Raw genomic sequence first — 54,869 nt, forward strand, 5'->3', positions numbered from 1 at the left:
CGTTACTCGCTGCTGTCAACACCTCTTTTGTTCCGCTTTCGACCGAGAAGATCGAATCGTCAATCAAGCTAAACCACCCTGCCTGACCGACTCCTTCTGGGCTTCGATGACCTGAAGCAACTCGCTGCCGAAAACTGCGTAACTCATTGTTTACCAAGGAGTTTTCCGTTTCGACTGCGCCGGAAGTGGGGCGAATTATAGACTTCCAGAATCTGTCGTCAACCCTTAATTGCGCTTTTCTATCAATCACTTGCTGAACGCCGGAAAACAGCCCGTTTCCTCTCTATGTAGGAGAGTAAAACCACTCCCCCTATATAGAAGAAATCCTCAGAGCACCCCGGCCTCTTTGAATGCCGCCACAGCACCAGCATCCAGACCCAACACCCGCTGCAGAACCTCCAGCGTATGCTCCCCTAATAGAGGAGGCGCATTGCGATACTCCACAGGTGTTTCGGACAGACGAATCGGACTCGCCACCTGCGGCACCATCCCGGCCAGCACATGAGGCAGCTCGATGGCCAACCCACGCGCCTTAACCTGAGGATCCGCAAACATCTGAGCCAGATCATTGATAGGCCCGCACGGCACACCTGCTTGCTCCAGCTGCAGCACCCACTCAGCAGTCGTCTTGAACACCGTCGCCTGGCGGATAAGCGGAATCAACACCGCACGATTCGTCACCCGCAACTTGTTGGTCGCAAAGCGTGGATCATCCGCCCACTGCGGCTGACCTGCCACTTCAGCAAACTTGCGGAACTGCCCGTCATTACCCACGGTGAGGATGAAATCTCCATCCGCCGTAGGAAAGTCCTGATAAGGCACGATATTCGGATGAGCATTACCCAAGCGCTTCGGAGCATTGCCCGTAGTCAGGTAATTCATTGCCTGGTTGGCCAGGCAAGCCACCTGAACATCCAGCAGCGCCATATCAATATGCTGACCGCCACCGTCATGATCCCGATGCGCAAGCGCTGCAAGGATCGCCACGGTCGAATAGAGACCGGTCAAAATGTCCGTCAGCGCCACGCCGACTTTCACCGGCCCGGCGCCCTCATCCCCTTCGGGTCGCCCCGTCAGACTCATCAGACCGCCCAGGCCCTGGATCATGAAGTCATAACCCGCGCGCTTGGCGTAAGGGCCCGTCTGACCAAACCCGGTAATCGAGCAATAGATCAGATTCGGATTGATCGCCTTTAGAGACTCATAGTCCAAACCATATGCCGCCAGCCCACCGACCTTGAAGTTCTCGATCAGGATGTCCGACTTCGCCGCCAGATCACGCACCAGCTTCTGCCCTTCAGGCCGGGTGAAGTCGATGGTGACCGATTGCTTGTTGCGATTGGCCGACAAGTAATAGGCGGCCTCGCTAGTGTTCTCGCCATAAGCGTCTTTAAGGAAGGGAGGCCCCCAGGCGCGCGTGTCATCGCCATTACCCGGGCGCTCGACCTTGATCACTTCGGCGCCAAGGTCAGCAAGGATCTGCCCGGCCCAAGGCCCGGCCAGCACCCGCGATAAATCCAGTACCCGTAGATGCGAAAGCGCGCCCATGGCCGTTCTCCTATTAATAGAACGCCTGGATGCCGGTCTGCGCACGACCGAGAATCAGTGCGTGGACGTCGTGTGTACCTTCATAGGTATTCACCACTTCCAGGTTGACCAAGTGGCGAGCAACACCGAACTCATCGGAAATACCGTTACCACCCAGCATGTCGCGCGCCATGCGAGCAATGTCCAGGGACTTGCCGCAGGAGTTGCGCTTCATCATCGAAGTGATCTCGACCGCTGCAGTACCTTCATCTTTCATACGACCCAGACGCAGGCAACCTTGCAGCGCCAGGGTGATTTCAGTCTGCATGTCGGCCAGCTTCTTCTGGATCAGCTGAGTGGCGGCCAATGGGCGACCGAACTGCTTGCGATCCAGAGTGTACTGGCGAGCGGTATGCCAGCAGAACTCGGCAGCACCCAGCGCACCCCAGGAGATGCCATAGCGTGCGGAGTTGAGGCAGGTGAACGGACCTTTCAGACCGCGCACATCCGGGAAAATGTTTTCTTCAGGGACAAACACGTTGTCCATGACGATCTCGCCGGTGATGGATGCACGCAAGCCGACCTTGCCGTGAATCGCCGGAGCGCTCAGGCCTTTCCAGCCTTTCTCCAGAACGAAGCCACGGATGTCACCCGCATCGTCCTTACCCCATACGACGAACACATCGGCGATCGGGCTGTTGGTGATCCACATCTTGCTGCCGGTCAGGCTGTAGCCGCCTTCCACTTTGCGTGCACGAGTAATCATCGCGCCTGGGTCGGAGCCGTGGTCAGGTTCGGTCAGACCAAAGCAACCGATCCATTCACCCGAGGCCAGTTTCGGCAGGTACTTCTGCTTCTGGGCTTCGGTACCGAATTCATTGATCGGCACCATGACCAGCGATGACTGCACGCTCATCATCGAGCGGTAGCCGGAGTCGACGCGCTCGACTTCACGGGCGATCAGGCCGTAGCTGACGTAGTTCAGACCGCTGCCGCCATACTGTTCAGGGATGGTCGCGCCCAACAGACCTATTTCGCCCATCTCGCGAAAGATCGCCGGGTCGGTCTTTTCATGGCGGAAAGCTTCGAGAACACGCGGCGCGAGCTTCTGCTGAGCGAATTGCTCAGCGGTGTCGCGGATCATGCGTTCTTCTTCGGTGAGCTGTTGATCCAGCAGCAGGGGATCGATCCAGTTGAAGCTAGCTTTACCGCCCATGAGTGTGTCCTCTCGAATCGTGTCAAATAACGTGGGCTGATCCTAGGCCGGGTTCGGCATTACGGCAAACGAGGATTTTGCATACTGTTGTGCTAATTTCTCACTCCGAAACATCGCAAAATAGCTTTTATGCGATGTATTAGTGAGGTTGACGTACATGCGCAGGAAAATTCCCAGCACAACGGCGCTGATCAGCTTCGAAGCGGCAGCTCGCCACGAAAGTTTTACCAAGGCAGCTCAGGAGCTTTCTCTCACTCAGGGCGCCATTTGCCGACAGATCGCCAGCCTTGAGGAGTTCCTCAGCGTAGAACTGTTCCGACGCTCGCGACGCGGAGTCAAGCTGACGGAGGCCGGTCTTTCCTACAGCCGCCGGGTGGCCACCCAACTCGATGCCGTTGAACGAGACACCTTGTCAGTGATGGGCCAGCAAGGTGCCAACGTGATCGAGCTGGCGGTGGTTCCAACCTTCGGCACTCAATGGCTGCTGCCACGACTCAAGGACTTCCAGCAAAAACACCCGGAAGTGACGGTCAACCTCACCAACCGAACGCGCCCGTTCCTGTTTGCCGACACCGACTTCGATGCCGCGATCTATTTTGGCGATGCGGACTGGTCGGGTACTGAATCCCACAGGCTGATGGGCGAAAATCCGATGCCGGTGTGCAGCCCCAATCTCATGGGGAAAAAGACAACCCTGTCTCCCGGCGACATCGCCGAATTGCCCCTGTTGCAGCAGACCACCCGCCCTTATGCCTGGCGTCAGTGGTTCAACTCCCAAAACCTTAATATCCCTCGAGACATGACAGGGCCGCGCTACGAGCTATTCTCCATGCTTGCCCAAGCGGCCATGCACGATATGGGAATAGCGCTGATTCCACCGTTCCTGATTCAACGTGAACTGGCCGAGAAGCGCCTGGTCATTGCCAACGCCCAGGAGTTATCAAGCATCAAGGCGTATTACTTGATGATTCCCGAGCGAAAGGTCGAATCGGCCTCTTTAAGGGCATTTCGCGATTGGCTGGTCAATCAGGCACAGAGCTACAGCCTAGAAGGATAAAGGCCTCGCCTGATTAGCTGACCTCGTAGTCAGTAAACCAAAAGCACTACAGATATAAGTATTTGTCGCATATTCGAAGACTGTACCGACAAGCAGTACAAACGTCCCACAAGAGCCTGAAAACGTGGCCTTGAGCCTCTATTGCGGAGCAATAACGACTCATTCACCTGACCGATGCGTAAATTCTTCAATTTTTACAAGAATCCTTACAAGGCACGGCCTGCAAGGGATTGAACTGGGTAGTTGCGACATTCGGTCACGGGGTGACTTGTAGTTAATTTTCCGTCACCCGTCATAAACCCTTGAAGGGCACTAAGTTCGCCTGCAAAATGCCGCGCCCCGCCCTGATTTGGCGGGATCGTGCTGATCGGCCGCCCCAGCCGCACCATCCGAAGTGCCTGGGTTTACTCAATAAGATCACGCAGGAGATTTGACGTGCACATTGGTGTTCCTCTCGAAACCCAGACCGGTGAAACACGGGTTGCTGCAACCCCGGAAACCATCAAGAAGCTGATCGGCCAGGGGCATAAGGTCACTGTGCAAAGCGGCGCCGGCATTAACGCCAGCGTTGTCGACAGTGCCTATGAAGCGGCCGGCGCAATTATTGGCAGCGCCAATGACGCGTTGGGTGCCGAGCTGATTCTCAAGGTGGTCGCCCCCAGCGACAGCGAACTGACGCTGATTAAAAGCGGCACCGTTGTGGTGGGCATGCTCAACCCGTTCAGCAATGAAACCATTGCCAAGCTGGCTGAGTGCGGCATTACCGCTTTCGCACTGGAGGCCGCGCCGCGCACCTCCCGCGCTCAGAGCCTGGATGTGCTGTCCTCCCAAGCCAACATCGCCGGCTATAAAGCCGTGTTGCTGGCCGCTCACCACTATCCACGCTTCATGCCGATGCTGATGACTGCTGCGGGTACCGTGAAAGCGGCACGGGTGCTGATTCTCGGTGCTGGCGTGGCTGGTTTGCAGGCGATCGCTACGGCGAAACGTCTGGGTGCAGTGATCGAAGCGTCTGACGTACGTCCTGCGGTCAAAGAGCAGATCGAATCCCTCGGCGCCAAGTTCGTCGACGTGCCTTACGAGACCGATGAAGAGCGTGAATGCGCCGTCGGTGTCGGCGGTTACGCACGACCAATGCCCGCCAGCTGGATGCAACGTCAGGCCCTGGCCGTGCACGAACGCGCCAAGCAGGCTGACATCGTCATTACCACCGCCCTGATCCCGGGCCGCAAGGCACCGACGCTGTTGAGCGCGGAAACCGTGGCACAGATGAAGCCAGGCTCGGTGGTCATCGACCTCGCTGCAGCCCAGGGCGGCAACTGCCCTCTGACCGTGGCTGACCAGGTCGTGGTCGAGAATGGCGTGATCATTTGCGGCCCGACCAATCTGGCCGGCGCCGTCGCGGCAGACGCTTCGGCACTGTACGCGCGCAACCTGCTGGACTTCCTGAAGCTGGTCTTCAACAAAGAAGGCCAGTTCGAGATCAACCTCGAAGACGACATCGTCGCCGCGTGCCTGATGTGCCGCGACGGCCAAGTCATCCGCAAAAACGCCTAAGCAGGGATTCAGACGATGGAAGAGCTTATCTCCCCCGGTATCTACAACCTGATCATCTTCGTGCTGGCGATTTATGTCGGTTATCACGTGGTCTGGAACGTTACACCTGCACTGCACACGCCCTTGATGGCGGTGACCAACGCGATCTCGGCGATCGTGATCGTCGGCGCCATGCTGGCGGCGGCGTTGACCGTAACGCCACTGGGCAAGACCATGGGCACCCTGGCCGTGGCGCTGGCGGCGGTGAACGTATTTGGTGGCTTCCTGGTGACCCGGCGCATGCTGGAAATGTTCAAGAAAAAAGCCCCAAAAGCCGTAAAAGAAGAGGCGCCTAAGTAATGAGCATGAATCTTGTCACGACGCTCTACTTGATCGCGTCGATCTGCTTCATCCAGGCCCTCAAAGGCCTGTCGCACCCGACTACGTCGCGGCGCGGCAACCTGTTCGGCATGCTTGGCATGGCGCTGGCCATCCTGACCACCGTGGGCCTCATCTATAAGCTCGGCGCAGAGCTGGCCACCGCCGGGATCGGCTACGTCATCGTCGGCCTGCTGGTCGGCGGTACCGCCGGGTCGATCATGGCCAAGCGCGTTGAAATGACCAAGATGCCGGAACTGGTCGCCTTCATGCACAGCATGATCGGTCTGGCCGCGGTGTTCATCGCCATTGCGGCAGTGGTCGAGCCGCAGTCGCTGGGCATCGTCAAGCAACTGGGTGATTCCATTCCGGCCGGTAACCGCATGGAGCTGTTCCTTGGCGCAGCGATTGGTGCCATCACCTTCTCCGGTTCGGTAATTGCCTTCGGCAAGCTGTCGGGCAAGTACAAGTTCCGTCTGTTCCAGGGCGCACCGGTACAGTTCAGCGGTCAACACAAGTTGAACCTGGTGTTGGGCCTGGCGACGCTCGGCCTGGGCATCACTTTCATGCTGACCGGCAACCTCGGCGCCTTCGCCCTGATGCTGGCCCTGGCCTTCGTGATGGGCGTGCTGATCATCATCCCGATTGGCGGCGCGGACATGCCGGTGGTGGTGTCGATGCTCAACAGCTACTCCGGCTGGGCAGCGGCGGGCATCGGCTTCTCGCTGAACAACTCGATGCTGATCATCGCCGGTTCGCTGGTGGGTTCGTCCGGTGCGATCCTCTCGTACATCATGTGCAAAGCGATGAATCGTTCTTTCTTCAACGTACTGCTCGGCGGTTTCGGCGGTGCAACGGAAACCGCAGGCCCCGCTGGCGCCAAGGAAGCTCGTCCGGTGAAGTCCGGCTCGTCCGATGACGCCGCGTTCCTGCTGACCAATGCCGACACCGTGATCATCGTGCCGGGCTATGGCTTGGCGGTGGCACGTGCCCAGCACTCGCTGATGGAACTGGCGGAGAAGTTGACTCACCGTGGTGTCACTGTGAAGTTTGCGATCCACCCGGTCGCCGGGCGGATGCCAGGGCACATGAACGTCCTGCTGGCCGAGGCCGAAGTACCTTACGAGCAAGTGTTCGAGATGGAAGACATCAACTCCGAGTTCGGTCAGACCGACGTGGTGCTGGTGTTGGGCGCCAACGATGTGGTCAACCCGGCGGCGAAGAACGATCCGAAATCGCCGATTGCCGGCATGCCGATCCTCGAGGCCTACAAAGCCAAGACCGTCATCGTCAACAAGCGCTCGATGGCCAGCGGCTATGCCGGCCTGGACAACGAGCTGTTCTACCTCGACAAAACCATGATGGTCTTCGGCGACGCCAAGAAAGTCATCGAAGACATGGTCAAAGCCGTCGAGTAAAACCTGCTCCAGCGCAATACCCAAAACCTCAGCCTTTAGTAGGCTGGGGTTTTTTATTGCCCGCTAAAAACCGACCAAAGGCTCTAAATCGGGGCTCTGCATTCGACCATGGTAGCGGGAGGAATTTTTTTGAAGTCACTAGACTGCACACCTTGCTTTCGTTGCCCGAGATGACAATCCATGTACCGTGATCGTATTCGCTTGCCTTCGTTGTTGGATAAAGTGATGAGCGCCGCTGACGCCGCCGCTCTGATTGAGGATGGCATGACCGTCGGCATGAGTGGCTTCACTCGCGCCGGCGAAGCCAAAGCCGTGCCCCACGCATTGGCCGAGCGCGCCAAAATCACCCCGCTGAAAATCACGCTGATGACCGGCGCCAGCCTGGGCAATGACCTCGATAAACAGCTCACCGAAGCCGGCGTATTGTCACGACGCATGCCCTTCCAGGTCGACAGCACCCTGCGCAAAGCCATTAACGCCGGCGAAGTGATGTTCATTGACCAGCATCTGTCGGAAACCGTGGAGTCGCTGCGCAATCAGCAACTCAAGCTGCCGGACATCGCGGTGATTGAAGCCGTGGCGATCACCGAGCAGGGCCATATCGTGCCGACCACGTCGGTGGGTAACTCGGCCAGCTTCGCGATTTTCGCCAAACAGGTGATCGTCGAGATCAACCTGGCGCACAACCCGAATCTCGAAGGTCTGCACGACATCTATATCCCGACCTATCGGCCGACCCGCACACCAATTCCACTGGTAAAGGTCGACGATCGCATTGGCAGCACTGCCATCCCGATCCCGCCGGAAAAGATCGTCGCTATCGTGATCACCAATCAGTCCGACTCGCCGTCCACCGTACTGCCGCCGGACGTTGATACCCAGGCCATTGCCGACCACCTGATCGACTTCTTCAAGCAGGAAGTGGCTGCCGGGCGCATGACCAACAAGCTCGGCCCGCTGCAAGCCGGGATTGGCAACATCGCCAACTCGGTGATGTGCGGGCTGATCGACTCGCCGTTCGAAGACCTGACGATGTATTCCGAAGTGCTTCAGGACTCGACCTTCGACCTGATCGACGCCGGCAAGCTGAGCTTTGCCTCGGGCAGCTCGATCACCTTGTCGAGCCGTCGCAATACCGATGTTTTCGGCAACCTTGAGCGCTACAAGGACAAACTGGTCCTGCGCCCGCAAGAAATCTCCAACCACCCGGAAGTGGTGCGCCGGCTCGGCATCATCGGCATCAACACGGCGCTTGAGTTCGACTTGTACGGCAACGTCAACTCCACCCACATCTGCGGCACGCGGATGATGAACGGCATCGGTGGCTCGGGCGACTTTGCGCGCAATGCGCATTTGGCGATCTTCGTAACCAAATCGATCGCCAAGAGCGGCGCGATTTCCAGCGTGGTGCCGATGGTCAGCCACGTCGATCACACTGAACATGACGTCGACATCCTTGTCACCGAGATCGGTCTGGCGGACTTGCGTGGCCTGGCGCCGCGAGAACGCGCTCGAGTCATCATCGACAACTGCGTGCACCCGGACTATCGCCAAGCCCTGGATGACTACTTCACAGCCGCTTGTGCACTCGGCGGGCACACGCCGCATATCCTGCGTGACGCCCTGAGCTGGCACATAAACCTGGAAGAAACCGGGCGGATGCTCGCGGTGTAATTGGTACAGATAGCAGCTGACGCAAACACAGTTTCGTCAGCTCGCTGTTGCCAGACTAAATCCTGAATAAAACTGTACTGCTGTACCGGTCTTTTCCTACTGTAATTGCCTACCTTTTCGAGTCAATCAGCCAAAAATGCACCATGTCAGTGCAGATAGGTACAGTTTCCTCAATTTTGACCAGTACACCACCCTTTAACAGTTAACTGGTCCCTCACAATACAGGTGAACTGTATCTAGAGAGACTGGCCAAACGAGAGGATCATTGGCATCAGTTAAACCACTACCTAATCCCGCCATAAGCGGAAGGATGTCAACCATGGAACGTACACTCAGTTCCGAGCTGTTTTTCGAAGACAACGCTGTAAAAACCCAGGCCTCCACGCCTCTTCGCGTTCTCGCCAACCTGATGCTGTGGCAGCGCCGCATCTCCAGCCGCCATCAACTGGCTCGTCTGGATTCGCGTCTGCTGGCTGACGCAGGGATTAGCGAAGCACAACGCTACGAAGAGCTGAGCAAGCCGTTCTGGCGCTAAGTTAGCGTCGCTGGCTCTGACCCACCGGGTCCACCGCCAGCACTCCAAATTGAAAAAACAAAGCCCGTCGTGGGAAACCACGACGGGCTTTGTCGTTTTGGACCCTCGACATGGGTCATACAGAATAGATACCGCTTTATAGGTACAGTTTTACTATTTAAACAACTGAACCAGTACAATTTAAGCGCAGTGTGTCTGTTGCGGAAGAGAGGACGGGATCACCATGAGATCCCGAACTGCCCGCTAAAGGACTGCGCCATGAATCGCTTACTGGATGTTTCCGTTTCCACGCCTCAATCAACGCCTCGCTCCCACTGGGTTCGTAGATTGCTCAGGGGCCTCGCCAACAGCCTGGAAAGGGCACGAACCCGGCGTTTATTGGGCCAACTTGATGACCGGCAACTCTCAGACCTGAACATCAGCCAGGCGGATCGTCTCAACGAATTGGATAAACCGTTCTGGCGTTAGCTTCCTGCTTGAACAGACGGGACTGTGCGAACCGATACTCATAGGCCTAATATCCAGATTGAACGTGGCGAACGCTGCATGATTGGCGTCTGATTCAACAGACACTGCGCCATCTCTCAATCGGTTTTCCCAAAGGAGTTTCACCATGTCCCGTCTTCGTCTGCTCAGCGCTGCAGCCTTGCTTGCCGTGGCCGCCAATTCCCACGCCACCAGCTTTATCGTGACCACCGATGCCGTCGTCGGCGCGCTCAAGGCCACGTCCGATGCGACCTCCGATGTCACTTCTTCCTTTCGCGATGACAAAATCGTGCGCGCCGCCCGTGACGACGCCGCCAGCTTCGTGGCCAGCGAAGGCGCCATTCGTGGCGTGAAACTGGAAAGCGCACTCGACCATATTCGCCACCAGGCACCTCAGCTGAACGCGACTGATGCACAACTGGCGCAAGCCATACTAACGATCTAAGCGACATCACTGACGTGGGACACGCCCGCCGTGTCCCAATGTTTCGGCGCTGGCTCTAGATCGGGCGTTGCGCTAGCCTTGCGACTCGCCTTCAACTATCGAGTCTCATGCGTTTTCTTTCAAATCTGTTGATCTCTCCGCTTTTCGTGGCAGCCTGCTGGGTGGGCTCGGTCCATGCCTATGACGCCTTCAATCTGTCTACACAAGGCATCGTGGCTACCGGCTACGCCACAAGCATGGTGACCTCCGCCCCCTTCGACCGTAAGCTGCTAGTCACGGCACACGATGACGCTGCGGCGTTCATCGCCAGTGACGGCCAACTGCTAGGAGCACAACTGGAGTCTGCCCTGATTTATCTGCGCCGGACCCAGCCAAAACTTCGTGCCAGCGACCTTGAACTGGCGCAGGCAATTCTCGTCCAATAGTTATCCTTGTTCTTGCGGAGTCGTTCCATGCGTAGCCCCCTGATTGTTGCCGCCCTTGGCCTGCTGTTATTGGCCGATGTGACTCAGGCGCACACCCTGGTTGCCACCAGTAACATCCTCATCAACGCCACCCGGCGCACCCTTGATTTTACTTCCGATACCACGACGTCCATTCGTGACTCGAAGATCGTTCGTGAAGCCCACGACGATGCAGCCAGTTTCGTTGCCAGCGATGGCGACATTCGTGGCGCGCACCTGGAAGCGGCCTTCACCACATTGCGCACCCGCGTACCGGAAGCCCGCGACGCCAGTGATCAGGTTCTCGCCGAAGCCATCCTCGCACTGTGAGGTCGCCAGGCGCCTGGCTGTTGGTCGGGGTCATGTTGCTGCTCGGCAACACGGTCCAGGCTGACTTGCAATTACGGCTCAAGACCGACGGCCTCAGCCCCGCTCAACAACAGGCCAGTCAGACGTTGCTCAATGAAGCCATGCAGGCGCTGCCGCCGCGGTTCATCGAGCAGCTCGACCGACGCATCGACGTCGGCTGGACCGATGACATGCCGAGCAACGCTTACGGCCAGGCGTCGCTGATATCCGAGCTCGATCTGAATCGCAACCTGCTTGCCAGCCTCACTGATGGCAGCGCCGCGACCAAAAAGACTTACCGTCCCCATGGCACCGTGCGCCGCGAAATGCTGGCCACGGTGTTGCACGAACTCACCCACATCTATGACCGCTCGCGCCTGTGGCCAGACGCGGAGCGCACGCTGATTCAACGCTGCACCCGGCGCAACAGCAGCTCAGGGCTGATTGGCATTCCCGATCAATGCCGCGGCCAGTCCGACCGACGCTTTACGCTCAGTGACGACCCGCACCTGCTCGACCTCGCCGGCTGGCCACAGTATGTCGGTCGTCGTGGCGAGCGCGAACAGTACAACCGGCAAATTGCCCGCAGCCCGGACATTTACGAGACGAGCAGCCCCAAGGAGTTCGTCGCGGTCAACATGGAATATTTCCTTCTCGACCCGGCCTACGCCTGTCGCCGTCCTGCGTTGTATCGCTACTACAAAGAACATTTCGGCTGGGCGCCCGCGGCTAAAGACACCTGCGGCAAAACCTTCTCCTTTCTCAATGCCGGCAATGATTTCGCCAAAACGCCACTGGGCCAGGTCGATCCGGAACGGGTCTACGCCGTCGACTATCTGCTAGCTGAAGCCAACCAGAACTGGGTCAGCCGCTGGGGTCACAGCATGTTGCGGCTGGTGATCTGCGCACCCGGTCGCCCCCGTGGGCCGGATTGTCGACTGGATCTGGATCAGCATCTGGTGTTGTCCTACCGCGCCTTCGTCGGTGACGTGCAACTGTCGAGCTGGGACGGATTGGTGGGCAAATACCCGTCGCGCCTGTTTGTCCTGCCGCTGGCGCAGGTGATCGACGAATACACCAAGACCGAACTGCGCAGTCTGGCTTCGGTGCCGCTGAACCTGTCGCGTAGCGAGATCGAAGACGTGGTGGAACACGCCGCCGAAATGCACTGGAGTTACGACGGCAACTACTTCTTCCTGTCCAATAACTGTGCTGTAGAGGGCCTGAAGTTACTGCGTAGCAGTACCAACAATACAAAACTGGTCGGGTTGGACAGCATCATGCCCAACGGATTGCTGGAAGTACTCAAGGGCCGCGGACTGGCGGACACCAGCGTGCTGGACGATCCCCGCGAAGCGCTGCGCCTGGGCTACCGATTCGACTCCTTCCGCGATCGTTATCAAGCGATGTTCGAAGTGCTGAAGAAGCACTTACCGATAAAGCAGGAAAAGGTCGAAGACTGGCTCTCATTAAAAGCTGAAGAGCGCCGGCAATGGATCGACCAAGCCGATTTGCGCACCAGCGCAGCCTTGCTGTTATTGGAGCAGGCAGCCTTCCGTCAACAATTGGTGCTGGCCCAGGACGAAGTAAAACAACGTTATCTGGGCGCTCGGGAATTGAAGAACGGCGGCATGGACAAGGCCAACGCGACCTTGCAGCAAATTCTTGCCAACAGCGGCTTCCTCAGCCGTCCGGCGGAGTTGCTCGGCACCGGCGGTTATGGATTACCGCAGCCAAGTGAGTGGCAACGGCTGGAGTCGGAAAGCAGCCTGCGGCAGAAGCAGCTTCAGGCTCTCACAGGCGATCTGGACAAAGAGGTGAGAGCGCTGCTCGAACCGAGCCGTGCAGCCGAGATGGCCGCCAATGAAGCCAACCTGAAGCAGGTTGGCGAGCATCTGAGGAAGTTGCACAAGGCTGCGGGCGGGTTGGAGTTGCCGTAACCAACAGGCTTCGCGGCTAATCCGCGAAGCCTTCAACACCTACCTGCTATTCAAAGCACCCCTTCGAGAATTTCATAAACGATCCCGGTTCCTACGGCGATCAGCTCAATGTCGTCGCGCTGATCAGCACTCGCATTCAGCAACGGGGTGGCACTGAGCATCAACACACCCAGGCTGGCCATCAGACGTTTCGGCATTTTCATTGGGTCTTTCCTCACCGCACATACAGCAAAAAGGGCTTCAGAACGTAGTCCTGAAGCCCTCGGTCTTGCTGTTTAGTCTGTACCGCGAGGCTCTAATTCCTCTGTATCAGGAACTTTACCTTCAGCTGACGCGGGCTTTACGCACGCCTTCGGCCAGCGCCGAGCAAAGGCTCAACACGCCATCAACTGCCTGATCCGGCGTTGACGCATTGGCGATGTGATCGATCAACGCCGAACCCACCACCACGCCATCAGCCAGACGCGCGATGGACGCCGCTTGCTCCGGTGTACGAATACCGAAACCGATGCTGATCGGCAGATCGGTATGGCGACGAAGACGCGCAACGGCTTCTTCAACATGCTCCAGCGTCGCCGCGCCCGCACCGGTCACACCGGCAACAGACACGTAATAGACGAAGCCGGAGCTGCCGTTCAGGACGGTCGGCAGACGTACATCATCAGTCGTCGGGGTGGTCAGACGGATGAAGTCCAGACCGGCAGCCTGGGCCGGATCGCACAGTTCGCCGTTATGCTCCGGCGGCAGATCGACCACGATCAGACCATCAACGCCGGCCTCTTTGGCGTCGGCGATGAAGCGCGGCACGCCATACATGTGAATCGGGTTGAAGTAACCCATCAGCACCAGCGGCGTCTCGGTATTGCCCTCACGGAACTCGCGAACCATTTGCAGGGTTTTCGCCAGGTTCTGTTTGGCGCCGAGGGCGCGGATGTTGGCCAACTGGATTGCCGGGCCATCGGCCATCGGATCGGTGAAGGGCATGCCCAACTCGATCACGTCGGCACCGGCGCCAGGCAGGCCTTTGAGGATCGCCAGAGAGGTGTCATAGCTCGGGTCGCCAGCGGTCACGAAGGTCACCAGGGCGGCACGATTCTGTTCCTTGAGTTCGGCAAAACGCGTTTGCAGGCGGCTCATCAGTGTTTCTCCTGCTTGGACTGCTCTTGTTGAGAGTTTTCCATGTGGTGCATCACGGTTTGCATGTCTTTGTCGCCACGACCGGACAGGTTGACCACCATCAGGTGATCCTTCGGCAGGTTCGGTGCGCGCTTGAACACTTCGGCCAAGGCATGGGCGCTTTCCAGTGCAGGAATAATCCCTTCCAGACGGCAGCATTTGTGGAACGCATCGAGGGCTTCGTCGTCGGTTACCGAGGTGTACTGGACGCGGCCGATGTCATGCAACCAGGCGTGTTCCGGGCCAATGCCTGGATAGTCGAGGCCGGCAGAGATCGAGTGAGCGTCGATGATCTGACCATCGTCGTCCTGCAGCAGGAAGGTACGGTTGCCGTGCAGTACGCCCGGTACACCGCCGTTCAGGCTGGCCGCGTGCTTGCCGGTTTCGATGCCGTAGCCGGCCGCTTCAACGCCGATGATCTCGACGCTTTTGTCGTCGAGGAACGGGTGAAACAGGCCCATGGCGTTGGAGCCGCCACCGATGCACGCCACCAGGCTGTCCGGCAGACGACCTTCCTGGTCCTGCAGTTGCGTACGGGTTTCTTTGCCGATAACGGCCTGGAAGTCGCGAACCATCGCTGGATAAGGGTGCGGACCGGCCACAGTGCCGATCAGGTAGAAGGTGCTGTCGACGTTGGTCACCCAGTCACGCAGGGCTTCGTTCATCGCATCTTTCAGGGTGCCGGTACCGGCCACGACCGGGATTACTTCGGCGCCCAGCAGCTTCATGCGAAATACGTTGGCCTGCTGACGTTCGATGTCAGTGGTGCCCATGTAAATCACGCAATCGAGGCCAAAACGCGCAGCCACGGTGGCGGTCGCCACGCCGTGCATGCCAGCACCGGTCTCGGCGATGATGCGTTTCTTGCCCATGCGCCGCGCCAGCAGGATCTGGCCGATGCAGTTGTTGATCTTGTGCGCGCCGGTGTGGTTCAGCTCTTCGCGCTTGAGGTAAATCTTCGCGCCGCCGCAGAATTCTGTCAGACGTTCGGCAAAGTACAGTGGGCTTGGGCGACCCACGTAGTCGCGCTGGAAGTAGGCCAATTCTTCTTTGAATGCAGGATCATCCTTGGCCAATTCGTATTCACGGGCCAGATCGAGGATCAACGGCATCAGGGTTTCGGCGACGTAACGGCCGCCGAACGCGCCAAACAGGCCGTTGGCGTCGGGGCCGTTGCGCAGATTAGTCTGGGTCATGGGTCGCTCCAGTTGAATGCGTGGGATGATGCTTTTGAAGAGAGAGTGGGCTTCACTCTACCCCTGACGCCTCAGGCTGAAAACCGATAAGATCGCTGCAACCTGTCAGGAAAACTCACAGATCTCATGAGCCATGACCTTCCCCCGCTGAACGCCCTTCGGGCCTTCGAAGCCACTGCACGCCTGAACAGCGTCAGCAAGGCCGCCGAACAGCTGCACGTCACCCATGGTGCGGTCAGCCGGCAACTCAAGGTGCTTGAAGAACACTTGGGCGTGAGCCTGTTCATCAAGGATGGTCGCGGCCTTAAACTCACAGATGCCGGCATTCGTTTGCGCGATGCCAGCGGCGAGGCGTTCGAGCGTTTACGGACTGTGTGTGCAGAGCTGACCCAAAGCACCGCCGATGCACCGTTCGTACTGGGTTGCTCGGGTAGCTTGTTGGCACGCTGGTTTATTCCCAGGTTGGGACGATTGAATACCGACCTGCCGGACCTGCGCCTGCACCTGTCGGCTGGCGAGGGTGATCTCGATCCACGTCGCCCGGGGCTGGACGCTTTGCTGGTGTTTGCCGAGCCACCGTGGCCAGCGGACATGCAGGTCTATGAGTTGGCGAGCGAACGGATCGGCCCGGTCATGAGCCCGCGATTCGCGGGCTACGAACGACTGCAAAATGCACCGCCCGCAGCGCTGCTGAGCGAGCCAGTGCTGCACACCACTTCACGCCCTCAGGCCTGGCCAAGCTGGGCGCAGCAAAGTGACCTCGACGCCAAAGCATTGATGTACGGACAGGGTTTCGAGCATTTGTATTATTTGCTGGAGGCAGCAGTGGCCGGCCTGGGTGTGGCGATTGCGCCCGAGCCGCTGGTGGCCGAGGACTTGAAGGCCGGGCGCCTGGTTGCCCCATGGGGCTTCAGTGAAACCCCGGCGCAACTGGCGTTGTGGCTACCCAAGCGCGCCGCGGACGGGCGCGCTCGGCAACTGGCGCAGTGGCTCAAAAACGAGCTGCGCCAGACAGATTAGTCACCACGTTTGAACAGCAGATAAGCCGCGAGCAGACCCAATGCACCGACAGCCACACCCGCTGTCGTCCAAGGGTGTTCCTGGGCGTAGTCGCGCGTGGCAATCCCGGTTTCACGGGTTTTGACTTTGACGTCTTCGTACGCATCGCTGAGCAGATGGCGCGAATGCTTCAGCGCGTTCTCGGCGTTGCTTTTCAAGGCTTTAAGGGTTTTACGCGACTCGTCCGAGGCGTCGTCCTTCAGGTTTTCCAAAGACTTCAGCAGACTCTCGATCTCGGCTTCCATGCTTTGCAATGAGGCTTTACGTAAAGAGGTGTTGGCCATGGTGGCTCTCCTGCATTGATTGAGTTGCGTGTGTTGGTTGGGACTTCAGGGGTTCGAGAAAGTGCAGTAAATCTGAACTTCCACTTCGGATTGACCGACAGAAGTAATACGAAAAATCACTGCTAGTCTGTATTTCACACCCTGAGGAGAACGCCATGACTGACCATCACACCTACAAGAAAGTCGAACTCGTCGGCTCGTCCACCAGCAGCATTGAAGACGCCATCAACAACGCACTGGCCGAGGCCAGCAAAAGCCTCAAATATATGGAATGGTTTGAAGTGACCGAAACCCGCGGGCACATCAAGGACGGTAAGGCAGCGCACTTTCAGGTGACGCTCAAAGTCGGGTTCCGGATTGCCAGTAGCTGAGTTTGAGCTAGTCTTCTGAGCCTGCGCGCTGGCCGAGCGCCATAGGGAATGGCAAAGCGCTACATATTTACATCCGGCTGATTGCTGGGTGCCCCTATTGACCCGACCAGGGAATGCGACCGATGAAGAATTTTATTTTGGCGGTAGGATTGTTGAGTCTTGCGGGAACAGCCCTGGCTCAGGGCAAGTCGTGTGAAGAGCTAAAAGCCGAAATCGCCGCGAAACTGGATGCCAAGGGCATTGCTGGTTATACACTTGAAATCGTTGATAAAGGCACCGCTGCTGGCGGGAAAGTCGTCGGCACTTGTGAAAAAGGCTCCAAGGTAATCGTCTATACGAAGTAGGCTGATTACTGCGCATATGAAAAAGCCGACGCAATGACGTCGGCTTTTTTGCGCTCGCTACTTGAGCGTCAGCCCTTCATGACCTGGGCCAGCAGCTCATAAGAGTGCACGCGATCGGCATGTTCATACAGGTCGCAGGTAAAAATCAGCTCGTCCGCCTGGGTCTGCTCGATCAGCACTTCCAGTTTGGCGCGGATTTTCTGCGGACTGCCAACCATCGCCAGACCAAGGAAATCGCCGACCGCCTCTTTCTCATGAGGCAGCCACAGGCCGTCCATGGTTTTTACCGGAGGACGTTGCACCAGGCTCTGGCCACGCATCAACGCAAGGATGCGCTGATAGACCGAGGTCGCCAGATAATCGGCCTGCTCGTCGGTGTCTGCAGCCACCAACGGCACACCGAGCATCACGTAAGGCTTATCCAATATTGCTGAAGGCTTGAAGTGGTTGCGATAGACGCGAATGGCCTCATGCATGAAGCGCGGTGCGAAATGTGAGGCGAAGGCGTAGGGCAAACCGCGTTCACCCGCCAGTTGTGCGCTGAACAAACTGGAGCCCAGCAGCCAGACGGGGACATTGGTGCCGGTGCCTGGCATTGCGATGATCCGCTGGTCCGGAGTACGTGGGCCGAGGTAACGCATCAGTTCGGCAACATCTTCCGGGAAATCGTCGGCGCTGCCAGAGCGTTCACGACGCAAAGCGCGGGCGGTCATCTGGTCGGAACCGGGTGCACGGCCCAGGCCCAGGTCGATCCGGCCCGGGTACAGACTTTCGAGCGTGCCGAACTGCTCGGCGATCACCAGCGGCGCGTGGTTTGGCAGCATCACACCGCCCGAGCCAACACGAATGGTCGAGGTGCCGCCCGCCAGGTAGCCAAGCAGTACCGAAGTCGCCGAACTGGCAATGCCGTCCATGTTGTGGTGTTCGGCAACCCAGAAACGGTTGTAGCCGAATTTTTCGACGTGCTGCGCCAGGTCCAGGGAATTGCGCAGCGACTGGGCCGCGCTGCCGTTCTCCCGCACGGGCACCAGATCGAGGGTCGAGAACTTGATATCGGACAGTCGTTTCATAAGCCTGCTTCTCCAATTGAGGGCGCAGGTTTTTTCTTACAAACGAAAACCTGCCGAATCTATAAGCGTGATTCATGCAATGAGGGCATATACCCGAGTTTCAATGGCAGAGCCAAAATTCCTACGAAATAAGAGGACCGATCAGATCAGGTGAACTTTGCATCACGGTCTATCCTCAGAACCCTAGCAACCGAAAACCACAAAGGCGCGACGCTTCGTGCCGGATCTTGAGGAGGCAGACATGGCTATTACGAAGAAAGCATCGGCTCACTGGGAAGGTGACCTGAAAACCGGTATCGGCTCGATTTCCACGGAAACCGGTGTCCTCAGAGAAGCACCCTACGGCTTCAAGGCGCGTTTCGAAGGCGGCAAGGGCACCAATCCGGAAGAGCTGATAGGAGCAGCGCACGCGGGCTGCTTCTCCATGGCGTTTTCGATGATTCTCGGCGATGCCGGTCTCAAGGCTGACAGCATCGATACCAATGCCGAAGTCACCCTGGACCAGGTGGACGGCGGATTCGCGATCACGGCAGTGAAATTGATCCTCAAAGCGAAGATTCCTGGGGCGACTCAGGCTCAATTTGAGGAATTGAGCAATAAAGCCAAAGAAGGCTGCCCGGTATCCAAAGTGCTGAATGCGAAAATCAGTCTGGATGCGACGCTGGTCAGCTAAATTCCCGTTGACGCGAAAAGATCGCAGCCTTCGGCAGCGCCTACATGGGATTGCAATACACCTGTAGGAGCTGCCGAAGGCTGCGATCTTTTTTGTACGGAAACAAAACCTGGTTAGCGAGATTGTGGTCGAATAAATGACAGCAGCTAAAACGCATCATCGTGCGCGCTGCCTCAAAGGAGCTTCAACCATGAAACGTTTTGCCTTGGCAATTATCTGTTGCGCGCTGGCCACATCGGCCCTGGCGGCACCGAAATCCTGTGAAGAACTCAAGGCCGAGATTGAAGCCAAGATCCAGGCCAATAACGTCTCGTCCTACACGCTGGAAATCGTCACCAACGACGAAGTACACGATCAGAATATGGTCGTTGGCTCGTGCGAAGGCGGCACGAAGAAAATCATCTACCAGAAGAACGACCGCTGATTCACCTCACATGAGGCAATAGGACTCTCGATCTTCAGCGACAATCTCCCGCTTGGCGTTGTACAACCGGGCGCCGGGAGTAAACGCTATCGACTGGCCTACCAGCACATAACGTTGGCCGGCTTCGAAATGATCGTAGTTGATGGTCAGGTAGCACAAGCGTTCCGAGGGACCGTTCATCATGCTCAGGCCCCCACCACCGGGCACTTCAAAGTCGAATCGAACGATCAGCTCATGGCTACCGGGGGTGACCTGGAAAAAACGCCCGTCACGCAATCGCTGATTGTCCAGTCGTTCGGCCATCAGCAATTTATCGTTGGGGAATGGCGTAGAAAACTCGACCCACGCCATCTGCGGATTAACCGCTGGCAACGGACTCTGACAGCCAGCAACGATGCTTGCAGCAAGTAACAGCGTTAACCTGCGCATGATGATCTTTCTCAAGGACTAGTCCTTTAGAATAACGCCGATCAGATGCGTTGGCAGCCTGCCGGTACACCCTGGCCAATCACTTTTCGCTGCTGATCATAGAGCTTTGCCCACGGCCGAAAACCGATATTTCCTGCTTTCAGCTGATACCGCTCGCCGGCATTGAAGTCGTTGAATTTCACGTTTAGCTGACAGTCTCGCCACAGTGGTTCGGCGTCGGGTCCGATGTTGCTTGGCGCGACCGGGAATTGGTAACGAACCGTCAGTTCATGGCTACCCGGCTGAACCTCGAAATAGCGCTTGTCGGTGGCGGCCTCGTCATCGACTTCCAGCGCTTGCAGCGCGGTGTCTTCCTGCTTCGACTCCAGATCGATCCACGCTTGAGCCGGATCATGGCGGGGTAATCCGAATCCAGCACAACCTGCCAGCATCAACAGGCTTCCTGTCAGCATCAACATGCGCATAGCGGAGCTCCAGTCAGGCGGGATAGTCTTGCGGGCAGACTCTCCAGGGATGATTCATTTTGATCAGGCCGCTTCCAAGCCTTGGGTTACTTGATCGCGTTTTACGCATTTTGTTTCCGGGTGTGTTGTTTTTGTTTCTCAACGGTTGCGCCGGCGTCAGCTATTACGGCCAATTGGCCAGTGGTCAGCTGCAATTGCTGCGGGCGCGGGAGCCGGTTTCCAGAGTGATTGCCGATCCGGGTCGCGATCCGCTATTGCGTGCGCACCTGACTCAATCGCAAAAGGCCCGCACCTTCGCCAGCCAACAGCTGCAGCTGCCGGATAACCAGAGTTACCGTTTGTACGCCGACATTGGCCGGCCGTTCGTAGTCTGGAACGTGTTTGCCACGCCGGAATTTTCCCTGACACCGCAGAACCATTGCTTTCCGATCGCCGGCTGCGTCGCCTATCGCGGTTACTACAGTCAGAGCGCGGCCCGCGGTGAAGCGGCGTTGCTACGATTGCAAGGTATGGACGTGTCGATCGGCGGCGTCGAGGCTTATTCGACGCTCGGCTGGTTCAACGATCCGATTATCAGTTCGATGATGGCCTGGGGTGACGAACGAGTGGCCACGCTGATCTTCCATGAGCTGGCGCATCAACGTTTTTATGTGAAGGACGACACCGAGTTCAATGAGTCTTTCGCCACCTTCGTCGAACAGGAAGGCACCCGCCAATGGCGTGCATTCCGCGGCCTGGCGTCGGACAGCGGCGCGCAGGTGCAGCAACGGGACCAGTTCATTCAATTGGTTCTGGATACCCGCACGCGACTTGAACGGCTGTACACCCTGCCCCTGCCCGCCGACCAGATGCGCCAGCGCAAAGCCGACGAGTTCGAACGATTGCGGGGTGAATACCGGCAGCTGCGCGACAGCCAATGGGCTGGGGACAAACGCTATGACGCGTGGATCAATGCGCCGATGAACAATGCCCGGCTGTTGCCATTTGGGCTGTACGACCAATGGGTGCCGGCGTTTGCGGCGTTGTTCAGGCAGGTAGGTGGGGATTGGGTGAAGTTTTATGCGGCAGTCGAGCAGCTTGGCGCGTTGTCGGTTGCAGAACGAAAAGCCACGCTGAGGAAGCTGACAGACAAATAATGTTGTGGCGAGGGAGCTTGCTCCCGTTCGGCGGCGACGCCATGTGGTACCTGCCGATTTTGGGGCCGCTCCGCGACCCAGCGGGAGCAAGCTCCCTCGCCACAATTTAGTATCAGCCCCGCAAAAACGCCTGATGCATCTCTTCCAGCGTTTCGAAGTGCCAGGTCGGGGCTTCAGCGCTCAACTCTTCCCGGCTTCCGAAACCATAACCAACAGCCGCTGCATCCAGCCCATTGCTGCGCGCACCGATCAAATCGTGTTTACGATCGCCGATCATCAGGGTGTTGGCCGGGTCCAGGCCTTCTTCGGCCATCAAGTGGGCGATCAGCTCGACTTTGTTGGTCCGGGTTCCATCCAGTTCGCTGCCATAGATCACTTTGAAGTGCTTGGCGAAGTCGAAGTGCCGGGCAATTTCCCGGGCGAAAATCCACGGTTTGGACGTTGCGATGTACAGCTGTCGCCCTTGCCCTCCGAGGGTTTCCAGCAATGGTGTGACGCCGTCGAACACGCGGTTCTCGTACAGGCCGGTGACCTTGAAGCGTTCGCGATAGAAGTTCACCGCTTCCCACGCCTTGGGCTCGTCGAAGTCGTAGAACTGCATGAACGCCTGCAATAACGGCGGGCCGATGAAGTGTTCAAGTTTGGTCAGGTCGGGCTCATCGATGCCCAGTTTGCTCAAGGCGAACTGGATCGAACGGGTGATGCCCTCGCGTGGATCGGTCAGGGTGCCATCGAGGTCGAACAATACGGTTTGGTAATGCATGTTGAATCCTGAATAAGGGCGCAGGGTCAGAGCGGGTCGTAGCCTTCGGCCAGATGCAAATTCTTGAGCTTCACGTAGTTCGCCGCGCTGTAGGTGAAAAAGGCTTTTTCTTTATCAGTCAGTGGCCGGACCTGTTTCACCGGGCTGCCCACATAAAGGAAGCCGCTTTCAAGGCGTTTGCCCGGCGGTACCAGGCTGCCAGCACCGATAATGACGTCGTCCTCGACCACCGCACCGTCCATGACGATGCTGCCCATGCCGATCAGAATCCGACTGCCCACGGTGCAGCCGTGGAGCATGACTTTATGCGCGATGGTCACATCGTCGCCAATCAGCAACGGAAAGCCATCGGGATTGAACGGCCCGGCGTGGGTGATGTGCAGCACACAGCCGTCCTGCACGCTGGTGCGCGCGCCGATACGGATGCGGTGCATGTCGCCACGAATCACCGTCAGCGGCCACACCGAGCTGTCTTCGCCGATTTCAACGTCGCCGATCACCACCGCCGAACCGTCGACAAAGGCGCCTTTGCCCAGTAGCGGCGTGTGGTTCTGATACTTGCGAAGGGTCACGATAGGCTCTCTCTCTTTTGCTGATAGCTGCGGTGAGCGTCGATTGTAATTAAGATGGCGCAATGTTTCTTCCAGCCAAGGTGCCAAACGTGAGTGTGAACAACCCTCTTTTGCAGTCCTACGACCTGCCGCCGTTCTCGGCGATCCGGGCCGAACACGTGCAACCGGCCATCGAACAGATCCTGGCTGACAACCGCGCCGCCATTATCGAGATCCTCAAAACCCAGGGCAAACAACCAACCTGGGCCGGCCTGGTGCTGGCAATGGACGAGCTGAATGATCGACTGGGCGCCGCCTGGAGCCCGGTCAGCCACCTGAATGCCGTGTGCAACAGCGCCGAATTGCGCGAAGCCTACGAGTCCTGCCTGCCGGCCTTGAGCGCCTACTCCACCGAATTGGGCCAGAACCGCGAGTTGTTCGAGGCGTTCGAAGCGCTGGCCAACAGCCCCGAAGCTGCCGGTTTCGAGGTGGCGCAGAAAACTATCCTGGAACACTCCCTGCGTGACTTCCGCCTGTCGGGTATCGACCTGCCGGAAGCCGAACAAAAGCGTTACGCCGAAGTGCAGAGCAAATTGTCGGAGCTGGGCAGCCGCTTCTCCAACCAATTGCTCGACGCCACTCAGGCCTGGACCAAACACGTCACTGACGAAGCTACCCTCGCCGGCCTGACCGATTCGGCCAAGGCGCAAATGGCCGCGGCTGCACAGGCCAAAGGCCTGGAAGGCTTCCTGATCACCCTGGAATTCCCGAGCTACTACGCGGTGATGACCTACGCCCACGACCGCTCCCTGCGCGAAGAAGTCTACGCCGCCTACTGCACCCGTGCGTCGGACCAAGGCCCGAATGCCGGTCAGAACGATAACGGCCCGGTCATGGAAGAAATCCTCGACCTGCGTCAGGAGCTTGCAAAACTCTTGGGTTTCGCCAGCTTCTCGGAGCTGAGCCTGGCCACCAAAATGGCCGAATCCAGCGATCAGGTGCTGAGTTTCCTGCGCGATCTGGCCAAGCGCAGCAAACCATTCGCCGCCCTGGATCTGGAACAGCTCAAGGCGTACGCCGCCGAACAAGGCTGCCCGGACCTGCAAAGCTGGGACAGCGGTTTCTACGGTGAAAAGCTTCGCGAGCAGCGCTACAGCGTCGCCCAGGAAACCCTTCGCGCTTACTTCCCGATCGACAAAGTGCTGGGCGGTCTGTTTGCTATCGTCCAGCGTCTGTACGGCATCGAAATCGCCGAACTGAAAGGCTTCGACACCTGGCACCCGGATGTTCGCCTGTTCGAAATCAAGGAAAACGGCCAGCACGTCGGCCGCTTCTTCTTCGACCTCTACGCCCGCGCCAACAAGCGTGGCGGTGCCTGGATGGACGGCGCCCGCGACCGTCGCCGCACGATCAGCGGCGTATTGCAAAGTCCGGTGGCGAACCTGGTGTGCAACTTCACCCCGGCCGACAGCGGCAAACCAGCGCTGCTGACCCACGACGAAGTGACCACCTTGTTCCACGAATTCGGTCACGGCCTGCATCACCTGTTGACCCGCGTTGAACACGCCGGCGTATCCGGCATCAACGGCGTGGCCTGGGATGCGGTCGAGCTGCCAAGCCAGTTCATGGAGAACTGGTGCTGGGAGCCGGAAGGTCTGGCGCTGATCTCCGGTCACTACGAAACCGGCGAACCGCTGCCTCAGGACCTGCTGGAGAAAATGCTCGCCGCGAAGAACTTCCAGTCCGGTCTGATGATGGTCCGCCAGCTGGAGTTCTCGCTGTTCGACTTCGACCTGCACGCCACCCACGGTGACGGCCGTAGCGTGGCGCAGGTACTTGAAGGTGTGCGCGACGAGGTGTCGGTGATGCGTCCACCGGCCTACAACCGTTTCCCGAACAGCTTCGCCCACATCTTCGCCGGCGGTTACGCGGCGGGTTACTACAGCTACAAATGGGCGGAAGTGCTGTCGGCGGATGCCTTCTCGAAATTCGAAGAAGAAGGCGTACTCAACGCCGAGACCGGCCGCGCCTTCCGCGAAGCGATCCTGGCGCGCGGTGGCTCCCAGGAACCGATGGTGCTGTTCGTCGACTTCCGCGGACGCCCGCCGTCGATTGACGCACTCTTGCGCCACAGCGGCCTGAGTGAGGTCGCGGCAGCATGAGCGAGGGGCCTGTGAAGACGAAAAAACGCTTTATCGCCGGGGCAGTCTGCCCGGCCTGCAGCGAGCCGGACAAGTTGATGATGTGGAACGAAGACGAAGTCCCGCACCGCGAGTGCGTGGCCTGCGGTTATTCCGATACGTTGAATGAACAAGGCCTGTCCGTGCCCAAGGAATTGGGCACGCGGGTCAACACCTCGGCGCTGAAGGTGCCGGACGCCAAGGTCCAGGCCGTGCAGTTTTTCCCGAACCCGAAGCTGAAGAAAAAGCCTGACGAGCAACACTGAGCCAACACCACCTTCCACTCCTGAATGGATTGGAAGGTGGTATCTATCTACCACCTTTCCCCTGCGCTTCCTTTATAGGCTGACCACATTCAGCCTTTACTCAAGGAAGACGCCATGCCCGACACCAATCCGCTTTTACAGGCCCAGAGGCCGTTGCCCGCTGACGCAACGGTTTACTCGATGTGGGCCGATTTGAACCAGCTCTTCATCGAACAACTGGCGAACGGACTCGTGCTGCAATCGCCGTTGGCCAGCGCGGTGCGGAGCTTGTCGACATCGGCCTGCATCATGTAACGGATGCCGTCCTTGAAATGAGTGCTGTCACCAAAGCCGCCCTGGGTCATTTCGTTCAGGGCGTCTTCCTTGCTCCAGCCCTGCACCACGACCCGGTACATGGCCGCCATCAGGCCCGTGCGGTCCGAACCATGTTTGCAGTGCATCAGCACCGGTCCCTTGGCTTCGGCAGTCTGGATCGTACGAAGGGCTTTGAGTACATCCGCGTCATCCACATGGTTGGTGCGATATGGCAGCTGTACTTGTGCGATACCTGGCGTCGCCAACCAGCTTGAATCCGACTCGGGCAGGAACGTGATAACCGTCCCGACCTTGAGTTTTTCCAGTAACGGCACGGCGCCTCTGTCGGGCAATGCGCTGCGATAGAGCGTCGGGGACATTTTGAAGAGGTTGTATTGCACCTCGACCGATTGAGCCCACTCCGCAGGTCGGGGCAACGCACTGTCGTCGGCAAGGGCCAGCGTCAGGTTCAAAAGTGCGGCCAGCGACAGGCAGATCGCTGGGATGCAACGCGATAGAGACATGCTCGGGGTGACCGTTCAGGAAGAATCGGGAAGATGACGCCCAGCTTCAACCCCGAGCAGTCAAAGGCCTGTGACCCCTCTGTCAAAGAATCGTGAATCAGCCGATCGCTTTCGTCGCAAAACCGAGGTTTTTTAGCTGAATCGGTTCATCTTTATGCTTAGCCTGCTACCATTTGTTTCTCCATATTACCGATGCGCCCTATTGCTCCCCGCTTGGTGGCGATCTGCATCGGTGCCAAAACGAAAAGTCGTCCTGCGAGACGGCTGAAAAACCGCTATGCCTGATGAGGTGCCACCCTATGTCCGATCAAGATCGAGACAACCCGCGGCGTGAGTTTTTGCGCAAATCCCTGACCTTGATCCCGGTGGTCACCGTTGCCAGCACCGGTCTGGGCAGCACGGTCCTGATGGCCGCGCCCGAAGCAGCCCCGGCCAGTTCCGGCAAAGCGCCGGTCAGCACCAGCACCTATGAACCCAGCTACTTCACCGCCGAAGAATGGACGTTTATCCAGGCGGCTGTCGCCCAGCTGATTCCGAGCGATGCCCAAGGGCCAGGCGCCCTGGAAGCCGGTGTGCCCGAATACATCGACCGCCAGATGAACACACCTTACGCAGCCGGCGCACTGTGGTTCATGCAGGGACCATTCAACGCAGACGCTGCTCCGGAAATGGGCTGGCAGAGCAAACTGGTGCCCAAAGAGATTTATCGCCTGGGCATCGCCGCGACGGATGCTTGGTCGAAAGCATTCAACGGTAAAGTATTTGCCGAGCAAGACAGCGCTACCCGAGACGATTTGCTCAAGCAACTCGAGGTCGGAAAACCTCAGTTCGACAGTGTTCCAGCGAAGATTTTCTTCAACCTGCTGCTGCAAAACACCAAAGAAGGGTTCTTCTGCGACCCGATTCACGGCGGCAATAAAGGCATGGTCGGCTGGACCATGATCGGCTTCCCCGGCGCCCGCGCCGATTTCATGGATTGGGTGGAACGCAACGAGCAATACCCCTTCCCGGCAGTTTCGATTCGCGGCGAGAGGGCGTAAGCATGGCAACGGTAATGAAGAAGGTCGACGCAGTGATCGTCGGTTTTGGCTGGACGGGCGCGATCATGGCCAAGGAGCTGACAGAAGCAGGCCTGAATGTGCTGGCGCTGGAGCGCGGGCCGATGCAGGACACTTACCCCGACGGCAACTATCCGCAGGTGATCGACGAACTCACCTACAGCGTGCGGAAAAAACTCTTCCAGGACATTTCCAAAGAGACCGTGACCATTCGCCATAGCGTGAATGACATCGCGCTGCCGAACCGCCAACTGGGCGCCTTCCTGCCCGGCAATGGTGTCGGCGGCGCCGGTTTGCACTGGTCCGGCGTGCACTTTCGGGTCGACCCGATCGAGTTGCGCATGCGCAGCCATTACGAAGAACGCTACGGCAAAAGCTTCATCCCCAAGGACATGACCATCCAGGACTTCGGCGTCAGCTATGAAGAGTTGGAACCGTTTTTCGATTACGCCGAGAAGGTTTTCGGCACGTCGGGTCAAGCCTGGACGGTGAAGGGTCAGTTGGTCGGCGAAGGCAAGGGCGGCAACCCGTATGCGCCGGATCGTTCGAATCATTTCCCGCTGGAATCGCAGAAGAACACTGTCTCCGCACAGCTGTTTCAGAAAGCGGCGACCGCTGTGGGTTACAAACCCTACAACCTGCCCTCAGCCAATACGTCAGGCCCCTACACCAACCCCTACGGCGCTCAGATGGGCCCGTGCAACTTCTGCGGTTTTTGCAGCGGCTATGTCTGCTACATGTATTCCAAGGCATCACCGAACGTAAACATTCTGCCGGCGCTCAAACCGCTGCCCAATTTCGAGCTGCGGCCCAACTCCCACGTACTGCGGGTCAATCTCGACAGCACCAAGAGCAAGGCGACAGGCGTGACCTACATCGACGGTCAGGGCCGGGAGATCGAACAGCCGGCAGATCTGGTGATCCTCGGTGCCTTCCAGTTCCACAATGTGCGGCTGATGTTGCTTTCGGGTATCGGCAAGCCGTATGACCCGATCAGCGGCGAAGGCGTAGTCGGCAAGAACTTCGCCTACCAGAATATGGCCACCATCAAGGCCTACTTCGACAAAGACACCCACACCAATAACTTTATTGGTGCCGGCGGTAACGGCGTGGCGGTGGACGACTTCAACGCCGACAACTTCGATCACGGGCCCCATGGCTTCGTCGGCGGCTCGCCGATGTGGGTCAACCAGGCCGGCAGCCGACCGATCGCAGGCACATCCAACCCGCCGGGCACCCCGACCTGGGGCAGTGCCTGGAAACGTGCCACCGCCGATTACTATACCCATCAAGTGTCGATGGATGCCCACGGCGCGCATCAGTCCTACCGCGGCAACTACCTCGATCTGGACCCGGTGTACCGCGATGCCTACGGCTTGCCGCTGTTGCGGATGACCTTCGACTGGCAGGAAAACGACATCAAGATGAACCGCTTCATGGTCGAGAAAATGGGCAAGATCGCCGAAGCGATGAGCCCCAAGGCCATCGCCATACTGGGCAAGAAGGTTGGCGATCACTTCAACACCGCGTCTTACCAGACCACCCACCTCAACGGTGGCGCGATCATGGGCACCCATCCGAAAACCAGCGCCGTGAACCGTTACTTGCAGAGCTGGGACGTACATAACGTTTTCGTCCCCGGAGCGTCAGCTTTCCCACAAGGTCTGGGCTACAACCCTACCGGCCTGGTGGCAGCTTTGACCTACTGGTCGGCCCGGGCGATCCGCGAGCAGTACCTGAAAAACCCCGGCCCGCTGGTTCAGGCTTAAGGAACGATGACCATGAAAGCACTTGTTATCGCGACCCTGGCGCTGCTCGGTTGTGGCTCGATCAACGCCGCAGAAATCGATCAAAACCTGATCAAACAAGGCGAGTACCTCGCCCGCGCGGGTGACTGCGTGGCGTGCCATACCGCCAAGGACGGCAAGCCGTTCGCCGGCGGCCTGCCGATGGAAACGCCGATCGGGACGATCTACTCCACCAATATCACCCCGGATAAAACCGGCCTGGGCGACTACAGCTTCGAGGACTTCGACAAAGCCGTGCGCCATGGCGTCGCCAAAAACGGCAGTACGTTGTACCCGGCGATGCCCTATCCGTCCTACGCCAGCGTCAACGAAATCGACATGAAGGCCTTGTACGCCTACTTCATGCACGGCGTGGCGCCTGTCGCTCAGGAGAACCAGGCCAGCGACATTCCCTGGCCTTTGAGCATGCGCTGGCCGCTTGCGGGCTGGCGCTGGATGTTTGCCCCGGCCGTGGCGGACTACAAAGCGGCACCCGACGAAGATGCCGTGGTCAGTCGTGGGGCTTATCTGGTGGAAGGCCTCGGACATTGCGGCGCGTGCCATACGCCGCGTGCCCTGACCATGCAGGAAAAAGCCCTGAGTGCCGGTGAAGGCAGCACATTTCTGTCAGGCAGTGCGCCGCTTGAAGGCTGGATCGCGAAAAGTCTGCGCGGCGATCACAAAGACGGCCTCGGCAGCTGGAGCGAAGAACAACTGGTGCAGTTCCTCAAGACCGGTCGCAGCGATCGTAGCGCGGTGTTTGGAGGCATGAGCGATGTGGTGACGCACAGCATGCAGTACATGACCGACAACGATCTGACCGCGATTGCCCGTTACCTCAAGTCATTGCCGGCGAATGATGCCGACGACCAGCCGCACCAGTACGACAAACAGATCGCACAGGCGCTGTGGAACGGGGACGACAGCGCGCCCGGCGCTTCGGTGTACATCGACAACTGCGCGGCCTGTCACCGGACCGATGGCCATGGCTACACCAAAGTGTTCCCGGCGCTGGCGGGCAACCCGGTGTTGCAGTCGGAAGATCCGACGTCGCTGATCCACATCGTGCTCAAGGGCGGTACGCTGCCGGCGACCCACATGGCGCCTTCGACCTTCACGATGCCCGGGTTCGCCTGGCGTTTGTCGGATCAGGAAGTGGCGGATGTGGTGAGTTTCATCCGCGGCAGCTGGGGCAACGGCGGCTCGCTGGTCAAGGCGAGCGAAGTGGCGAACCTGCGCACGAATGAATTGAAGACCACGTTGAGCGACGACCTGGGGCAAGTTACCCAGAAGAACTGACTGCCCAGCGGCACTAGCCAGATGAATAACGCCTCTATACTGTATATAAAAACAGTACAGAGGCGTTTTCATGTCCACCCCTCTTCCCCCACGCGGACGCGGCACCGCCACCAACCCGCACAACCGTTTCGCGCCGAATCGCTCGGTGGCCGAGGATGACGGCTGGTATCAAGAAGCGCCGATCACCCAAGGCACCGAGGTGCGCATCGAAACGGCGAAAACCATCATCACTCGCAACAACTCGCCGGACTTGCCCTTCGATCGTTCGATCAATCCCTATCGCGGCTGCGAGCATGGCTGCATCTATTGCTATGCGCGGCCCAGCCACGCTTATTGGGACATGTCGCCAGGGCTGGATTTCGAAACCAAGCTGATCGCCAAGACCAATGCTGCCGATGTGCTGGAAGAACAACTGTCCAAGCGCGGCTATCAATGCGCGCCGATCAATCTGGGCTCCAATACGGACCCTTATCAACCGATCGAACGCGAACACAAAATCACCCGCAAAACCCTCGAAGTGCTGCTGCGCTATCGCCATCCCGTGACCATCATTACCAAGGGCTCGCTGATTCTTCGGGATCTGGACCTGCTGGTCGAACTCGCCGAGCAAAGGCTGGTGGCGGTGATGATCAGCCTCACCACCCTGGACGACGAGCTCAAACGCATCCTCGAACCGCGCGCCGCTGCACCCAAGGCTCGGTTGCGGGCGATCCGCGTGATGCGTGAAGCGGGAATTCCGGTGGGCGTGCTGTGCTCGCCGATGATTCCGATGATCAACGACAGTGAACTCGAAAGCCTGCTCACCGAAGCTCATGCCGCGGGGGCGCAAAGTGCGGCCTACATGATGCTGCGCTTGCCATTGGAAGTCGCGCCGCTGTTCGAAGAATGGCTGGCGGCCCACTATCCTCAGCGTGCCGCTCATGTGTTGAGCCTGATTCGTCAGAGCCGTGGTGGCGAGCTCTACGACAGTCGCTTCGGTGCCAGGATGCGTGGCGAAGGGCCGTTTGCCGATCTGCTGGCGCAACGCTTTGCCAAAACCATCAAACGCCTGGGGCTCAATCGTCGGGAAGGTTTCAATCTGGACTGCGAAGCCTTCTGTCCGCCGGGTCGCCAGATGTCGTTGATTTGAGGACAATTGGCCTATGGTTGAGTAGAGTGAAATGCACTTTGCCACTACGCCGGTCACGTTTTTTGTGACCTGGAACACACGTTCTAGAGCGTTTTATTCAGTTTGAGTTAAGTTTCGGCCGCTACCTTGTTCATCGAGTGACTGACGGGTCGAGATTCTCGGCCTGGATGTTTTTTAAACAGCCACTGGCTTCACACCGGACAAAACGGGAAAATTCCCTGACTCCGCCAAAGAGGATGAATCATGAGTGACAAGGATAAACAGCCGTTGGCTGCGTCGGCTTCCGCCCAACCGGAGGTGGAAACCGCCGATGCAGCGCTGCAGCATATCGTTGACGGCTTTTTGCATTTTCATCACGAGGTTTTTCCACAGCAGGAAGAACTCTTCAAAAAACTCGCCACGGCCCAGAGCCCCAGAGCGATGTTCATCGCCTGCGCCGATTCGCGCATCGTTCCTGAGCTGATCACCCAAAGCGCCCCCGGCGATCTGTTCGTCACCCGTAACGTCGGCAACGTTGTGCCGCCTTATGGGCAAATGAACGGCGGTGTTTCCACGGCGATCGAATACGCCGTTTTAGCCCTCGGCGTGCAACACATCATCATCTGCGGGCACTCCGACTGTGGCGCGATGCGCGCAGTGCTCAACCCGCAAAGCCTGGAAAAAATGCCGACGGTCAAAGCCTGGTTGCGTCATGCCGAAGTGGCAAAAACCATGGTTCAGGAAAACTGCCATTGCGCTGACGAAAACGAAAGCATGCACGTCCTCACCGAGGAGAATGTGATCGCACAGCTGCAACATTTGCGCACGCACCCGTCGGTAGCCTCGCGCATGGCCAATGGTCAGCTGTTTATCCATGGCTGGATCTACAACATCGAAACCAGCGAAATAAGAGCTTACGACGCGGACAAGGGTTGTTTCCTGCCGCTCGATGGCAGCCATCCGATTCCGGTGGCGACGCCCAAAGCGCGCTTCTAAATCTTCCTAAATTACTGTGTGGTTTAGCCGAGGCTGCTGATCAAGCAGCCCGGCTTCGCCACGCCTGAAGAAAACTTCGGGAGAGTCACCATGCGTGCTGCTCAACTTAAAGCTGTTCTGCCACGGGAGCTGCTGGCGTCCGTGGTTGTGTTTCTCGTCGCCCTGCCCTTGTGCATGGGCATCGCCATCGCCTCGGGGCTGCCGCCGTCCAAAGGCTTGATCACCGGGATCATCGGTGGCCTGGTGGTGGGCTGGCTTGCCGGTTCGCCACTGCAAGTCAGCGGCCCGGCGGCCGGTTTGGCTGTTCTGGTGTTCGAACTGGTACGCCAGCACGGCATCGACATGCTTGGGCCAATCCTGTTGCTCGCCGGTTTTCTGCAACTGGTGGCTGGGCGTTTGAAACTGGGCTGCTGGTTTCGGGTCACGGCGCCTGCGGTGGTGTACGGCATGCTCGCCGGGATTGGCGTGCTGATTGTGTTGTCACAGGTGCATGTGATGCTCGACGCCGTGCCCAAGCCTTCCGGGCTGGATAACCTGGCAGCCTTCCCGGCTGCCGTCTTGCAGGCCTTGCCGTCCTTGGGTTGGCAAGCCGGTTTGCTCGGACTGTCGACGATTGCGGTGATGTGGTTGTGGGAGAAATTCCGCCCCCATTCCCTGCGCTTCATTCCCGGCGCACTGCTGGGTGTAGGCCTGGCGACCGTCGCCAGCCTCGTGCTCGCCTTGCAGGTCAAACGAGTGGAAGTGCCGGCCAACCTGGCGGAAGCCATCGACTGGCTGAAACCCGCAGATTTACTCAACCTGGCTGACCCGACGCTGCTCATTGCCGCATTTGCCGTGGCGTTTATCGCCAGCGCCGAAACCCTGCTCTCGGCTGCAGCGGTGGACCGCATGCACAGCGGCCAGCGCTCGGACTTCGACCGGGAATTGTCGGCTCAAGGCGTCGGTAACATGCTCTGCGGTCTGCTCGGCGCGCTGCCGATGACCGGCGTGATCGTGCGCAGTTCGGCCAACGTCCAGGCCGGCGCCACCACGCGACTGTCGACGATCTTCCACGGCCTGTGGTTGCTGGCTTTCGTGTTGCTGCTGTCCAGCGTGCTGCAAAGCATTCCGGTGGCGAGCCTGGCGGGTGTTCTGGTTTATACCGGTTTCAAACTGGTCGACCTCAAGGCCTTCCGCGGTCTGGGCCGTTATGGCCGGATGCCGATGTTCACCTACGCGGCAACAGCCCTGGCGATCATCTTCACCGACCTGCTGACCGGCGTGTTGATCGGCTTCGGCCTGACCCTGGCCAAACTGGCCTGGAAGGCTTCGCGGCTGAAAATCAGCCTGATCGATCTACCCAAGGACGGCGAAATGGAACTGCGATTGACAGGTGCAGCGACCTTTCTCAAAGTGCCGGCGCTGACCCAGGTGCTGGGGACCATTCCGGCAGGCGCGACGGTGCATGTACCGCTCAATAACCTGAGCTACATCGATCACTCGTGTCTGGAGTTGCTGGAGGAATGGGGTCGGGCCAATGCGGCCAAGGGATCAAAACTGTTGATTGAAGCGCGGGGGTTGAAGCGCAGGTTGGAAGGACGATTGCGGACCACGACGGGCGTCGGTTCCGCAGCCGCTTAAAAAAATCGCAGCCAATAGGCTGCGATTTTTTTATGGGCAACGAATCAAGCGGCTGGCTGATCCAGTTCCAGGCCCACGCCTAACCGACGCGACATGCACGGCCAGCGCTTCCACGCAGCGCCAGTGTCCGGGCTGCTTAGCTTTCCACGGTAGGCTTCCACCGACTCCAGCGCGAAGCTTTCGTCGTCGAGCATCTCGTCCACGGCGTGATGTACAGCCTCATCCAGTTGGTTGGCAAACTCCTCACCGATCAGTTGGTGGGCAATCAGGTTGGCGACAGTCATGTCCAAGGGGATCAGTGGCTGGCCAAAATGCTTGATGTACAGGTCGTTGACCTCTTCGACAAAACGGTGCGCCAGATAGGCTTCGTCCAGCAGGCTGTCGAGCCCGATGTGCCCAGCCATTATCGTCGGCGGCTGGAGGAAGTACTGTTCGGCAATTTTCAGCACCGGTTTGATCTGTGACTCGATACCCGCTTCCCTGGCAACTTCATTGGCTGCATCCAGCAGATCAGGAACTTCATCGATGTAGGCGGCGACAAAACGCGTCAGCACACCATTGGCGTCCGCTTCCGGCAATTGGATGGATGGGTGTAGATGAGGCAGTTTGCTTTCCAGCTGACGAGTCAGCAGGCCGGTTTCGGCTTCGTGTTGTTGGGCTTTTTGGATCTGCTCGCGCAATGCGGCGGTGTTCATGAAAACTCCAGGAAACAAAGGCAATGAAATAGGGAAGACATAACTTAGCTGGCATACGAAAAATGCTAAGACGCATTTGTCATAATTATTTCATCCTTGAGACATCAAAGTTATATCGGTTTGCCACCACTCGTCTGCATCCTTCTCCATTCGAGCCCTGGAACGCAAGTCCCAGCTGTTTCAGATGATTTACGCCCTCACATTGCGAGGTGGCAGTCGCTGTCTATACTCGGGTGGGAATGGAGTTAGCTGATGACGCCCGACTGCACACGCAGCAAGGCTCGGCGATTCAAGTTCGTAGTCTGAAAAAGCCGCTCCCTTGCCGCAGGTGAAAGCCGGCGGGATAAAAAGAACTATAAGGGGAACCCGCAATGATGCGACATCCACATGTCTGGATGGGCCTCCTGTTGTGGTCGATTTTCAGTCAGGCGCAAGCGGCCTGGACTGTGAATATGGCGCCTGGAGCGACTGAAATCAGTCACGCAGTATTTGACCTGCACATGACCATTTTCTGGATCTGTGTAGTGATCGGCATCATCGTCTTCGGCGCCATGTTCTGGTCGATGATTCTCCACCGCCGCTCGACCGGGCAGGTGGCCGCAAAATTTCATGAAAGCACCACCGTTGAAATCCTCTGGACCATCGTGCCCTTCCTGATCCTGGTGGCCATGGCGGTTCCCGCGACCGCAACCCTGATCAAGATGTACGACGCCAGTGAGCCGGATATCGATATCCAGGTCACCGGCTATCAGTGGAAGTGGCACTACAAATACCTGGGCCAGGATGTCGAGTTCTTCAGCAACCTGACCACGCCCGCCGATCAGATCCACAACAAGGAAGCCAAGAGCGAGCACTACTTGCTTGAGGTCGATAAGCCTTTGGTGCTGCCGATCGGCGCCAAGGTGCGTTTCCTGGTGACTTCCGCCGACGTCATCCATTCCTGGTGGGTGCCGGCTTTTGCGGTCAAGCGCGATGCGATTCCGGGGTTCGTCAACGAAGCCTGGACCCGCGTCGACAAGCCCGGCCTCTACCGCGGTCAATGCGCCGAATTGTGCGGCAAGGACCACGGCTTCATGCCGATCGTGGTCGAGGTCAAGGAAAAGGCCGATTACGAAAAATGGCTGGCCGAGCGCAAGGCTGAAGCCATGCAGCTCAAAGAGCTGACCAGCAAGGAATGGACCCTCGACGAGCTCAAAGAGCGCGGCGACAAGATCTATCACACCACCTGCGTCGCCTGTCACCAGGCCGAAGGTCAGGGCCTGCCGCCGATGTTCCCGGCGCTCAAGGGCTCGAAAATCGCTACCGGACCGATCAAGGATCACTTGGGCATTGTCTTCCACGGCAAGCCCGGCACCGCGATGGCGGCGTTCGGCAAGCAACTCTCGGAAGTCGATATCGCAGCGGTCGTGACCTACGAACGTAACGCTTGGGGCAACAACAAGGGCGACATGGTCACCCCTAAAGAAGTGCTGGAGCTGAAACAGGCGGAAAGCAAATGACCCGGTCTATTGCGCACGTAAGGAACCCGTCGGGGCATCGCGCCCCGGTCTGCCCAGCCCATCTGTTTGCAGGAGACAGGACATGACTGCTGTCGTCGATGACCATGTTCATACCGGCACCGCCCACGCCCATGGCCCCGCCAAAGGCCTGATGCGCTGGGTGCTGACCACCAACCACAAGGATATCGGCACGCTGTACCTGTGGTTCGCGTTCTCCATGTTCTTGCTCGGCGGCTCGTTCGCGATGGTGATTCGTGCCGAGTTGTTCCAGCCGGGACTGCAAATCGTCCAGCCGGAGTTCTTCAACCAGATGACCACCATGCACGGTCTGGTGATGGTCTTCGGTGCGGTGATGCCGGCGTTCGTCGGCCTCGCCAACTGGATGATCCCGTTGATGATCGGCGCGCCGGACATGGCCCTGCCACGGATGAACAACTTCAGCTTCTGGCTGTTGCCGGCGGCGTTCATCCTGCTGGTATCGACCCTGTTCACCCCCGGTGGCGGACCGAACTTCGGCTGGACGTTCTACGCCCCGCTGTCGACGACCTACGCGCCGGAAAGCGTGACCTTCTTCATCTTCGCCATCCACTTGATGGGGATCAGTTCGATCATGGGGGCGATCAACGTGATCGCGACCATCCTCAACCTGCGCGCCCCCGGCATGACGTTGATGAAAATGCCGCTGTTCGTCTGGACCTGGCTGATCACCGCGTTCCTGTTGATCGCGGTGATGCCGGTGCTGGCCGGTTGCGTGACCATGATGCTGATGGACATCCACTTCGGCACCAGCTTCTTCAGTGCCGCCGGTGGCGGAGACCCGGTGTTGTTCCAGCATGTGTTCTGGTTCTTCGGTCACCCCGAGGTGTACATCATGATCCTGCCGGCCTTCGGTGCCGTCAGCTCGATCATTCCGGCCTTCTCGCGCAAGCCGCTGTTTGGCTACACCTCGATGGTCTATGCGACGGCGAGTATCGCGTTCCTGTCGTTCATCGTCTGGGCGCACCACATGTTCGTGGTCGGCATTCCGTTGGTGGGCGAGTTGTTCTTCATGTACGCCACGCTACTGATCGCCGTACCCACCGGAGTCAAGGTGTTCAACTGGGCCAGCACCATGTGGCAAGGCTCGCTGACCTTCGAGACACCGATGCTGTTTGCGGTGGCGTTCGTGATCCTGTTCTCCATCGGCGGGTTCTCCGGGCTGATGCTGGCCATCGCCCCGGCGGACTTCCAGTACCAGGACACCTACTTTGTGGTCGCGCACTTCCACTATGTATTGGTACCGGGGGCGATCTTCGGGATCTTCGCCTCGGCCTACTACTGGATGCCGAAATGGACCGGCCACATGTACGACGAAACCCTCGGCAAGCTGCACTTCTGGCTCTCGTTCATCGGTATGAACATGGCGTTTTTCCCGATGCACTTCGTGGGGCTGGCGGGCATGCCGCGGCGGATTCCGGACTACAACCTGCAATTCGCCGACTTCAACATGGTGTCGTCGATCGGCGCGTTCATGTTCGGCGCCACGCAGATCTTCTTCCTGTTCATCGTGATCAAGACCATCCGTGGTGGCCCGCCAGCACCGGCCAAACCGTGGGATGGGGCCGAAGGCCTGGAATGGAGCATCCCGTCACCGGCGCCGTATCACACCTTCACCACGCCGCCGGAAGTGAAATGAACAGCCTTAACTTTGTGGGAGCGAGCTTGTGTGGCGAGGGAGCTTGTCGAATCGTCGCACCGTCCCGCTGGGTCGCGAAGCGGCCCCAAAAGCTTTGCGTCTGCTTCGCAGCCGAGCGGGAGCAAGCTCCCTCGCCACAAAGGCCTGCTCCTACCGAGTTATGCGTAGAGGTTGGAAACCATGGCTGACTCAATTTCTTTGAAGAAACTGGTCACGCGCCTGCTGCTGGTGGTGGTGGCGATGTTTGTCTTCGGGTTTGCCCTGGTGCCGATCTACGACGTGATGTGCAAGGCGTTCGGCATCAACGGCAAGACCGGCGGGCAGTACGAGGGCGAGCAAACGGTCGACACCTCGCGGCAGGTCCGCGTGCAGTTTCTGTCGACCAATTCCGCCGACATGTCCTGGGACTTCTATCCCAAGGGCGATGAACTGGTGGCGAATCCGGGAGCGGTGAACGAGATGATCTTCATCGCCCATAACCCGACCGATCGCCCGATGAGCGCCCAGGCAGTTCCGAGCATCGCGCCCAGCGCCGCGGCGGCGTACTTCCACAAGACCGAATGTTTCTGCTTTACCCAGCAAGTGCTGCAGCCCGGTCAACGGATCGAGATGCCGGTACGTTTCATCGTTGACCGTGACATGCCCAAGGATGTGAAGCACCTGACGCTTTCCTACACGCTGTTCGATATCACCGCACGTCATCCACCCGCGGCTGTTGCTGCAAACACCGGTGGCTAGGCGTTAAAGCGTGCCCGATAAGGAGAACAATAAATGGCAACTCATGAACATTATTACGTTCCGGCCCAGAGCAAGTGGCCGATCATTGCCACGGTCGGTATGTTCGTCACCGTGTTCGGCCTGGCCACCTGGTTCAACGACCTGAAGGCGGCGCGGCCGGAGTCCCACGGCCCGTTGATCTTTTTCGTCGGTGGCCTGCTGCTGGCCTACATGCTGTTCGGCTGGTTCGGTACGGTGATCAAGGAAAGCCGCCAGGGGTTGTACAGCGCGCAGATGGATCGCTCGTTCCGCTGGGGCATGAGCTGGTTCATCTTCTCGGAGGTGATGTTCTTCATCGCGTTCTTCGGCGCGCTGTTTTACGTGAGAAACATTTCCGGCCCGGCGCTCGGGGGTGAAGGGGTCAAAGGCATCGCTCATATGCTTTGGCCGAATTTCCAGTTTGCATGGCCATTGCTGCATACCCCTGACCCGAAACTCTTCCCGCCGCCCAAGGAAGTCATCAGCCCCTGGGGCCTGCCGCTGCTCAATACCGTTCTGCTGGTGAGTTCCAGCGTCACCGTGACCATCGCCCACCACGCCTTGAAGAAAGGTCATCGCGGCGCGCTGAAAATCTGGCTGGCGCTGACCGTGTTGCTGGGCTGCGGGTTCCTCGGCTTTCAGGCCGAAGAGTACATCCATGCTTACCACGAACTGGGCCTGACGCTGGGTTCGGGCATCTACGGCGCGACCTTCTTCATGCTCACCGGCTTCCACGGCGCCCACGTGACCATCGGCACCATCATCTTGTTTGTGATGTTGATGCGGATCATGCGCGGGCACTTCGACGCCGATCATCAGTTCGCGTTTGAAGCGGCGAGCTGGTACTGGCACTTCGTGGACGTGGTGTGGATCGGTCTTTTCGTTTTCGTCTACGTGCTCTGAGGCTTACCAAGGTACGTGCGACACCAACTGGCCGCTGAAAAAACCCCAGGCAATCAAGCCGACGGTAATGGCGGCCAGCGCGACACGAACACTCAAGGCAATGACGAGGCGGTTCGAGCTGCTGTCGTCTTTGACCAAAAAAAACAGGCCGCTGAACAGGCTGACAACCGTGGCAATCAGCATCAGGACGATGGCTGCTTTGAGCATGGTGAGACTCCGGGGGAAAGGCGATGCACTTGAGTATAGCTATCGCGACTAGCGACTTTCTGGCGACGCCATGAAGCGTTTCCGGCCGGGCATCGTGCCGACCCTGGTGGTCGCGGTGTTGTTGCCCATGCTGGTGTCACTCGGGTTCTGGCAATTGAGCCGGGGCGCAGAGAAAAGCGCGCTGCTGCAAAGCTACACCGAGCGCCGTGCCGCTGAACCGATGGCCAGCACCGAGCTGCAACCCACCGCAGATCCAGCCTTCCGCCGGGTTCACCTGCACGGCCAGTTCGATGCCGCACACAGCCTGTTGCTGGATAACCGTCAGCGCGACGGCAAGGTTGGCGTCGAGCTGCTGCAACCGTTTCAGGATCAGGCGACCGGGCTCTGGCTGCTGGTCAATCGCGGCTGGCTGCCGTGGCCGGATCGCCGCACCCCACCGCAAGTCACCACACCGACTCAGGCCTTGAGTCTCGTTGCCTGGGTCTACGTCTCCCCCGGCGCCACCTTCCAGTTGCACGCCGACCCGAACACCACGACCTGGCCACAACTGATCACCGCGGTCGAGCCGGCCAAGCTCTGGACGGCGCTGGATCGCGAAGGTTTTGCCTACGAATTACGCGCAGAAAGCGGTCCCGCGACTTACCAGGCTGATTGGCCAGTGGTTGCCATGGGACCGGAAAAACACCTGGCTTATGCCGTGCAGTGGTTCGCCATGTCGATCGCCCTGTTCGGCCTCTATCTCTATCTCGGCTGGCACAACGCAAAGGAGAAACACCATGGGAGCGGCCATGAATCCACCCAGCATGTCTGAGGCGAAAACGCCGGCGAGTCGGCGTAAAGGTCGCTTGCAGTTGCTGCTGATCCTGCTCGGGGTGATCGGTCCGATGATCCTCGCCACCGGCATGTACAAATTGCAGTTCTGGGTGCCGGAAGGTCGCAGCTATCACGGCGAACTGATCGGCAACGGCCAGACCCGCGCCGACCTCGGCGTGCAGGCGCAGGAGGATCGTTGGCAGATACTGGTGACCGCGCCCAAGGATTGCTCGGTGGACTGCCAGCAACTGGTGTACCTGGCGCGGCAGATCCAGATCGGCCTCGGCCGTGATGCCGGGCGCGCCAGTCATGCCTTGGCCGCGGCACAACCGCTGAGCAGTGAATACGACGCCAAGCTGACGCGCGAGTATCCTCAATTACAGCGTTATCCACTGAATTTGACCGACTTCCATAAGACCGCCGGCGACCAGTCAGTGCCACAGCTGTGGATCATCGACCCTCACGGCAATCTGGTGCTGCGCTACGACCCGACGGTGAAGGGTAAGGATCTGCTCAACGACCTGCGCCATTTGCTGAAACTGTCGAACATCGGATAAGGGCATCGTCATGGCCAAACCTGGATTTCGCCTCGCGCTGTTTGCCACCTTGCTGGCACTGATTGTGGTGTTGCTCGGCGCTTACACCCGCCTGACCCACGCCGGCCTAGGCTGTCCGGACTGGCCGGGTTGCTATGGCTTTATCAGCGTGCCGAAAAGCGAAGTTCAATTGGCCCATGCCGAACTGCATTTTCCCGACGCTCCCGTCGAAGCCCATAAGGGCTGGAACGAGATGGTTCACCGCTACTTCGCCGGCACGCTGGGGCTGTTGATCTCGGTATTGGCCGGCCGCGCCTGGGTTCATCGCCGTCATCCAGGCCAGCCGGTGAAGTTGCCGTTGTTTCTGCTGGCTGTGGTGATTGCCCAAGCGGCATTCGGCATGTGGACGGTGACGCTCAAGCTCTGGCCGCAAGTGGTCACCGGGCATTTACTCGGTGGTTTTGCGACGTTGAGCCTGCTGTTTTTGCTGACGTTGCGATTGTCGGGCGTGTTGCCCGCGTTGACCGTGCCACGGCGATTGCAGTACTGGGCGACCGCCGGGCTGCTGCTGGTGATCCTGCAAATTGCCTTGGGTGGATGGGTCAGTTCCAACTACGCGGCGGTGGCCTGTATCGACTTCCCGACCTGTCATGGGCAATGGCTGCCGCCTGCGGACTTCGCCAACGGCTTTCACCTGACCCAACACATCGGCCCCAATTACCTCGGCGGGCAACTGGACAGCGATGCCCGCACGGCGATTCATCTGACTCACCGCATCGGCGCATTGTTAGTGACGCTGGTGCTGCTCGGGTTGGCGTGGCAACTGAAGGTGGTCGGCATGACGCGCTTGGCGGGGCTGGTGCTGATCGCACTCGCCGCGCAAATCACCCTCGGCATCAGCAATGTGCTGTTTCACCTGCCGCTGTCAGTGGCCGTCGCGCATAACGCGGGCGGCGCGGCACTGTTGCTGACGATGGTGCTGGTCAATTATCACGCGCGAACCAGTCTGGTTCGGGTCAAGCAGCAATCCCCTGCGCGCTGGCGGTTCAGCCCGCGCAAACACTCAGCCGGGCCCATAACAATAAAAGGAGAGATGCCATGGCGACTCTGATCGGCGCACGTCACAGTCAGGCGATCTGGCGTGACTACCTGGAACTGACCAAGCCGAAAGTGGTGGTGCTGATGCTCATCACCTCGCTGGTCGGCATGTTCCTCGCGACCCGCGCCGGGGTGCCGTGGACGGTGCTGGTGTTCGGCAATCTGGGGATCGCCTTGTGTGCCGGTGGTGCGGCAGCCGTCAATCATGTGGTGGACCGACGCATCGATGCGGTCATGGCCCGCACGCACAAACGTCCCCTGGCCGAAGGCCGAGTGTCGCCAGCGGCCGCGCTGACGTTTGCCTTGGTATTGGCGGTGCTTGGGCAAGCCATACTGCTGGCCTTCACCAACCCACTGACGGCGTGGCTGACCCTGGCCTCGCTGCTCGGCTATGCGGTGGTCTACACCGGTTTCCTGAAACGCGCGACGCCGCAAAACATCGTCATCGGCGGACTGGCCGGCGCTGCCCCGCCACTGCTCGGCTGGACCGCCGCCACCGGCCATGTCAGCGCCGAACCACTGTTGCTGGTGCTGATCATCTTCGCCTGGACCCCGCCGCACTTCTGGGCTCTGGCCATTCACCGTAAAGAGGAATACGCCAAGGCCGATATCCCGATGCTGCCGGTGACCCATGGCGAGCACTACACCAAGGTCCACATCCTGCTTTATACCTTCGCGCTGCTAGCCGTGAGCCTGATGCCGTACGTGATCCACATGAGCGGCGTGCTCTACCTGATTTGCGCGCTGGGACTTGGCGCGAGGTTTCTGCAATGGGCCATCGTGCTGTACCGTGGCACTCGGCCGCACGCGGCGATCAACACGTTCAAGTACTCTATTTACTACTTGTTCCTGCTGTTTATCGCGCTGCTCGTAGACCACTACTTACTGTTGAACCTATGACTCGAACCCAGAAAACCGTCTTCATCCTCGTTGCCCTGATCGCGCTGGTCCTGGGCCTGACCATCAACAAAGTGCTGTCCGGCAAAGGCCAGGGCGACCCGACCGCTCTGATTGATGCCGGGATCATTCTGCTGCCGCAAAGCCGTAACCTGCCGAATGTGACGATGACCGATCAGGACGGCAAACCGGTAGCGGTCAACGAGCTGAAAAATAAATGGTCGCTGCTGTTCTTCGGCTACACCTTCTGCCCGGACATCTGCCCGACCACCCTCGCCCAGCTGCGACAGATCAAGAGCGAGCTGCCGCCGGAAGCGGTGGATAAGTTGCAGATCATTCTGGTCAGCGTCGACCCGAACCGCGACACGCCCCAGCAGCTCAAGCAGTACCTGGGCTACTTCGATCCGCAGTTCCAAGGGCTGACGGCTTCGTCGGTGGAAGACATTCAGAAACTGGCCAACGCGGTGAGCATTCCGTTCATTCCGGCGGACACCAGCAAGCCGAACTACACCGTCGACCATAGCGGCAACCTGGCGGTGATCGGGCCGGACGGGACGCAGCGCGGGTTCATTCGGGCGCCGTTGAACAACGTGAAATTGGTGGCGCAGTTGCCGGTGATGCTTAACCGTCAATAATTTGGGCAACACATAACTAATGTGGGAGCGGGCTTGCTCGCGAATGCGGTGGGTCAGCCAACATAAATGCTGAATGACACACCGCATTCGCGAGCAAGCCCGCTCCCACAAGGTCCGTATTCCAGGCATAAAAAAACGGGGACGCAATCAATGCGTCCCCGTTCTTTTATTGCTGTCGGATCAGAACGCCGGCAATACCGCGCCTTTGTACTTCTCGAGGATGAAGGCTTTCACTTCCGGGCTGTGCAGGGCAGCAATCAGCTTCTTCATCGCTTCGCTGTCCTTGTCGTCTGGACGGGCAACGAGGATGTTCACGTAAGGCGAGTCGTTGCCTTCGATGACCAGCGCGTCCTTGGACGGATCAAGCTTGGCTTCCAGCGCGTAGTTGGTGTTGATCAGTGCCAGGTCGACCTGGGTCAGCACGCGCGGGATGGTCGCGGCTTCCAGTTCGCGGAATTTCAGGTCCTTGGTGTTCTCGGTGATGTCCTTCACAGTCGCGAGGATGTTGTTCGAATCCTTCAACTTGATCAGGCCAGCCTTCGCCAGCAGCAACAGCGCACGGCCGCCGTTCGTGGCGTCGTTCGGGATCACCACGTTGGCGCCGCCTGGCAGCTCGGTCAGTGCTTTGTACTTGCTGGAGTAAGCGCCCAGCGGTTCCAGGTGCACACCGGCAACGGCCACCAGGTTGGTGCCCTTGGCCTTGTTGAATTCATCGAGGTACGGCTGGTGCTGGAAGAAGTTGGCGTCCAGACGTTTTTCGGCCACCTGCACGTTCGGCTGGATGTAGTCGGTGAATACTTTGACCTTCAGGTCCACGCCTTCTTTGGCCAGGGCCGGCTTCACGAATTCGAGGATTTCTGCGTGCGGAACCGGGGTGGCTGCGACGGTCAGGGTTTCATTGGCCTGAGCAGAGAACGCTGCAATGGCAGCGAACGCGACGAGTAGTTTTTTCATTCAGCTAACTCCTTGTGAGGCGCCCGTTTGGCGCCTGCCAGCGAATGGCCGGCTCAATTGTTGTTTACGAGAACTGTTTATTTCCTGGAGAAATGCACAACCAACTTGTCGCCAACGGTTTGCAGAACCTGAACGATCACCAGCAGCAACATCACCGTCACGACCATCACATCAGGCTGGAAACGCTGGTAACCGAAACGGATCGCCAGGTCGCCCAGACCACCCGCGCCGACCACACCCGCCATCGCCGTGTAGGACACCAGTGTAATGGCTGTCACCGTAATCGCAGCGAAGATGCCCGGGCGGGCTTCCGGCAGCAAGGCATTGGTGATGATCTGCCGCGTCGTCGCGCCCATTGCCTGGGTTGCCTCGATGATGCCGCGATCCACTTCACGCAGGGCGGTTTCCACCAGCCGCGCGAAGAATGGCGTAGCGCCCACCACCAACGGTGGAATCGCACCGGCGACACCGAGGGACGTACCGGTGATCAACACCGTGAACGGAATCATCACGATCAGCAGAATGATGAACGGCAGCGAACGCAGGATGTTCACCACCAGCGACAGCATCGCATAGACACCTTTGGCTTCCAGCAACTGACGCGGGCTGCAGAGGAACAACAGCACGCCCAGGGGCAGGCCGAGCAAAACGGTGAACAACAACGAACCGAAGAGCATCAGAAAGGTATCGCCAGTGGCCAGCCAGATTTCGTACCAGTCGATATTGACGAAGAAACTTGTCAGGACGTCCATCAGCGCAGCACCTCCATGTGAACGTCAGCTGCGGTGAAGCGGGCGAACGCCGCTTCCATGTCGCCACCGGTAACGGCCAGGGTCAACTGCCCGTAGGGCACGTCTTTGATGCGGTCTATACGACCGGCCAGGATGCTGTAGTCCACACCCGTTTCACGAGCGACGGTGCCCAGTAGCGGTGCGTAGGTCGCTTCGCCCTGGAAGGTCAGACGCACGATGCGGCCTGGAACGTGAGCGAAGTCATCACGCTGTTCGCTTTCGTCGATCTGCTCGTCTTCTTGCACGAAGCGCTTGGTGGTCGGGTGCTTCGGATGCAGGAACACCTCGGCCACCGAACCTTGCTCGACGATCACGCCAGCGTCCATCACCGCGACCTGGTCGCAGACCCGGCGGATCACGTCCATCTCGTGGGTGATCAACACGATGGTCAGCTTCAGCTCGCGATTGATCTCGGCCAGCAATTGCAGGACCGACGCAGTGGTCTGCGGGTCCAGTGCGCTGGTGGCTTCGTCGCACAGCAGGATTTTCGGCTTGGTCGCCAGGGCGCGGGCGATGCCGACACGCTGCTTCTGGCCACCGGACAACTGCGCCGGGTACTTCTTGGCGTGGTCGGACAGGCCGACCCGCTTCAGCAATTCGGCCACACGCCGGTCAATCTCACTGCGCGACAGTTCACCGGCCAGGGTCAGTGGCAGCGCGACGTTGTCGGCCACGGTCTTGGACGCCAGCAAATTGAAGTGCTGGAAAATCATCCCGACTTGCTGACGGAAGCGTCGCAGGCTGTTGGCGTCGAGCGCGGTGACTTCTTCGCCGTCGACGAATATCTTGCCGCCACTGGACTCTTCCAGGCGATTGATCAGACGCAGCAGGGTACTTTTTCCCGCACCGGAATGGCCGATCAGACCAAAGACCTGACCGTTCTCAATCGTCAGACTGGTCGGATGCAGAGCGGGAATATCCTTACCGGCGACGCGGTAGGTTTTGTGGACGTTTTGAAACTCGATCACGTAGCGAACCTTGTGGGGCGCGTTGGAAAAGGATCAGCGGTTAGCCGGGCGCGCATTTTAGCCTGTCCGTATAGAGGTTATTAGCATTTATTCCGCATTCAACCTTCCATTTGGCAATAACGCGATCAAAGGTTAGAAAAAAGGAACGGCGCAAAACGTCATCAGTCACTAATTAGGCAACTCGAAAACGCCCCGGTCCGTGCCTGGGGTATTGCTCAAGAGTCCTGGCTACGGCGGGAATCGCAACGAGGAGTTTTGTCTGATGAGTACTAAAAAGCCTGCCGCAACCAAAAGCGCACTGGCCGGGACCGATACCCCGGACCGCGGGAACACCAATGCCAAGCTCGACAGCCTGGAGCAATTTCGCTCCGACGCCACTGAACAGGCCCTGCGCACCAACCAGGGAGTGAAAGTCTCGGACAACCAGAACACGTTGAAGGCCGGCGCCCGCGGGCCATCGTTGCTGGAAGATTTCATCATGCGTGAAAAGATCACGCACTTTGACCATGAACGCATTCCCGAGCGCATCGTCCATGCCCGCGGCACCGGTGCTCACGGCTACTTCCAGAGCTATGAAACCCATTCCGTACTGACCAAGGCCGGGTTCCTACAAGACCCAAGCCAAAAAACCCCGGTCTTCGTCCGTTTCTCCACGGTGCAGGGCCCTCGCGGGTCGGGCGATACCGTGCGGGACGTACGAGGTTTCGCGGTGAAGTTTTTCACCGACGAAGGCAACTTCGACCTGGTGGGCAACAACATGCCGGTGTTTTTCATTCAGGATGCGATCAAGTTTCCTGACTTCGTGCACGCGGTGAAACCCGAGCCACACAATGAGATACCCACCGGCGGTTCAGCTCACGACACCTTTTGGGATTTTGTCTCTTTGGTACCGGAGTCGGCGCACATGGTGATCTGGACCATGTCCGATCGGGCGATCCCGAAAAGCCTGCGCAGCATGCAAGGCTTCGGCGTGCACACCTTCCGCCTGATCAATGCCGAAGGTAAATCGCGCTTCGTCAAATTCCACTGGCGCCCTACTGCCGGGACCTGTTCGCTGGTGTGGGATGAAGCGCAGAAACTCGCCGGTAAAGACACGGATTACCACCGTCGCGATCTCTGGGAGTCGATCGAGATGGGCGACTACCCGGAATGGGAATTGGGCGTACAGATCATCGAGGAGGAGAACGAACATAAATTCGACTTCGATATCCTCGACCCGACCAAGCTGATTCCAGAAGAACTGGTGCCGATCACCCCACTGGGCAAAATGACCCTCAACCGTAACCCCGACAACTTCTTCGCCGAAACCGAACAGGTTGCCTTCTGCCCAGGGCATATCGTGCCGGGGATCGACTTTTCCAACGATCCATTACTGCAGGGTCGATTGTTTTCCTACACCGATACGCAAATCAGCCGACTCGGTGGGCCGAACTTTCACGAGATCCCGATCAACCGCCCGGTCGCACCGTTCCACAATGGCCAACGGGATGCGTTGCATCGCTCCACCATCGACAAGGGGCGCGCGTCCTACGAGCCGAACTCCATTGATAGCGGTTGGCCGAAAGAAACACTGCCGGCCGCCCAGGATGGCGGTTTCGAAAGTTACCCAGAGCGCATCGACGCCAACAAGATCCGCCAGCGCAGCGAATCATTCAGCGACCACTTCTCCCAGGCGCGGCTGTTTTTCCACAGCATGAGCAAGCACGAACAGGAGCACATCATCTCGGCTTACAGCTTCGAGCTGGGCAAGGTTGAGCGGGCGTTCATCCGCGCGCGCCAGGTGAATGAGATTCTGGCCAACATTGATCTGGGTCTGGCTAAGCGCGTGGCGCAGAATCTGGGGTTGCCAGCGCCCAAAGCCGGGACGGTCGAAGTACGCAAAACCTCACTGGATCGCTCGCCGGCCCTGAGTCAAGCCAACTTGCTGCCGGCGGATATCAAAACCCGCAAAGTGGCAATCCTGGCAGCCAATGGCGTCGATGGCGCAGCGATTGATGCCATGAAGAAAGCGCTGAAGGCCGAAGGTGCGCACGCCAAACTGCTCGGCCCGGCGTCTGCTCCTGTGACCACCGCCGATGGCAAGACGCTGCCGGTCGATGCATCGATGGAAGGCTTGCCTTCAGTGGCGTTCGATGCGGTGTTTGTGCCCGGTGGCGCGGCGTCGATCAAGGCGTTGAGCACCGACGGTGTGGCGCTGCATTACCTGTTGGAGGCGTACAAGCACTTGAAGGCGATTGCACTGCAGGGCGAGGCCAAACAGTTGCTGGATGTGTTGAAGCTGGAGGCTGATGCGGGGTTGATCGTGGGTGCGGATGCGAAGTTGATCAAACCGTTTTTTGCCGCGATCGGGCAACATCGGGTGTGGGACCGGGAGCCTAAGGCCAAGGCGATTCCGGCCTGAAGTTCAGCGTGAATGGAAGGACGCCTTCGCGAGCAAGCCCGCCCCCACAGTTGACCGGGTTGTTCAAAAGAACTCGGTCTAATGTGGGAGCGAGCCTGCTCGCGATGCTTTTAAGGTTTACGCGGACTCAAAACCATCTGCGCCGGAACGTTGCGCAAAATCTGCTTCTCCAGATTCAGGTCAAAATCCGCATCGAGTTTCTTCACCCGCTTGGTCAGCAACGTGGTCAACCAAGGGAAGTCCTGGGTGCGTGGCGCCTGAATACTCACGTCGCATTGGTAATTCACCACATCGGCGGCGATCGCATCCAGTTGGCGACGAAGCTTGGTCATATCCGTCAGGTTCAACGTAACTGTGGTGCTTTCAGCCGTTGGATCAATGACCTTGGCCTGTGGTTTGGCTTCGGCAGCCATGAGCGCAGCTTCGGCTCTATCCAGTTCAGCTTTACGGGCATCAACGATGGCATTGTTGACCCCGCCAGTCAGCGCCGGAGCCTTGGGCATCAACGACCGGGCGCGGCTCAGCGCCGTGGCAGCCGCATTTACATCGCCCTTTTGCAGCACGATCTGACTGCGGCGCAGATAGGCTTCGGCCAGTTGCCGCTGGTATTGCTCAAGGGATTGATCGTTGGGCGACTCGGCCTGCAAGGCAGCGAGTTGATCTTCGGCAATCGCCAGTTCACTGCTGGCGAGGCTTTGTTCCAGCTGTGCGATGGCCGTGGCCCGTGCACCGGTAGCCTCGGTGGCCGTCGGTGGCGTGCTTTGGCAAGCGCCCAGTAGCAGCGAAAATGCGACAAGGAGCAGATAACGGGAGGCGAACGGCTTCATTCCTGCGACTCTCTATTTGCGCAAAAAACGAGCAAGTCTACACCCCTCGACGGGGCAGGACAAAACTCAGCAGAAACAGTGCGGCGGCCGTCACAACAATCGATGGGCCCGCCGGGGTGTCCTTGAACCACGACAGCGCCAGCCCGCCACAGACCGCGAGCATACCCAGCAGGCTCGCGCCCAGTGCCATCTGCTCCGGTGACCGGGCGTGACGTTGTGCCGCAGCCGCCGGAATGATCAGCAAGGACGTAATCAGCAACACACCGACGATTTTCATCGCCACCGCAATCACCACAGCGATCAGCAACATCAGGGTCAAGCGCAACGCCGCCACCGGCAGACCTTCAACCCTGGCCAGTTCTTCATGCACCGTGATTGCCAGCAATGGCCGCCACAACGTCACCAGCAAAGCCAGAACGGCCGCGCTGCCGCCGAGTATCCAGGCCAGATCGGTCGGACTGATCGCCAGCAAGTCGCCGAACAGATAAGCCATCAGGTCGATCCGCACTTCGTGCATGAAGCTTAGTACGACCAAACCTAAAGAGAGCGTACTCGGCGCGAGAATTCCCAAAAGCGTGTCGGACGCCAGCGGTTGGCGCTGTTGCAAGGTCACCAGCAACACCGCCAACAGCAGGCAGCCTACGGTGACCGCAACGGTCGGGCTGACATCCAGCAGAAAACCCAGCGCCACGCCGAGCAGCGCGGCATGGGAAAGGGTGTCGCCGAAATAGGCCATGCGCCGCCAGACCACGAACGAACCCAACGGGCCCGCAACCAATGCCAGGGCCAGACCTGCAAGCAGGGCGTAGAGCAGAAAATCAGCCATGCTTGCAGCTATCTCCGTGAACGTGGGTAGGGGCCGACGGGGCGGCGCTGACCACCGAGCCATGCAAGTCATGGGCGTGGTCGTGATGGTGGTGATAAATCGCCAGGCTTTGTGCGTTCTTTCCGAATAGCTCGACGAAAGCCGGATCACCGCTGACCTGCTCAGGATGCCCGGAGCAGCAGACATGACGGTTGAGGCAGACCACCTGGTCGGTGGTGCTCATCACCAGGTGCAGATCGTGGGACACCATCAACACGCCGCAGCCGTGGCGGTCGCGTAATCGTGTGATCAGGCTGTAGAGCTCGGCCTGACCGGCCACGTCGACGCCTTGCACAGGTTCGTCGAGCACCAGCAGTTCCGGTTCACGCAGCAATGCCCGCGCCAGCAGCACCCGCTGCATTTCGCCACCGGAAACACTTTGCACCGGGCTGTCGATCACCTGTTCGGCGCCGACTTCCTTGAGTGCCGCCAAGGCCATGGCGCGGTCCACGCCCGGCACCAGACGCAAGAAACGCAGCACCGACAGCGGCAGCGTCGGATCGACGTGAAGCTTTTGCGGCATGTAACCGACCCGCAGTTTCGGCTTGCGCCACACGCTGCCGCTGTCCGGTTTCAACAGACCGAGTACAGCGCGCACCAGCGTGGTTTTGCCGGCACCGTTAGGGCCGATCAGGGTGACGATCTGCCCCGGCTCGACACTCAGTTCGATGTTATCCAGCACGCTTTGCCCGGCAAAGGTGACGGCAACCTGCTCGAGACGGATCAGCGCGTTGCTCATCAAACCCCCTGGCAACCTGAGCAGAGACCGACCACTTCAACGGTCTGGCCTTCGACGACAAATCCGACATCCTTGGCGCTACTGATGATCGCGTCGCTGATGGATTTCTGTTCGAGCTCGATGGCGGCGTGGCATTCGCGGCAAATCAGGAACTGGCCCTGGTGGGCGTGTCCCGGTTGATTGCAGCCGACGAAGGCGTTCAGTGAGGAGATGCGGTGTACGAGGCCGTTTTCCAGCAGGAAGTCCAGCGCACGGTACACGGTCGGCGGCGCCGCACGGCGGCCGTCCTGCTCGCTGAGTACCGCGAGAATGTCGTAGGCACCCAACGGTTTGTGGCTTTGCCAGACCAGTTCCAGCACCCGCCGGCGCAAGGCGGTCAGGCGCAGGCCTTGACGTGCGCACAGAACATCGGCCTCAGACAATGCGCTATGGACGCAATGAGAGTGGTCGTGGGGACGGCTGGCAATCGGTGTTTTAGGCATGAGCGGCGACGAGTTTTGTGAGAGACGTTATTATGTTACCCGTTCTCGCCTCTTCGAGTGGTCATCGTGTCCCGACTTTTTTCTATCTTTGTCGCATTTGTCGCAAGTTTTCTGCTGATGGGTTCAGCTCAAGCCGAAGTCAAAGTTCTCACCAGTATCAAGCCTCTGCAGCTGATCGCCGCTGCGGTGCAGGACGGTGTGGCGATACCGGAAGTCTTGCTGCCGCCCGGCGCCTCCCCGCATAACTATGCCTTGCGCCCATCCGACGTACGGAAGGTGCAATCGGTGGATCTGGTTTACTGGATCGGTCCGGGCATGGAAGGTTTCCTGCCCCGCGTGCTGAATGGTCGTACGCTGCCCAGTGTCGCCGTGCAGGATTTGCCGGGCCTGAAACTGCGACATTTCGCCGAAGATAGCCACTCCCACGCTGAAGAAGCCGACGAGCATGATCACGATCACCGTCCCGGCAGCCTGGACGCGCACTTGTGGCTTTCGCCGGTCAACGCTCGCGTCATCGCCACAAAAATGGCCGCAGACCTGAGCGCAGCCGATCCGGCCAATGCTGCGCGTTATCAGAGCAACCTCAAGGCGTTCGATGAGCGTCTGGATGCAATGGATCTTCGCCTGAAGGCGCGCCTGGCCGGCATCGCGGGCAAACCGTACTTCGTATTCCACGAGGCCTTCGACTACTTTGAAGACGCCTACGGCCTCAAGCACGCCGGCGTATTCAGCGTCGCCGCCGAGGTCCAGCCCGGCGCCCAGCACGTCGCGGCGATGCGCACTCGATTGCAGGAAGTCGGCAAAACCTGTGTGTTCAGCGAACCGCCTCTGCGTCCGCGCCTGGCGGAAACCCTGGTGGCGGGTCTGCCGGTGAAGCTGGCGGAACTGGACGCGCTGGGCGGGTACACGCCAGCGACCGCTCAGGGGTATGAGCAGGTGCTGGAGAAGTTGGGGAATGATTTGGCTGGGTGCCTGGAGTCGTTGTAACCGACACCCTGTGGCGAGGGGGCTTGCCCCCGTTGGGTTACGAAGCAGCCCCAAATGGCCGGTCAGTTAGATCGCATGGGAGCGCTTCGCACTCCGACGGGGGCAAGCCCCCTCGCCACGATTTAAAGGGCGAACGGCAGCGGCGTGCTGACCTTCTGCCGCTGCGCCAGACGCTGCTGAAACTCCATCGGATCGTGAATCAGTACGTCCTGCCCGGCAAACGACTCGGCGGCGATCAACCGCGACAACCAGAACCGCACACACGCTACCCGCAGCATGGTCGGCCACAAATCCGCCTCGGCCGCCGTGAACGGTCGCAGCGCTGCATAAGCACCGAGCAACGCCCTCGCCCGCGGCCCGTCGATCAACCCGCTCTCGTCCGAACACCAGTCGTTCAAGGCGATCGCCACGTCGTAGAGCATCGGCCCCGAACACGCGTTATAGAAGTCGATCAACCCGGTCAGGTGCGTGCCTTCGAACATCGCGTTATCGCGGAACAGGTCGGCGTGGATATTGGCTCGCGGCAGCGCCAGAATTTTCGTCTTCTGCTGTGTGATTTCGTCCAGCGCCCGTTGCAGCAGATCGCTTTGCTCGGCATTGAGGTGCGACAGCAACTGCGTGCCCTCTTCCAGCATCCAGTCCAGGCCGCGATCGGTTTTGCGCTTGATCATGTTGGCCTGGGTCGCAAGGTGCAGATGGCCGAGCAACTCGCCCACCTGAGCGCAATGCTGCGCATTGGCTTCCTTGATGTGCTTGCCGGCCAGACGTGGCTGCAACAGCGCAGGTTTGCCGGCCAGTTCGCGCAAGGCGACGCCGTCGGTGGTGCGCAAGGCATAAGGCACTGGCAGGTCGGCGTCATGCAGCACGTCGAGCAGTTCTATGAAGAACGGCATCTCCTGAACCGGACCACGCTCAACCAGGGTCAGGACAAATTCGCCCTGCTCCAGGCTGATAAAGAAATTGGTGTTTTCGCTACCAGCGGCAATCCCCTGGAAATCAAGCAGGCGGCCGAGCCCGTAAGGGGCGAGAAAGGTTTCCAGCTCGGGCCGAGCCAGCGGGGTGAACACAGACATGTTTGAACTGCCAGTACGGGCGCCGCTGCTTGAGCCAGCGCCGATTAAAATTAAGAAACTACTTCCACTCAAAGATCTTCCATCCGGGAATTCGCATATCCGACTTCTCGGATTCTACGAAATTACCTTCCGATTGATTAACGCGCACCAGAAAATACGGCGGTGCTCCCTTGGGGGTGACCTTAATGGCGTACAAAAAGCCATTTTGCCGATATTCCTGAATGGTTTTATCGCCTTCCGTGCGGATCGTGACATCCGGGTCTGCCGATGGTGTGTCATCCGCCGCCATGACGGCCAGTGGAACGGTTGCAAACAAGCCAGCCAGCAACAGGCGATTTAGTGTGCGCATGATAACCTTGTCCCTTTGTCGTCAACGGTCCCGCTATTCTAGCGCCGGACCCGCCGAAAAGGTTGATCCTGCTCATGAGCCAAGCCCCCCTCGTCCTGGTGGACGGTTCTTCTTACCTGTACCGCGCCTTTCACGCCCTCCCACCGCTGACCACGTCCAAAGGTTTGCCGACCGGTGCGGTCAAAGGCGTGCTGAACATGCTCAAGAGTCTGCGCAAGCAGTACCCGGACAGTCCGTTCGCCGTGGTGTTCGACGCCAAGGGTGGGACATTTCGCGATGACATGTACGCCGAATACAAGGCCAACCGCCCGAGCATGCCCGACGACATGCGTGTTCAGATCGAGCCGCTGCACCAGAGCGTGATCGCCTTGGGCTTCCCGCTCCTGTGCGTCGAAGGCGTCGAAGCCGATGACGTGATCGGCACCCTGGCCCGCAGCAGCGCGGCAGCCGACCGCCCGGTGGTGATCTCCACCGGCGACAAGGACATGGCGCAGCTGGTCGATGGCCACATTACCTTGGTCAATACCATGACCGGTAGCGCGCTGGACGTGGAGGGCGTGAAGGAGAAATTCGGCGTCGCTCCCGAGCAGATCATCGATTACCTGGCACTCATGGGCGATTCTTCCGACAACATTCCGGGCGTT

Annotated in this window: 61 protein-coding genes (1 of these 61 running past the window's edge); 37 read left to right on the forward strand and 24 right to left on the reverse strand. The window is 59.0% G+C overall.

Annotation, left to right across the window (positions count from 1 at the left end):
• The 3 genes from KGB23_RS20105 to KGB23_RS20115 form a co-directional block, all read right to left on the reverse strand.
• Positions 1-250 (reverse strand): hypothetical protein (locus KGB23_RS20105; protein ID WP_223432322.1); only part of this gene is annotated, 250 nt, incomplete at its 3' end.
• Between the two features lie 77 nt (positions 251-327).
• Positions 328-1,548: a CaiB/BaiF CoA transferase family protein gene (locus KGB23_RS20110; protein ID WP_223432323.1), complete on the reverse strand. Its 1,221-nt coding sequence runs from the start codon at positions 1,546-1,548 to the stop codon at positions 328-330.
• A 13-nt stretch (positions 1,549-1,561) separates the two neighbouring features.
• Positions 1,562-2,743, reverse strand: coding sequence for an acyl-CoA dehydrogenase (locus KGB23_RS20115; RefSeq protein ID WP_223432324.1), 1,182 nt, complete (start codon positions 2,741-2,743; stop codon positions 1,562-1,564).
• A gap of 157 nt (positions 2,744-2,900) precedes the next feature.
• Between KGB23_RS20115 and KGB23_RS20120 the strand changes: the two genes are divergently transcribed.
• The 11 genes from KGB23_RS20120 to KGB23_RS20170 all read left to right on the forward strand — a co-directional run bounded on the left by KGB23_RS20120 (position 2,901) and on the right by KGB23_RS20170 (position 13,003).
• Positions 2,901-3,800 (forward strand): LysR family transcriptional regulator, encoded by a 900-nt coding sequence (locus tag KGB23_RS20120; RefSeq protein WP_223432366.1) that lies wholly within the window; start codon positions 2,901-2,903, stop codon positions 3,798-3,800.
• A 435-nt stretch (positions 3,801-4,235) separates the two neighbouring features.
• On the forward strand, positions 4,236-5,357 hold the full coding sequence (locus tag KGB23_RS20125) for a Re/Si-specific NAD(P)(+) transhydrogenase subunit alpha (protein WP_223431503.1): 1,122 nt from the start codon (positions 4,236-4,238) through the stop codon (positions 5,355-5,357).
• Positions 5,358-5,372: 15 nt separating this feature from the next.
• Positions 5,373-5,696, forward strand: a complete 324-nt coding sequence (locus KGB23_RS20130; protein ID WP_003187010.1) for an NAD(P) transhydrogenase subunit alpha — start codon at positions 5,373-5,375, stop codon at positions 5,694-5,696.
• The gene (locus KGB23_RS20135) at positions 5,696-7,132 is read left to right on the forward strand and encodes an NAD(P)(+) transhydrogenase (Re/Si-specific) subunit beta (protein ID WP_064675292.1); all 1,437 of its coding nucleotides are present in this window, start codon (positions 5,696-5,698) and stop codon (positions 7,130-7,132) included. Before KGB23_RS20130 ends, KGB23_RS20135 begins: the two co-directional genes overlap by 1 nt.
• A 180-nt stretch (positions 7,133-7,312) precedes the next feature.
• Positions 7,313-8,806, forward strand: a complete 1,494-nt coding sequence (locus tag KGB23_RS20140; RefSeq protein WP_223432325.1) for an acetyl-CoA hydrolase/transferase family protein — start codon at positions 7,313-7,315, stop codon at positions 8,804-8,806.
• 319 nt (positions 8,807-9,125) lie between these two features.
• Positions 9,126-9,341, forward strand: a complete 216-nt coding sequence (locus KGB23_RS20145) for a DUF1127 domain-containing protein (protein ID WP_008154465.1) — start codon at positions 9,126-9,128, stop codon at positions 9,339-9,341.
• 258 nt (positions 9,342-9,599) lie between these two features.
• The gene (locus KGB23_RS20150) at positions 9,600-9,809 is read left to right on the forward strand and encodes a DUF1127 domain-containing protein (RefSeq protein ID WP_223432326.1); all 210 of its coding nucleotides are present in this window, start codon (positions 9,600-9,602) and stop codon (positions 9,807-9,809) included.
• Positions 9,810-9,954: 145 nt separating this feature from the next.
• Entirely contained in the window at positions 9,955-10,272 is a 318-nt protein-coding gene (locus KGB23_RS20155) for a DUF2388 domain-containing protein (RefSeq protein ID WP_008044656.1), read from the forward strand.
• A gap of 107 nt (positions 10,273-10,379) precedes the next feature.
• On the forward strand, positions 10,380-10,697 hold the full coding sequence (locus KGB23_RS20160; protein ID WP_223432327.1) for a DUF2388 domain-containing protein: 318 nt from the start codon (positions 10,380-10,382) through the stop codon (positions 10,695-10,697).
• A 27-nt stretch (positions 10,698-10,724) separates the two neighbouring features.
• Complete coding sequence (locus KGB23_RS20165) at positions 10,725-11,045, forward strand: DUF2388 domain-containing protein (protein WP_129439590.1); 321 nt, start codon at positions 10,725-10,727, stop codon at positions 11,043-11,045.
• Positions 11,042-13,003: a DUF4105 domain-containing protein gene (locus tag KGB23_RS20170; protein WP_223432328.1), complete on the forward strand. Its 1,962-nt coding sequence runs from the start codon at positions 11,042-11,044 to the stop codon at positions 13,001-13,003. The genes KGB23_RS20165 and KGB23_RS20170 overlap by 4 nt, the downstream gene beginning before the upstream one ends.
• Positions 13,004-13,053: 50 nt before the next feature.
• Here KGB23_RS20170 and KGB23_RS20175 read toward each other — a convergent pair whose 3' ends face one another.
• The 3 genes from KGB23_RS20175 to trpB form a co-directional block, all read right to left on the reverse strand.
• Positions 13,054-13,206, reverse strand: a complete 153-nt coding sequence (locus tag KGB23_RS20175) for a hypothetical protein (protein WP_223432329.1) — start codon at positions 13,204-13,206, stop codon at positions 13,054-13,056.
• Between the two features lie 121 nt (positions 13,207-13,327).
• Complete coding sequence (gene trpA, locus KGB23_RS20180; protein ID WP_046044842.1) at positions 13,328-14,140, reverse strand: tryptophan synthase subunit alpha; 813 nt, start codon at positions 14,138-14,140, stop codon at positions 13,328-13,330.
• Entirely contained in the window at positions 14,140-15,375 is a 1,236-nt protein-coding gene (trpB, locus tag KGB23_RS20185) for a tryptophan synthase subunit beta (RefSeq protein WP_223432330.1), read from the reverse strand. The genes trpA and trpB overlap by 1 nt, the downstream gene beginning before the upstream one ends.
• 126 nt (positions 15,376-15,501) lie before the next feature.
• Between trpB and KGB23_RS20190 the strand changes: the two genes are divergently transcribed.
• Positions 15,502-16,395: a LysR family transcriptional regulator gene (locus tag KGB23_RS20190; protein ID WP_223432331.1), complete on the forward strand. Its 894-nt coding sequence runs from the start codon at positions 15,502-15,504 to the stop codon at positions 16,393-16,395.
• On the opposite strand, the gene KGB23_RS20195 is transcribed toward KGB23_RS20190, so the two are convergent.
• Entirely contained in the window at positions 16,392-16,718 is a 327-nt protein-coding gene (locus KGB23_RS20195) for a YqjD family protein (protein WP_095126738.1), read from the reverse strand. The two genes, KGB23_RS20190 and KGB23_RS20195, sit on opposite strands and share 4 nt — an antisense overlap.
• Positions 16,719-16,873: 155 nt before the next feature.
• Here KGB23_RS20195 and KGB23_RS20200 point away from each other — a divergent pair, with 155 nt between their 5' ends.
• Together KGB23_RS20200 and KGB23_RS20205 are read left to right on the forward strand one after the other, a co-directional pair.
• Complete coding sequence (locus KGB23_RS20200) at positions 16,874-17,089, forward strand: dodecin (RefSeq protein ID WP_008027736.1); 216 nt, start codon at positions 16,874-16,876, stop codon at positions 17,087-17,089.
• A gap of 122 nt (positions 17,090-17,211) precedes the next feature.
• On the forward strand, positions 17,212-17,433 hold the full coding sequence (locus KGB23_RS20205; protein ID WP_150657848.1) for a DUF1161 domain-containing protein: 222 nt from the start codon (positions 17,212-17,214) through the stop codon (positions 17,431-17,433).
• Between the two features lie 68 nt (positions 17,434-17,501).
• Here the strand turns inward: KGB23_RS20205 and KGB23_RS20210 are convergent, their stop codons facing one another.
• Entirely contained in the window at positions 17,502-18,503 is a 1,002-nt protein-coding gene (locus tag KGB23_RS20210) for an LLM class flavin-dependent oxidoreductase (RefSeq protein ID WP_046044846.1), read from the reverse strand.
• A gap of 241 nt (positions 18,504-18,744) precedes the next feature.
• On the opposite strand from KGB23_RS20210, the gene KGB23_RS20215 reads away from it, so the two are divergent.
• Together KGB23_RS20215 and KGB23_RS20220 are read left to right on the forward strand one after the other, a co-directional pair.
• Entirely contained in the window at positions 18,745-19,176 is a 432-nt protein-coding gene (locus tag KGB23_RS20215) for an OsmC family protein (protein WP_008152515.1), read from the forward strand.
• 190 nt (positions 19,177-19,366) lie between these two features.
• Positions 19,367-19,600 carry a DUF1161 domain-containing protein gene (locus KGB23_RS20220; protein WP_150657845.1) on the forward strand — a complete coding sequence of 78 codons (234 nt, stop codon included), beginning with the start codon at positions 19,367-19,369 and terminating at the stop codon, positions 19,598-19,600.
• 6 nt (positions 19,601-19,606) lie between these two features.
• Here the strand turns inward: KGB23_RS20220 and KGB23_RS20225 are convergent, their stop codons facing one another.
• Together KGB23_RS20225 and KGB23_RS20230 are read right to left on the reverse strand one after the other, a co-directional pair.
• Positions 19,607-20,029: a hypothetical protein gene (locus KGB23_RS20225; RefSeq protein WP_150657844.1), complete on the reverse strand. Its 423-nt coding sequence runs from the start codon at positions 20,027-20,029 to the stop codon at positions 19,607-19,609.
• A 41-nt stretch (positions 20,030-20,070) separates the two neighbouring features.
• On the reverse strand, positions 20,071-20,493 hold the full coding sequence (locus KGB23_RS20230) for a hypothetical protein (protein ID WP_223432332.1): 423 nt from the start codon (positions 20,491-20,493) through the stop codon (positions 20,071-20,073).
• 59 nt (positions 20,494-20,552) lie between these two features.
• Here KGB23_RS20230 and KGB23_RS20235 point away from each other — a divergent pair, with 59 nt between their 5' ends.
• The gene (locus tag KGB23_RS20235) at positions 20,553-21,629 is read left to right on the forward strand and encodes an aminopeptidase (protein ID WP_223432333.1); all 1,077 of its coding nucleotides are present in this window, start codon (positions 20,553-20,555) and stop codon (positions 21,627-21,629) included.
• A gap of 112 nt (positions 21,630-21,741) precedes the next feature.
• Here KGB23_RS20235 and KGB23_RS20240 read toward each other — a convergent pair whose 3' ends face one another.
• On the reverse strand, positions 21,742-22,392 hold the full coding sequence (locus KGB23_RS20240) for an HAD family hydrolase (RefSeq protein ID WP_223432334.1): 651 nt from the start codon (positions 22,390-22,392) through the stop codon (positions 21,742-21,744).
• Positions 22,393-22,418: 26 nt separating this feature from the next.
• Positions 22,419-22,964 (reverse strand): gamma carbonic anhydrase family protein, encoded by a 546-nt coding sequence (locus tag KGB23_RS20245; RefSeq protein WP_223432335.1) that lies wholly within the window; start codon positions 22,962-22,964, stop codon positions 22,419-22,421.
• A 62-nt stretch (positions 22,965-23,026) separates the two neighbouring features.
• On the opposite strand from KGB23_RS20245, the gene prlC reads away from it, so the two are divergent.
• Together prlC and KGB23_RS20255 are read left to right on the forward strand one after the other, a co-directional pair.
• Positions 23,027-25,105: an oligopeptidase A gene (prlC, locus tag KGB23_RS20250; RefSeq protein WP_223432336.1), complete on the forward strand. Its 2,079-nt coding sequence runs from the start codon at positions 23,027-23,029 to the stop codon at positions 25,103-25,105.
• Positions 25,102-25,389, forward strand: coding sequence for a YheV family putative zinc ribbon protein (locus KGB23_RS20255; protein WP_129439613.1), 288 nt, complete (start codon positions 25,102-25,104; stop codon positions 25,387-25,389). The genes prlC and KGB23_RS20255 overlap by 4 nt, the downstream gene beginning before the upstream one ends.
• A gap of 173 nt (positions 25,390-25,562) precedes the next feature.
• Here KGB23_RS20255 and KGB23_RS20260 read toward each other — a convergent pair whose 3' ends face one another.
• Positions 25,563-26,207 carry a tyrosine-protein phosphatase gene (locus tag KGB23_RS20260; RefSeq protein WP_223432337.1) on the reverse strand — a complete coding sequence of 215 codons (645 nt, stop codon included), beginning with the start codon at positions 26,205-26,207 and terminating at the stop codon, positions 25,563-25,565.
• 299 nt (positions 26,208-26,506) lie between these two features.
• Between KGB23_RS20260 and KGB23_RS20265 the strand changes: the two genes are divergently transcribed.
• The 6 genes from KGB23_RS20265 (at position 26,507) to KGB23_RS20290 (ending at position 34,075) form a co-directional block, all read left to right on the forward strand.
• Positions 26,507-27,247 (forward strand): gluconate 2-dehydrogenase subunit 3 family protein, encoded by a 741-nt coding sequence (locus KGB23_RS20265; RefSeq protein WP_150657837.1) that lies wholly within the window; start codon positions 26,507-26,509, stop codon positions 27,245-27,247.
• A 2-nt stretch (positions 27,248-27,249) separates the two neighbouring features.
• Entirely contained in the window at positions 27,250-29,034 is a 1,785-nt protein-coding gene (locus KGB23_RS20270) for a GMC family oxidoreductase (protein WP_223432338.1), read from the forward strand.
• A 12-nt stretch (positions 29,035-29,046) separates the two neighbouring features.
• Complete coding sequence (locus tag KGB23_RS20275; protein WP_223432339.1) at positions 29,047-30,351, forward strand: c-type cytochrome; 1,305 nt, start codon at positions 29,047-29,049, stop codon at positions 30,349-30,351.
• Positions 30,352-30,421: 70 nt separating this feature from the next.
• Complete coding sequence (locus tag KGB23_RS20280) at positions 30,422-31,480, forward strand: PA0069 family radical SAM protein (protein WP_201184450.1); 1,059 nt, start codon at positions 30,422-30,424, stop codon at positions 31,478-31,480.
• A gap of 243 nt (positions 31,481-31,723) precedes the next feature.
• Positions 31,724-32,455: a carbonic anhydrase gene (locus tag KGB23_RS20285; RefSeq protein ID WP_223432340.1), complete on the forward strand. Its 732-nt coding sequence runs from the start codon at positions 31,724-31,726 to the stop codon at positions 32,453-32,455.
• 90 nt (positions 32,456-32,545) lie between these two features.
• Positions 32,546-34,075, forward strand: a complete 1,530-nt coding sequence (locus KGB23_RS20290; protein WP_223432341.1) for a SulP family inorganic anion transporter — start codon at positions 32,546-32,548, stop codon at positions 34,073-34,075.
• Positions 34,076-34,119: 44 nt separating this feature from the next.
• Here KGB23_RS20290 and KGB23_RS20295 read toward each other — a convergent pair whose 3' ends face one another.
• Entirely contained in the window at positions 34,120-34,770 is a 651-nt protein-coding gene (locus KGB23_RS20295; RefSeq protein WP_046044861.1) for a hypothetical protein, read from the reverse strand.
• Between the two features lie 371 nt (positions 34,771-35,141).
• On the opposite strand from KGB23_RS20295, the gene coxB reads away from it, so the two are divergent.
• From coxB to KGB23_RS20315, 4 genes are all read left to right on the forward strand, one after another.
• Positions 35,142-36,269, forward strand: coding sequence for a cytochrome c oxidase subunit II (coxB, locus tag KGB23_RS20300; protein WP_223432342.1), 1,128 nt, complete (start codon positions 35,142-35,144; stop codon positions 36,267-36,269).
• Positions 36,270-36,351: 82 nt separating this feature from the next.
• The gene (ctaD, locus tag KGB23_RS20305; protein ID WP_008152477.1) at positions 36,352-37,944 is read left to right on the forward strand and encodes a cytochrome c oxidase subunit I; all 1,593 of its coding nucleotides are present in this window, start codon (positions 36,352-36,354) and stop codon (positions 37,942-37,944) included.
• Between the two features lie 180 nt (positions 37,945-38,124).
• The gene (locus tag KGB23_RS20310; protein WP_150657828.1) at positions 38,125-38,682 is read left to right on the forward strand and encodes a cytochrome c oxidase assembly protein; all 558 of its coding nucleotides are present in this window, start codon (positions 38,125-38,127) and stop codon (positions 38,680-38,682) included.
• Positions 38,683-38,715: 33 nt separating this feature from the next.
• Positions 38,716-39,603: a cytochrome c oxidase subunit 3 gene (locus KGB23_RS20315; protein ID WP_150657827.1), complete on the forward strand. Its 888-nt coding sequence runs from the start codon at positions 38,716-38,718 to the stop codon at positions 39,601-39,603.
• Positions 39,604-39,606: 3 nt separating this feature from the next.
• On the opposite strand, the gene KGB23_RS20320 is transcribed toward KGB23_RS20315, so the two are convergent.
• On the reverse strand, positions 39,607-39,810 hold the full coding sequence (locus tag KGB23_RS20320; RefSeq protein ID WP_008152470.1) for a twin transmembrane helix small protein: 204 nt from the start codon (positions 39,808-39,810) through the stop codon (positions 39,607-39,609).
• Positions 39,811-39,880: 70 nt separating this feature from the next.
• On the opposite strand from KGB23_RS20320, the gene KGB23_RS20325 reads away from it, so the two are divergent.
• The 5 genes from KGB23_RS20325 to KGB23_RS20345 are packed head-to-tail and all read left to right on the forward strand — an operon-like array spanning position 39,881 to position 43,789.
• A complete protein-coding gene (locus KGB23_RS20325; protein WP_223432343.1) occupies positions 39,881-40,621 on the forward strand; it encodes an SURF1 family protein in 741 nt (246 codons plus the stop codon).
• The gene (locus KGB23_RS20330) at positions 40,587-41,180 is read left to right on the forward strand and encodes a hypothetical protein (protein WP_095127244.1); all 594 of its coding nucleotides are present in this window, start codon (positions 40,587-40,589) and stop codon (positions 41,178-41,180) included. Before KGB23_RS20325 ends, KGB23_RS20330 begins: the two co-directional genes overlap by 35 nt.
• 10 nt (positions 41,181-41,190) lie before the next feature.
• Positions 41,191-42,270: a COX15/CtaA family protein gene (locus KGB23_RS20335; protein WP_223432344.1), complete on the forward strand. Its 1,080-nt coding sequence runs from the start codon at positions 41,191-41,193 to the stop codon at positions 42,268-42,270.
• The gene (gene cyoE / locus KGB23_RS20340) at positions 42,258-43,157 is read left to right on the forward strand and encodes a heme o synthase (protein WP_046044868.1); all 900 of its coding nucleotides are present in this window, start codon (positions 42,258-42,260) and stop codon (positions 43,155-43,157) included. The genes KGB23_RS20335 and cyoE overlap by 13 nt, the downstream gene beginning before the upstream one ends.
• Complete coding sequence (locus KGB23_RS20345; protein WP_223432345.1) at positions 43,154-43,789, forward strand: SCO family protein; 636 nt, start codon at positions 43,154-43,156, stop codon at positions 43,787-43,789. The genes cyoE and KGB23_RS20345 overlap by 4 nt, the downstream gene beginning before the upstream one ends.
• A 180-nt stretch (positions 43,790-43,969) precedes the next feature.
• Here the strand turns inward: KGB23_RS20345 and KGB23_RS20350 are convergent, their stop codons facing one another.
• From KGB23_RS20350 to KGB23_RS20360, 3 genes are all read right to left on the reverse strand, one after another.
• Positions 43,970-44,743, reverse strand: a complete 774-nt coding sequence (locus KGB23_RS20350) for a MetQ/NlpA family ABC transporter substrate-binding protein (RefSeq protein WP_223432346.1) — start codon at positions 44,741-44,743, stop codon at positions 43,970-43,972.
• Positions 44,744-44,820: 77 nt separating this feature from the next.
• Positions 44,821-45,495 carry a methionine ABC transporter permease gene (locus KGB23_RS20355; RefSeq protein WP_223432347.1) on the reverse strand — a complete coding sequence of 225 codons (675 nt, stop codon included), beginning with the start codon at positions 45,493-45,495 and terminating at the stop codon, positions 44,821-44,823.
• Positions 45,495-46,502 carry a methionine ABC transporter ATP-binding protein gene (locus tag KGB23_RS20360; protein WP_046055313.1) on the reverse strand — a complete coding sequence of 336 codons (1,008 nt, stop codon included), beginning with the start codon at positions 46,500-46,502 and terminating at the stop codon, positions 45,495-45,497. Before KGB23_RS20360 ends, KGB23_RS20355 begins: the two co-directional genes overlap by 1 nt.
• 262 nt (positions 46,503-46,764) lie before the next feature.
• On the opposite strand from KGB23_RS20360, the gene katE reads away from it, so the two are divergent.
• Positions 46,765-48,903, forward strand: coding sequence for a catalase HPII (gene katE, locus KGB23_RS20365; protein WP_223432348.1), 2,139 nt, complete (start codon positions 46,765-46,767; stop codon positions 48,901-48,903).
• A 110-nt stretch (positions 48,904-49,013) separates the two neighbouring features.
• Here the strand turns inward: katE and KGB23_RS20370 are convergent, their stop codons facing one another.
• Genes KGB23_RS20370 through zur form a run of 4 tightly spaced genes read right to left on the reverse strand, consistent with a single transcriptional unit; the run spans position 49,014 to position 51,816 of the window.
• A complete protein-coding gene (locus KGB23_RS20370; RefSeq protein WP_223432349.1) occupies positions 49,014-49,730 on the reverse strand; it encodes a PA5502 family lipoprotein in 717 nt (238 codons plus the stop codon).
• A 37-nt stretch (positions 49,731-49,767) separates the two neighbouring features.
• Positions 49,768-50,556 carry a zinc ABC transporter permease subunit ZnuB gene (gene znuB, locus KGB23_RS20375; RefSeq protein WP_046044875.1) on the reverse strand — a complete coding sequence of 263 codons (789 nt, stop codon included), beginning with the start codon at positions 50,554-50,556 and terminating at the stop codon, positions 49,768-49,770.
• Complete coding sequence (gene znuC, locus KGB23_RS20380; RefSeq protein WP_150657818.1) at positions 50,549-51,334, reverse strand: zinc ABC transporter ATP-binding protein ZnuC; 786 nt, start codon at positions 51,332-51,334, stop codon at positions 50,549-50,551. Before znuC ends, znuB begins: the two co-directional genes overlap by 8 nt.
• Positions 51,334-51,816, reverse strand: a complete 483-nt coding sequence (gene zur, locus KGB23_RS20385) for a zinc uptake transcriptional repressor Zur (RefSeq protein ID WP_150657817.1) — start codon at positions 51,814-51,816, stop codon at positions 51,334-51,336. The genes znuC and zur overlap by 1 nt, the downstream gene beginning before the upstream one ends.
• A 66-nt stretch (positions 51,817-51,882) precedes the next feature.
• On the opposite strand from zur, the gene KGB23_RS20390 reads away from it, so the two are divergent.
• Positions 51,883-52,803 carry a zinc ABC transporter substrate-binding protein gene (locus tag KGB23_RS20390; RefSeq protein WP_223432350.1) on the forward strand — a complete coding sequence of 307 codons (921 nt, stop codon included), beginning with the start codon at positions 51,883-51,885 and terminating at the stop codon, positions 52,801-52,803.
• Between the two features lie 122 nt (positions 52,804-52,925).
• Here KGB23_RS20390 and KGB23_RS20395 read toward each other — a convergent pair whose 3' ends face one another.
• Positions 52,926-53,876, reverse strand: coding sequence for a homoserine kinase (locus KGB23_RS20395; RefSeq protein ID WP_223432351.1), 951 nt, complete (start codon positions 53,874-53,876; stop codon positions 52,926-52,928).
• A gap of 58 nt (positions 53,877-53,934) precedes the next feature.
• Positions 53,935-54,225: a DUF2782 domain-containing protein gene (locus KGB23_RS20400; protein ID WP_150657814.1), complete on the reverse strand. Its 291-nt coding sequence runs from the start codon at positions 54,223-54,225 to the stop codon at positions 53,935-53,937.
• 74 nt (positions 54,226-54,299) lie between these two features.
• On the opposite strand from KGB23_RS20400, the gene polA reads away from it, so the two are divergent.
• A protein-coding gene (gene polA / locus KGB23_RS20405) for a DNA polymerase I (RefSeq protein ID WP_223432352.1) crosses the window boundary here: on the forward strand, positions 54,300-54,869 show its 5' portion. 2,202 nt of this gene lie beyond the right edge of the window; only the first 570 of its 2,772 coding nucleotides appear in the window; its start codon is at positions 54,300-54,302; its stop codon lies beyond the right edge, outside the window.

It is taken from the genome of Pseudomonas sp. GL-B-26 (assembly GCF_019947405.1).
Lineage (GTDB): Bacteria > Pseudomonadota > Gammaproteobacteria > Pseudomonadales > Pseudomonadaceae > Aquipseudomonas.

What these genes read in the sequence shown, in the direction of transcription:
- KGB23_RS20110 (WP_223432323.1), bottom strand. Translation starts at nt 1,548, where the DNA reads ATGGGCGCGCTTTCGCATCTACGGGTACTGGATTTATCGCGGGTGCTG.
- KGB23_RS20115 (WP_223432324.1), bottom strand. Translation starts at nt 2,743, where the DNA reads ATGGGCGGTAAAGCTAGCTTCAACTGGATCGATCCCCTGCTGCTGGAT.
- KGB23_RS20120 (WP_223432366.1), top strand. Translation starts at nt 2,901, where the DNA reads ATGCGCAGGAAAATTCCCAGCACAACGGCGCTGATCAGCTTCGAAGCG.
- KGB23_RS20130 (WP_003187010.1), top strand. Translation starts at nt 5,373, where the DNA reads ATGGAAGAGCTTATCTCCCCCGGTATCTACAACCTGATCATCTTCGTG.
- KGB23_RS20135 (WP_064675292.1), top strand. Translation starts at nt 5,696, where the DNA reads ATGAGCATGAATCTTGTCACGACGCTCTACTTGATCGCGTCGATCTGC.
- KGB23_RS20140 (WP_223432325.1), top strand. Translation starts at nt 7,313, where the DNA reads ATGTACCGTGATCGTATTCGCTTGCCTTCGTTGTTGGATAAAGTGATG.
- KGB23_RS20145 (WP_008154465.1), top strand. Translation starts at nt 9,126, where the DNA reads ATGGAACGTACACTCAGTTCCGAGCTGTTTTTCGAAGACAACGCTGTA.
- KGB23_RS20150 (WP_223432326.1), top strand. Translation starts at nt 9,600, where the DNA reads ATGAATCGCTTACTGGATGTTTCCGTTTCCACGCCTCAATCAACGCCT.
- KGB23_RS20155 (WP_008044656.1), top strand. Translation starts at nt 9,955, where the DNA reads ATGTCCCGTCTTCGTCTGCTCAGCGCTGCAGCCTTGCTTGCCGTGGCC.
- KGB23_RS20160 (WP_223432327.1), top strand. Translation starts at nt 10,380, where the DNA reads ATGCGTTTTCTTTCAAATCTGTTGATCTCTCCGCTTTTCGTGGCAGCC.
- KGB23_RS20165 (WP_129439590.1), top strand. Translation starts at nt 10,725, where the DNA reads ATGCGTAGCCCCCTGATTGTTGCCGCCCTTGGCCTGCTGTTATTGGCC.
- KGB23_RS20175 (WP_223432329.1), bottom strand. Translation starts at nt 13,206, where the DNA reads ATGAAAATGCCGAAACGTCTGATGGCCAGCCTGGGTGTGTTGATGCTC.
- trpA (WP_046044842.1), bottom strand. Translation starts at nt 14,140, where the DNA reads ATGAGCCGCCTGCAAACGCGTTTTGCCGAACTCAAGGAACAGAATCGT.
- trpB (WP_223432330.1), bottom strand. Translation starts at nt 15,375, where the DNA reads ATGACCCAGACTAATCTGCGCAACGGCCCCGACGCCAACGGCCTGTTT.
- KGB23_RS20190 (WP_223432331.1), top strand. Translation starts at nt 15,502, where the DNA reads ATGAGCCATGACCTTCCCCCGCTGAACGCCCTTCGGGCCTTCGAAGCC.
- KGB23_RS20195 (WP_095126738.1), bottom strand. Translation starts at nt 16,718, where the DNA reads ATGGCCAACACCTCTTTACGTAAAGCCTCATTGCAAAGCATGGAAGCC.
- KGB23_RS20200 (WP_008027736.1), top strand. Translation starts at nt 16,874, where the DNA reads ATGACTGACCATCACACCTACAAGAAAGTCGAACTCGTCGGCTCGTCC.
- KGB23_RS20205 (WP_150657848.1), top strand. Translation starts at nt 17,212, where the DNA reads ATGAAGAATTTTATTTTGGCGGTAGGATTGTTGAGTCTTGCGGGAACA.
- KGB23_RS20210 (WP_046044846.1), bottom strand. Translation starts at nt 18,503, where the DNA reads ATGAAACGACTGTCCGATATCAAGTTCTCGACCCTCGATCTGGTGCCC.
- KGB23_RS20215 (WP_008152515.1), top strand. Translation starts at nt 18,745, where the DNA reads ATGGCTATTACGAAGAAAGCATCGGCTCACTGGGAAGGTGACCTGAAA.
- KGB23_RS20220 (WP_150657845.1), top strand. Translation starts at nt 19,367, where the DNA reads ATGAAACGTTTTGCCTTGGCAATTATCTGTTGCGCGCTGGCCACATCG.
- KGB23_RS20225 (WP_150657844.1), bottom strand. Translation starts at nt 20,029, where the DNA reads ATGCGCAGGTTAACGCTGTTACTTGCTGCAAGCATCGTTGCTGGCTGT.
- KGB23_RS20230 (WP_223432332.1), bottom strand. Translation starts at nt 20,493, where the DNA reads ATGCGCATGTTGATGCTGACAGGAAGCCTGTTGATGCTGGCAGGTTGT.
- KGB23_RS20240 (WP_223432334.1), bottom strand. Translation starts at nt 22,392, where the DNA reads ATGCATTACCAAACCGTATTGTTCGACCTCGATGGCACCCTGACCGAT.
- prlC (WP_223432336.1), top strand. Translation starts at nt 23,027, where the DNA reads ATGTTTCTTCCAGCCAAGGTGCCAAACGTGAGTGTGAACAACCCTCTT.
- KGB23_RS20255 (WP_129439613.1), top strand. Translation starts at nt 25,102, where the DNA reads ATGAGCGAGGGGCCTGTGAAGACGAAAAAACGCTTTATCGCCGGGGCA.
- KGB23_RS20260 (WP_223432337.1), bottom strand. Translation starts at nt 26,207, where the DNA reads ATGTCTCTATCGCGTTGCATCCCAGCGATCTGCCTGTCGCTGGCCGCA.
- KGB23_RS20265 (WP_150657837.1), top strand. Translation starts at nt 26,507, where the DNA reads ATGTCCGATCAAGATCGAGACAACCCGCGGCGTGAGTTTTTGCGCAAA.
- KGB23_RS20270 (WP_223432338.1), top strand. Translation starts at nt 27,250, where the DNA reads ATGGCAACGGTAATGAAGAAGGTCGACGCAGTGATCGTCGGTTTTGGC.
- KGB23_RS20275 (WP_223432339.1), top strand. Translation starts at nt 29,047, where the DNA reads ATGAAAGCACTTGTTATCGCGACCCTGGCGCTGCTCGGTTGTGGCTCG.
- KGB23_RS20280 (WP_201184450.1), top strand. Translation starts at nt 30,422, where the DNA reads ATGTCCACCCCTCTTCCCCCACGCGGACGCGGCACCGCCACCAACCCG.
- KGB23_RS20285 (WP_223432340.1), top strand. Translation starts at nt 31,724, where the DNA reads ATGAGTGACAAGGATAAACAGCCGTTGGCTGCGTCGGCTTCCGCCCAA.
- KGB23_RS20290 (WP_223432341.1), top strand. Translation starts at nt 32,546, where the DNA reads ATGCGTGCTGCTCAACTTAAAGCTGTTCTGCCACGGGAGCTGCTGGCG.
- KGB23_RS20295 (WP_046044861.1), bottom strand. Translation starts at nt 34,770, where the DNA reads ATGAACACCGCCGCATTGCGCGAGCAGATCCAAAAAGCCCAACAACAC.
- coxB (WP_223432342.1), top strand. Translation starts at nt 35,142, where the DNA reads ATGATGCGACATCCACATGTCTGGATGGGCCTCCTGTTGTGGTCGATT.
- ctaD (WP_008152477.1), top strand. Translation starts at nt 36,352, where the DNA reads ATGACTGCTGTCGTCGATGACCATGTTCATACCGGCACCGCCCACGCC.
- KGB23_RS20310 (WP_150657828.1), top strand. Translation starts at nt 38,125, where the DNA reads ATGGCTGACTCAATTTCTTTGAAGAAACTGGTCACGCGCCTGCTGCTG.
- KGB23_RS20315 (WP_150657827.1), top strand. Translation starts at nt 38,716, where the DNA reads ATGGCAACTCATGAACATTATTACGTTCCGGCCCAGAGCAAGTGGCCG.
- KGB23_RS20320 (WP_008152470.1), bottom strand. Translation starts at nt 39,810, where the DNA reads ATGCTCAAAGCAGCCATCGTCCTGATGCTGATTGCCACGGTTGTCAGC.
- KGB23_RS20325 (WP_223432343.1), top strand. Translation starts at nt 39,881, where the DNA reads ATGAAGCGTTTCCGGCCGGGCATCGTGCCGACCCTGGTGGTCGCGGTG.
- KGB23_RS20330 (WP_095127244.1), top strand. Translation starts at nt 40,587, where the DNA reads ATGGGAGCGGCCATGAATCCACCCAGCATGTCTGAGGCGAAAACGCCG.
- KGB23_RS20335 (WP_223432344.1), top strand. Translation starts at nt 41,191, where the DNA reads ATGGCCAAACCTGGATTTCGCCTCGCGCTGTTTGCCACCTTGCTGGCA.
- cyoE (WP_046044868.1), top strand. Translation starts at nt 42,258, where the DNA reads ATGGCGACTCTGATCGGCGCACGTCACAGTCAGGCGATCTGGCGTGAC.
- KGB23_RS20345 (WP_223432345.1), top strand. Translation starts at nt 43,154, where the DNA reads ATGACTCGAACCCAGAAAACCGTCTTCATCCTCGTTGCCCTGATCGCG.
- KGB23_RS20350 (WP_223432346.1), bottom strand. Translation starts at nt 44,743, where the DNA reads ATGAAAAAACTACTCGTCGCGTTCGCTGCCATTGCAGCGTTCTCTGCT.
- KGB23_RS20355 (WP_223432347.1), bottom strand. Translation starts at nt 45,495, where the DNA reads ATGGACGTCCTGACAAGTTTCTTCGTCAATATCGACTGGTACGAAATC.
- katE (WP_223432348.1), top strand. Translation starts at nt 46,765, where the DNA reads ATGAGTACTAAAAAGCCTGCCGCAACCAAAAGCGCACTGGCCGGGACC.
- KGB23_RS20370 (WP_223432349.1), bottom strand. Translation starts at nt 49,730, where the DNA reads ATGAAGCCGTTCGCCTCCCGTTATCTGCTCCTTGTCGCATTTTCGCTG.
- znuB (WP_046044875.1), bottom strand. Translation starts at nt 50,556, where the DNA reads ATGGCTGATTTTCTGCTCTACGCCCTGCTTGCAGGTCTGGCCCTGGCA.
- znuC (WP_150657818.1), bottom strand. Translation starts at nt 51,334, where the DNA reads ATGAGCAACGCGCTGATCCGTCTCGAGCAGGTTGCCGTCACCTTTGCC.
- zur (WP_150657817.1), bottom strand. Translation starts at nt 51,816, where the DNA reads ATGCCTAAAACACCGATTGCCAGCCGTCCCCACGACCACTCTCATTGC.
- KGB23_RS20395 (WP_223432351.1), bottom strand. Translation starts at nt 53,876, where the DNA reads ATGTCTGTGTTCACCCCGCTGGCTCGGCCCGAGCTGGAAACCTTTCTC.
- KGB23_RS20400 (WP_150657814.1), bottom strand. Translation starts at nt 54,225, where the DNA reads ATGCGCACACTAAATCGCCTGTTGCTGGCTGGCTTGTTTGCAACCGTT.